Below are 46,857 nucleotides of genomic sequence, written 5' to 3'. Positions count from 1 at the left end.
ACCCGGGAGGGAACCCTCCGGGTGGGCCGCCGCCGTTCGCTCGTACGCGGGGTGGTGCCGCGGGAACCGGGCCGGACGGGGGTGTGGCCGGCCCGGTCCCGCGCCCGGCGTCAGGAGTCGCGTCGAACAGCCTCGACGCGACGGCGCCGGAGCACCATGCCGGCCCAGCCGACGCTGATCGCGGCGGCACCCGCGAGCAGCAGCGGACCGGTGGCCGAGGTACCGCCCACGGCCGCCGAGGCGGTCGGGATCACCTGGCCGGCCGGGGAGTCCGGGTCCCCGCCGTGGCCGTGGTGGGCGACCGTGGACTTGGAGGCGTCGGCCGCGATCTGGGCGTCGCTGGGCGCGGCCGGGGCCTGGGCGGTGAGCGCCGACGCGGCGGTGGCGGAGGCGCCGAAGTCGACGTCGGAGCAGGCGTAGAAGGCCTCCGGGCTGTCGCTGCGCTGCCACACCGTGTACAGGACCTGGCGGCCGGTGCGCTGCGGCAGGGTGCCGGAGTAGCTGTAGGAGCCGTTGACGGCGTTGCGGTCGACCTGCACCTTGGCCACCGGGGTCGGGTCGAGGTCCGACCACTTCAGCGGCTTGGTGGGGTCGTAGCCCGCCTTGGTGATGTAGACGGTCTGGGTGCCGACGTGCGGCGCGGTGGTGCGGAACTGGAAGGTGAAGGCGCCGGACTTCACCGCGGTGGCCGGCCAGTCGGTGCGCGGCCAGTCCAGCGCCGCGTACTTGTCGCGGTTGGCCGAGCAGAGCTTGCCGTCCGGGATCAGCGCCTGGTGGTTGCCGTTGGCGTTGGCGATGTTGACCTCGTTCCAGTCGTACAGCGGCTGGGTGCCGCTCGCGGCGACGAGGTCCTTGCAGATCTGGGACACCGGGTGCTCGGGGCCCTCGGCGTAGCAGGCGGCGACCCGGCTCACGGGGTTGGTCATCGTGCCGTGGGCGCTGGCGGTGCCGGCGGTGGCACCGGCCACCGCGACGACCGCGGCGCCGATCACGCCGACGGACAGGGCACTTCGCTTGATGGACATGGGGTGGGGACTCCTTGACCGTCGTTCCGGGCGTGCGTGGGGGAACGGGCACGCCTGCCCGTTCGGGAGCCGCCGGCCCGGCGCGCGGCTCCCGGCCAGAGCGTAGGATTGGTCTGGACCAGAAGGCAATAGCCGCGCGTACTGTGCTTGTTGACGGACTGTAGGCCCCGGAGCAGGACAAAGGCCCGACGGACGGCCGTGGTTAGCCGTTCCATCGGGCCCCGTTAAGGCTCCGGAAAGGTCAGTGCCGCATGTCGTGGATGATGCCGGCCTGGATCACGAGATCGCTGTTGACGGTCGAGCTGCCGCTGATGGTGTTGATGATGTAGGTCCCGCCGGGCGCCTTCTCGAACTGCCCGGGCAGGAACTCCCGGAGGATGTCGAAGAGTTCCTCGGCCGCCTGCGGGTTCGTCCGGAACAGCGCGCGCAGCCGGTTGCGAAGGGCGGCGGCCTGGTCGGCCAGGACCTCCTCGTCGCCGTCGGCCTCCAGCACCTCGGCGCGGATCACCTCCAGCTCGGCGCTCGCCTCCTCGTCCCGCTCGCCGCGCCCGAACAGCCGGGCGATCCGCGAACTGGCCTGGTTCCAGGCGGCCGTGGCCATCAGTCCGGCCACCGAGGTCGCCCCGGACCTCACCATCTCCTGCACGAGCTCGGCGTCCATGCCGCCCCCTTCACGTTCGCAGTGTCGCCACCACGGTAGGGCAAAGGCGGACGAAGCGTCAGAGGAACGTCTTCCCCTCGCCCCGGTACGTCGGCACCGTCCGCACGACCCGGTCGCCCTCGACCAGGTGCAGCTCGGCGAAGCGCTCGCACAGCTCGCCCGCCTTGGCGTGCCGGAACCAGACCCGGTCGCCGATCAGCAGGTCGTCCGCGGCCGAGCCGAGCAGCGGGGTCTGCACCTCCCCGGCGCCCTCCATCGGGTCGTAGCGCAGTCCGGCCGGCAGGTACGGCACCGGCGAGCGGTCCGGGCCGGCCGCGCCGGAGGCCGGGTAGCCGCCGCCGAGCACGGTCACCACGCCGAGGCCGGGGCGGCGCACCACCGGCTGGCCGAACAGCGCGGCCGGGCGGCCCCGGAAGGAGCGGTAGTTGTCGAACAGCCGCGGCTGGTACAGCCCGGAGCCGGCCGCCACCTCGGTGACGGCGCGTTCGGCCACGGTGGACTCCACGCTGCCGGTGCCGCCGCCGTTGACGAACTCCAGATCGGCCACCTGCCGCAGCCGTCGGACCGCCGCCGCGCGCCGCTCGGCCAGTTCGGTCCGGGACCTGGCCTGCATCAGCCGGATCAGCTGCGAGCGCACCGGCCGTCCGGGCACCCGGTCGCCCACCCCGGCGACGTGTCCCTCGTACGCCATCAGGCCGACCACCCGGAAGCCCCGGCGGCGCTGGACGAGTTCGGCGAAGGCGCCGAGGTCCTCGGGGGTGCGCAGCGGCGAGCGCCGGGCGCCGACCCGGACCCGGCCGCCGAGCAGTTGCAGCGAGGTGTCCAGTTCCAGGCAGACCCGTACCTCGGCGTCGCCGCCGCGGGCCGCGTCGATCAGGTCCAGCTGGGCCGGGTCGTCCAGGACGACGGTGATCTCGCGGGCGGCCTCCGGGTCGGCGGTCAGTTCGGCGTAGCCGGCCCGGTCGGCGGAGGGGTAGGCGAGCAGGATGTCGCGGACGCCGGTGCGGGCCAGCCAGAGCGACTCGTCCAGGGTGAAGCTCATCACCCCGAGGAAGCCGTCCACGGCCAGGGCCCGTTCCAGCAGCGCCCGGCAGCGGATCGACTTGCTGGCCAGCCGGATCGGCTTGCCGCCGGCCCGGCGGACCAGGTCGGCGGCGTTCGCGTCGAACGCGGCGAGGTCCACGACGGCCACCGGCCCGTCCAGGTGGGCGGTGGCGCGGTCGTACCGGAGGCGGTCGGAGACCGGGGCGGGTGCGGTCGCGGGCGCGTCGAGGATCACCATGGCCGCAGGGTGCCACACCGCGCTACCGGTGGGTAGGCCCCGTGCGCGGGGAGCGTGCGGGGAAATGGGGCCGCTCGCGCGCGGTGGCATAGGGTCGGGCGGGTGGACCGCAAAGACTTCTCCAACCCGGCGTTCGTCGGCAAGAGCATCCCGAATCCCGGCTTCTCCGACGACGACGGCACCGCCGACCAGGCGCTCACCGAGGCCCTCGCCCGCTGGTCGCAGGACCGCGCGGCCGAGCCGGAGGTGCTGGCGGCGCTGACCCCCACCCGGCTGATGGTCCCGATCGTCGCGATCCTCGGCGAGGTCGAGGTGGACGCGAACGGGCACCGGCACGAGAAGACCAGCGACATGGCCGTCCCGGTGCTGGAGGCCCCGGACGGGCGCCGCGCGCTGCCGGCGTTCACCTCGCTCGACTCGCTCGCCCGCTGGCGCGCCGACGCCCGCCCGGCGCCGACCGCGGCCCCGCAGGCCGCGATGGTGGCCTTCTCGGAGCGCGCCGACACCCTGCTGATCGACCCGGCCGGGCCGGTGCCGTTCCTGCTGAGCGGTGCCCGGCTGCGGGCGCTGGCGGAGAACCGCGCGTTCCTGCCGCCGGTCCGGGACCCGGAGGTGCGCGAGGCGGTCCGCGGGCTGCTGGCGGCCGAGCCGCAGGTGGTCACCGGGCTGCTGGCGGCCTCGGAGGACTCGGACGGGGTGCTCGCGGTGGTCTTCGACCCGGCGCTGGACCAGGCCGGGCTGCAGGCGGCCGCCCAGCGGGTCGGACGGGCCGTGGCCGCCGACCCGGTGCTGCGGGTGCGGCTGGACCGGGGGCTGGACCTCGCGGTGCTGCCGGCCGGCGCGGAGCTGCCGGGGGAGCCGCTCTACAAGCGGTAGACGTGAGAAAGGAGCGGCACACGTGTGCCGCTCCTTTCCCCGTCCGGACGTCAGGAGTAGACCGGCCCGGTGAACTTCTCGCCCGGCCCCGCGCCCGGCGCGTCCGGGACGACGGACGCCTCGCGGAACGCGAGCTGGAGCGAGCGCAGCCCGTCGCGCAGCGGCGCGGCGTGGAAGTTGCTGATCTCCGGGGCGCCGGCGGTGACCAGCCCGGCGAGCGCGGTGATCAGCTTGCGGGCCTCGTCCAGGTCCTTGTCCTTGTCGCCGCCCTCGGCGAGACCGCACTTGACCGCGGCGGCGCTCATCAGGTGCACGGCGACGGTGGTGATCACCTCGACGGCCGGGACCTCGGCGATGTCGCGGGTGAGGTCGTCGAAGCCGATCGCGTCGTCGTCCGCGCCGGGGTTCTGGGTGGGCTCGCTGCTCAAGGGTGGCTCGTTCCGTTGTGCCGTGTGGGTACACGTGGAGCGTACAAGGGGGTCCGCGCCGGGGCGGAATAGCGTTCGACCGCGTGACGCTGTAAGCTTCGAGACTGACCGGCCGGGATCCCGTATGGGCACTCGGCCAGCAAGTGGAGGCTCCACTGAGGAGGCCCGAGAGGGCAACCGCGAAAGTCTCCCACCTTGTCGGCCTCGCGGCCGACGGGTCCCGGTCCGCGACGGGCGCCCCTGGCGCCGAGTCGCCGCAGCGCCCCTCACCGGGCGCAGCCCCCGGTTGTGTGGAGCCCCGCTTGTACCGAGCGGGGCTTTTTTCGTGTGGCGGTGTACGTAGCCGGACAGCGCAGCACGAATGAAGCCCCGCCCAGTGGTCGAGTCCACTACGTGCGACCGCCGTCCGACGGCCGCATCGCAGAAGGTGCAACCGAGGAGGCCCCATCAGCACCGAGCCCCGCATCAACGACCGGATTCGCGTCCCCGAGGTGCGACTCGTCGGTCCCAGCGGCGAGCAGGTCGGCATCGTGCCGCTTGCCAAGGCGCTGGAGCTCGCGCAGGAGTACGACCTCGACCTGGTCGAGGTCGCGGCGACCGCCCGGCCGCCGGTGTGCAAGCTCATGGACTACGGCAAGTTCAAGTACGAGTCGGCCATGAAGGCCCGTGAGGCGCGCAAGAACCAGGCGCACACGGTCATCAAGGAGATGAAGCTCCGGCCGAAGATCGACCCGCACGACTATGACACCAAGAAGGGTCACGTCGTCCGGTTCCTCAAGCAGGGCGACAAGGTCAAGATCACGATCATGTTCCGCGGTCGTGAGCAGTCCCGCCCCGAGCTGGGCTTCCGTCTGCTCCAGCGGCTCGCCGACGACGTCCAGGACCTGGGCTTCGTCGAGTCCTCGCCCAAGCAGGACGGCCGTAACATGATCATGGTTCTTGGCCCGCACAAGAAGAAGACCGAGGCGATGGCCGAGGCCCGCGCCCTCGCGGACGCCCGCAAGGCCGAGCGTCAGGGCCGCACCGGCGGCCCCGACGCCGCTGCGGACATCGAGGACGAGGACGTCGTGACCGACGTCGAGGACGTCGTGACCGAGGCCGAGGACGCCCCGGCCGAGGCGCCGGCCGTCGAGGCCGACGCTCCGGTCGAGCAGCCGGCCGCCTCCCAGGGCGCCTGAGCCCTCACCGGCCAGGAGGCCCGGGAGACCGGCCCCCAGGGTGACGGGGCGTCCCGCCCGGTCACCGCAGATCCATCCAGTTCACGCCCGCGCGGCGCACGTCGCGCGGGCGCGGACGGGACTGACGAGGAGATACGGCGAAATGCCGAAGCAGAAGACGCACAGTGGCGCCAGCAAGCGCTTCAAGATCAGTGGCTCTGGCAAGGTGCTGCGCGAGCGCGCCGGCCGCCGCCACCTCCTGGAGCACAAGCCCTCGACGCTGACCCGCAAGCTGGCCGGGACCGTCGAGCTGGCCCCCGCTGACGCCAAGAAGATCAAGAAGCTTCTCGGCAAGTGATCGCCCTCCCGCCCGGCGCGAGCCGTGAGCGGGGCAGCTGATCCTTCCCGACCCATTCGAATGACGGACCACGTGAAGTAGTCCGTGGTCCAACCCAAGGAGTAATCAAGTGGCACGCGTCAAGCGGGCAGTCAACGCCCACAAGAAGCGCCGGGTCATCCTGGAGCGCGCCAGCGGCTACCGTGGCCAGCGTTCGCGCCTGTACCGCAAGGCCAAGGAGCAGGTCACCCACTCGCTGGTCTACAACTTCAACGACCGCAAGAAGCGCAAGGGCGACTTCCGTCAGCTGTGGATCCAGCGCATCAACGCTGCGGCCCGTGCCAACGGCATCACCTACAACCGCTTCGTGCAGGGCCTGAAGGCCGCCAGCGTCGAGATCGACCGCAAGATGCTGGCCGACCTGGCCGTCAACGACCCGGGTGCGTTCGCCTCCCTGGTCGAGGTCGCCCAGAAGGCGCTGCCGGCCGACGTGAACGCCCCGAAGGCCGCCGCGGACGCCGCCTGATCTTCCGAGATCGGTTGAGCTCTGACCGGACCCGCAGGCTCGCCTGCGGGTCCGGTCCTGCTTTCGCCCCCCTCCTTCAGCGCCCTCAGAGATCGAGACCATGCCGAGCACCGACACCCCCCTGCTGACCTCCCTGCGCTCGCCGCGCGTCGTCGCCGCCCGCCGGCTGGCCAAGCGAAGCCAGCGCGGCAAGGAGCGCCGCTTCCTGGTCGAGGGCCCGCAGGCCGTCCGGGAGGCCGTCGCCTTCGGCAGGCTGCCGGGCAGCGGCGAGCACGCCGTGGTCGAGGTCTACACGACCCAGGAGGCCGCCGAGCGGCACGCCGGCATCGTCGAGGCCGCCCTGGCGGAGGGGCTGCCGGTGCTGACCGCCACCGACGAGGTGATCGCCGACATCTGCGACACCGTGACCCCGCAGGGCATCGTGGCGCTCTGCCGCTTCATCGACACCCCGTTCGACGAGGTGCTCAGGGCCCGCCCCAAGCTGGTCGCGGTCCTCGCCCACGTGCGCGACCCCGGGAACGCCGGCACGGTGCTGCGCACCGCCGACGCGGCCGGCGCGGACGCCGTGGTGCTCACCGACGCCTCGGTGGACCTCTACAACCCGAAGGCCGTCCGGGCCTCCGTGGGCAGCCTGTTCCACCTGCCGGTGGCGGTCGGCGTGCCGGTCGAGGAGGCCGTCGGGAGGCTGCGCGAGGCCGGTGTCCGGGTGCTCGCCGCGGACGGCGCGGGGGAGCGGGACCTGGACCAGGAGCTGGACGAGGGCACGCTGGGCGCGCCCGGCGCATGGGTGTTCGGCAACGAGGCGTGGGGGCTTCCGGAGGAGACCCGCGCGCTCACCGACGAGGTCGTGCGCGTTCCGATCCACGGCCACGCCGAGAGCCTCAACCTGGCCACGGCCGCGGCCGTCTGCCTGTACGCCTCGGCCCGGGCGCAGCGTTCGCCCGGCGGCTGCCGCTCGAACGCCTGACGCACCCGGGGGCGCACCGGGATCTCCCCGTTGCAAGCCCTACTACACCCGCCTGGGAGACGCTAGGGTCTGCCTCTGTGGGGGGAACGGCACGGTGGGTAATCGGGGAGGCAACCCATGGTCGGCAGCGGGCCAGAGCTCGACCCGGACGACCTGCCGGACGGCCTGGTGGTCGCCGACGCGCTGGGCCGGGTGGTCTGCTTCAACCGGGCCGCGGCCCGGCTCACCGGCGTGCTCCCGCAGGCCGCGCTCGGCAGCGGGCTGGAGGACGCCCTCCCGCTGGAGGACCTGGACGGCCGCCGCTGGTGGCAGCTGACCGACCCGTACGGCGGCCTGGCCATCCGCACCGGCCAGCCGGAGCGCAACCTGCTGCTGCCCGGCGGGCGTGAGGTGCTGGTCTCCGCCCGGTACGTGCGCGGCGCTCCGGGCGGGCCGCTGGAGCGCCTGGTGATCGCGCTGCGCGGCACCGAGGCCCGGCGCCGCACCGAGCGCAGCCACGCCGAGCTGATCGCCACCGTGGCGCACGAGCTGCGCTCCCCGCTGACGAGCGTCAAGGGCTTCACGGCGACGCTGCTGGCCAAGTGGGAGCGGTTCACCGACGGGCAGAAGCGGCTGATGCTGGAGACCGTGGACGCCGACGCGGACCGGGTCACCCGGCTGATCGCCGAGCTGCTGGACATCTCCCGGATCGACGCCGGCCGGCTGGAGCTGCGCAAGCAGGTCGTGGACCTGGCGGCGGCGGTGCGCCGGCACGTCGAGCGCAAGGTCGCCACCGGCATCCCCGAGGACCGCTTCGACATCCGGATCAGCGAGCCGCTGACCGTCCTGTGGGCCGACCCGGACAAGGTCGACCAGGTGCTGGCCAACCTGCTGGAAAATGCGGTGCGGCACGGTGAGGGAACTGTCACGATCGAGGTGGCACCGGCCAAGGAGGTCGTCGAGGCGCCCGTCTGGGAGCGCAACGGCACCCCGCCCCGCATCGTGGAAGGTACGGCGGTCACCGTGAGCGACGAAGGCAGCGGCATCCCCGAGGAGGCGGTGCCGCGCGTCTTCACCCGCTTCTGGCGCGGCTCCAAGCGCGGCGGTACGGGCCTGGGCCTCTACATCGTCAAGGGCATCGTGGAGGCCCACGGCGGCTCGATCCGCGTCGACCGCGCGCCCGGCGGCGGCGCCCGGTTCCGATTTATCCTGCCCGCCGGGGTGCCCGACTTCATGCTCTGAGAAAGTGCGTGAACGCCAAGCACAGCCTGCTTCGGGATCCCGAGCAGGTCGGACGTCGTTCCCCCCGGACGGGCTTCGCGGCAGCGGTGATACACGCTGCGACTACACTCGACCTTTGGCGTTGGCCCAAAGACCTTGAGCACGGACGAGCAGGAGCACGGGAAAGATAGAGATGTCGGCACCCAACAAGTCGTACGACCCGGTCGAGGTCGAGGCCCTCAAGCCCGAGGTGGTGGAGCAGGCGCGGGACGAGGCGGTCGCCGCGTTCGCCGCCGCCGGCTCCCTGGACGAGCTGAAGCAGGCCAAGGTCGCCCACACCGGCGACCGCTCCGCGCTCTCGCTCGCCAATCGCGAGATCGGCGCCCTGCCCCCGCACGCCAAGGCGGCCGCCGGAAAGCTGATCGGTCAGGCCCGCGGGGCCGTCAACAAGGCCCTCGCCCAGCGGCAGGCCGAGCTGGAGGCGGAGCGGGACGCCCGCGTGCTGGTCGAGGAGGCGGTGGACGTCACGCTGCCGTACGACCGCGCCCCGCGCGGCGCCCGGCACCCGCTGACCACCATGGCCGAGCGCATCGAGGACACCTTCGTCGCGATGGGCTACCAGGTCGCGGAGGGCCCCGAGGTCGAGGCCGAGTGGCTCAACTTCGACGCCCTCAACCTGGGCCCGGACCACCCGGCCCGCTCGATGCAGGACACCTTCTGGGTCCAGGCCCCGGACGGCTCCGCCGACTCCGGCGTGGTGCTGCGCACCCAGACCTCCCCGGTCCAGGCCCGCACCATGCTCGACCGCGAGCCCCCGCTCTACGTGGTCTGCCCCGGCCGGGTCTACCGGACGGACGAGCTGGACGCCACCCACACCCCGGTCTTCCGCCAGGTCGAGGGCCTCGCGGTGGACGAGGGCATCACCTTCGCGGACCTCAAGGGCACCATCGAGGTGCTGGTCGAGAAGCTGATCGGCGGCGGCCTGGAGCTGCGCTGGCGCCCGTCGTACTTCCCGTTCACCGAGCCGAGCGCGGAGATCGACCTCCAGTGCTTCGTGTGCCGCGGCGAGAGCGTCGGCAACCCGGACCGCCCCTGCCGTACCTGCTCCTCCGAGGGCTGGATCGAGCTCGGCGGCTGCGGCGTGGTCAACCCGCGGGTGCTGGTCGCCTGCGGTGTCGACCCGAACCGCTACAGCGGGTTCGCCTTCGGCCTGGGCCTGGAGCGGATCCTGATGAATCGTCACAACGTCGCCGACATGCGCGACATGGTCGAGGGTGACGTCCGCTTCACCCTCCCGTTCGGGATGGAGATCTGATGCGCGTCCCGCTTTCCTGGCTGCGCGAGTACGTCGACCTGCCGGCCGGCGAGACCGGCCGTGACGTCGCGGAGCGCCTGGTCCGGGCCGGCCTGGAGGTCGAGACCGTCGAGCAGATCGGCGCGGACTTCAAGGGCCCGCTGGTGGTCGGCGAGGTGCTCTCCATCGAGGAGCTGTCCGGCTTCAAGAAGCCGATCCGGCACTGCTTCGTGAACGTCGGCGACGCCAACGGCACCGGTGACCCGCAGGAGATCGTCTGCGGTGCGACCAACTTCGCCGTCGGCGACAAGGTCGTGGTCGTGCTCCCGGGCGCCGTCCTGCCCGGCCCGTTCCCGATCGCGGCCCGCAAGACCTACGGCCACACCTCGGCCGGCATGATCTGCTCCGCCCGCGAGCTGGGCATGGGCGACGACCACAACGGCATCATCGTGCTCCCGCCGGAGTACGAGCCCGGCACCGACGCCATCGAGCTGCTCCAGCTCGTCGACGAGGTGCTCGACATCGCCGTCACCCCGGACCGCGGCTACTGCCTGTCCATGCGCGGTGTGGCCCGCGAGGCCGCCGCCGCGTACGGGCTGCCGCTGGCCGACCCGGCGCTGCTCGACGTGCCGCCGGCGAATTCCTTCGGCTACCTGGTGAAGGTCAACGACCAGACCGGCTGCGACCGCTTCGTGGCCCGTACGGTCGTCGGCGTCGACCCGAACGCCAAGTCCCCGATCTGGCTGCAGCGCCGGCTCCAGAAGTCGGGCATCCGCCCGATCTCGCTGACCGTCGACATCACCAACTACGTGATGCTGGAGGTCGGCCAGCCGCTGCACGCCTACGACAAGCAGCGCGTGGACGGCCCGATCACGGTCCGCCGGGCGGCGCAGGGCGAGACCCTCACCACCCTCGACGGGGTCGAGCGCAAGCTCTCCGCCGAGGACCTGCTGATCTGCGACAACAGCGGCCCGATCGGCCTGGCCGGCGTGATGGGCGGCGCCTCCACCGAGATCCTCGACCCGGCCGCAGGCCCGGGCACCACCGAGGTGATCATCGAGGCGGCGCACTTCGACGCGGTCGCCATCGCCCGCAGCGCCAAGCGGCACAAGCTGCCCTCCGAGGCGTCCAAGCGCTTCGAGCGCGGCGTCGACCCGGAGGCCACCCGCGCCGCCGCGCAGCGCGCCGTCGACCTGCTGGTCCTGATCGCCGGCGGCACCGCCGAGGCCGGGGTCACCGACATCGCGGCCCCGCACCCGGTGCGGACCATCACCATCGCCGCCGACCTGCCCGACCGGGTGGCCGGCACCGGGTACGGCCGCGAGACCGTCACCCGGCGCCTGCAGGAGATCGGCTGCTCGGTCTCCGGCGCCGACGTCCTGGAGGTCACCCCGCCGACCTGGCGGCCCGACCTCACGGACCCGTACGACCTCGCCGAGGAGGTCATCCGGCTGGAGGGCTACGACAACGTCCCCGCCCGGATGCCGAACGTCCCCCCGGGCAAGGGTCTGACCGAGGCCCAGCGGGTGCACCGTCGGATCGGCGTCGCGCTGGCCGCGGCCGGCTACGTCGAGGTCAACAACTACCCGTTCCTCGGCGAGCCCGCCTTCGAGGCGCTCGGCCTGGAGGCGGACGACCGGCGCCGCCGCACGGTGAAGCTGGTCAACCCGCTGAACGACGAGGAGCCGGCGCTGCGCACCACGCTGCTGCCGGGCCTGCTCGGCGCGCTGCGCCGCAACGTCGGCCGGGGCAACACCGACCTGGCGGTCTTCGAGACCGGCACGGTCTTCCTGCCCAAGGACGAGCTGAGCGTGGCCCCGCGTCCGGCGGTCGACCACCGGCCCAGCGACGAGGAGCTGGCCGCGCTGGACGCCGCGCTGCCGGACCAGCCGCGCCGGATCGCCGTCGCCCTCGCGGGCGAGCGGCTGCCGTCGGGCTGGTGGGGCAAGGGATCCCAGGCCTCCTGGGCGGACGCCGTCGAGGCGGCCCGCACGGTGGCCCGTGCGGCCGGCGTCGAACTGACCGTCCGCCAGGGCCAGTTGGCGCCGTGGCACCCGGGCCGCTGCGCCGAGCTGCTGGTGGCCGGCACCGACCGGGTGGTCGGCCACGCCGGTGAGCTGCACCCGCGGGTGGTCAAGGCGCTCGGGCTGCCGGCCCGTACCGCCGCGATGGAGATCGACATCGACCTGCTGACGGCGGACGGCGCCGAGCGCGTCAACGGCCCGGCGGTCTCCGGCTTCCCGGTGGCCACCCAGGACGTCGCGCTGATCGTCGACACCGCCGTCCCGGCGGCCGAGGTCGAGGCCGCGCTGCGGGCCGGCGCGGGCGAACTGCTGGAGGCCATCCGGCTGTTCGACGTCTTCACCGGCGAGCAGGTCGGCGAGGGCCGGAAGTCGCTGGCGTACGCGCTGCGCTTCCGCGCGGTCGACCGCACGCTGACCGCCGACGAGGCCACCGCCGCCCGTGAGGCGGCCGTCGCCGAGGCCGTCGCCCGCACCGGCGCGGTGCTGCGCGGCGCCTGACGCGGCAGCGCCGAGGAGGGCCCCGCCCCGGACCACGAGTCCGGGGCGGGGCCCTCTCCGTTTCCCCGGTGTTGTCCCGGCCGTTTCCCCGGCTCGACCGGACGGTCGCCCGGGCCTCGCGACCCGGCCGCCGGCCTTCAAGATCTCTTGAAGAGGTTCGGTCAAAACCCTTGCGGGAGCCGGGCCGAGAGCGTTTCCTTTTTCTCGTTAGGAAAGTTTCCTAACCCCACGAGGAATCGGAGCGTCCCATGCGCCCTCAGCCCCGTCGTGCCCTCCGCATCGCCCTCGCCGCCGCCCTGGTGGCCGCGCCGCTGACCGTCGCGGCCACCTCGGCGGCCCAGGCCGCCCCGTCGCCCGCCGCCGCCGTCCAGCTCAAGGGCGTCGGGCTGGACGACCAGCACAAGAAGGACATCGCCATGCAGCTGGTGTCCAGCGCGGAGAACTCGTCGCTGGACTGGAAGGCCCAGTACAAGTACATCGAGGACATCAAGGACGGCCGCGGCTACACCGCCGGCATCATCGGCTTCTGCTCCGGCACCGGTGACATGCTGGACCTGGTCCAGCACTACACCGACCTCAAGCCCGGCAACATCCTGGCCAAGTACCTGCCGGCCCTGAAGAAGGTCAACGGCAGCGAGTCGCACGCCGGGCTGGGCTCCGCGTTCGAGAAGGACTGGGCCACCGCCGCCAAGGACGCCGTCTTCCAGCAGGCCCAGAACGACGAGCGCGACCGGGTGTACTTCAACCCCGCCGTCAACCAGGCCAAGAGCGACGGCCTGCGCGCGCTCGGCCAGTTCGCCTACTACGACGCCATCGTCATGCACGGCCCGGGCAACAGCTCGGACAGCTTCGGCGGCATCCGCGCCGCCGCCCTGAAGAAGGCCAAGACCCCCGCCCAGGGCGGCGACGAGGCCACCTACCTCAAGGCCTTCCTGGACGCCCGCAAGGTGGTCATGAAGAAGGAGGAGGCGCACTCCGACACCAGCCGGGTCGACACCGAGCAGCTGGTCTTCCTCAACGCCAAGAACTTCGACCTCAACCCGCCGCTGAAGTGGAAGGTCTACGGCGACAGCTACGCCATCAACAGCTGACGCCGGCAAGGCGAAAGGGCCCGGCGGCTGGTTCACAGCCGCCGGGCCCCGCCGTTCGCGCGCGCCGGGGTGTCAGGCGCTCGCGGTGTAGTCGTAGAAGCCCCGGCCGGACTTGCGGCCCAGCAGGCCGGCGTCGACCATCCGGGAGAGCAGCGGGGGAGCGGCGTACAGCGGCTCCTTGTACTCGTCGTACATCGACTCGGCGATCGAGACGATGGTGTCCAGGCCGATCAGGTCGCACAGCCGCAGCGGGCCCATCGGGTGGGCGCAGCCGGCCTCCATGCCCTTGTCGATGTCGGAGGCGGTGGCCACGCCGGTCTCGAACATCCGCACCGCGGACAGCAGGTACGGCACCAGCAGCGCGTTGACCACGAAGCCGGCCCGGTCGCGGGCGCGGATCGGCTCCTTGCCGAGCACCTGGGAGGCGAAGGCCTCGACCCGCTCGGTGGTGGTCGCCGAGGTGGTCAGGGTCGGGATGACCTCGACCAGCTTCTGCACCGGCGCCGGGTTGAAGAAGTGCAGGCCGATCACCTGCTCCGGGCGGGTGGTGGCGGCGGCCAGCTTCACGATCGGGATCGAGGAGGTGTTGGAGGCGAGGATCGCGTCGCGGCGCTCGACCACCCGGTCCAGGGTCTCGAAGATCTTGACCTTGACGTCCTCGCGCTCGGCGACGGCCTCGACCACCAGGTCGCGGTCGGCGAAGTCGGACAGCTCGACGGTGAAGGACAGCCGGGCCAGCGCCTCGTCCCGCTGCTCGGGGCTCAGCTTGCCCCGCTTGACCGCCGTCTCCAGGGAGTTGGTCAGCCGGGTGCGGCCGAACTCCAGCGCCTCACCGCTGGCCTCCGACACCAGGACGTCCAGCCCGGCCCGGGCGAAGACCTCGGCGATGCCCGACCCCATCAGACCGCAGCCGATCACTCCGACGCGCGCGATGTCACTCACTCAGTTGCCCTTCGACGGTGCTGGGGGTCGCCCAGCTTCGGGTGGCCCAGCGAGCTGCTGGACGACGGGCCGGTGTGCCGGAATGGGTGCACCGGTCACCGCCCCGACGACGTTACTACTCCGTACCGGCCAGTAGGTCACCCCCTCCCCGGCGTAGTGCCAGGGTCGGGCTTCACCCGAACGAGTGAGGCAGCGGCCCCGGACCCGTGTGCCCGGGGCCCGCTCCGCCCGGCTGCCGACAGAATGCCGCAGACGGGGCCGGGGGCGGACGCGGACAGGGCCGGGGACGTGAAGGGAGCACAGGGTGTCGACGGGATCGCTCGCAGGACAGGTCGCCCTGATCACCGGCGCGGGCCGGGGCATCGGCCGGGAGCTCGCCATCGGCCTGGCCGCCGAGGGGATGTCCGTCGGCCTGGTCGGCCGCACCCACGAGACGCTGACCGACACGCTCAAGGAGTGCGTCAAGCGCGGCTCCCGGGGCGTCGCGGTGACCGCCGACGTCACCCGACCCGGCTCGGTGCGCGAGGCCGTCCGGCTGGTCGAGCGCGACCTCGGGCCGATCGACCTGCTGGTCAACAACGCCGGCCTGGTCGACCGCGCCGAGGTGCCGATCTGGGAGACCGACGCGAACCAGTGGTGGCAGGTGATCGAGACCAACCTGCGCGGCCCCTACAACCTGCTGCGCTGCGTGCTCCCCGGCATGGTCGCCCGCCGGAGCGGCCGGGTGGTCAACCTCAACTCCGGCTTCGCGCTGCGCCCGGACGGCAACTACACCGCGTACGCCACGTCCAAGGGCGCGCTGCTCCAGCTCTCCGACAACATGGCGGACTCGCTCGCCCGCAACGGCGTCGTGGTCCTCGACGTCAGCCCGGGCGCGGTGGCCACCGACATGACCGCCGGGATGCCGATGTTCAAGGAGACGACGACCTGGGGCTCCATCCCGTACATGGTCGCGGTCACCGTGGACGCCGCCCGGGGCCGCTTCGACGGACTGCACGGGCGGTTCATCCACGCCGGCCGGGACGACCTGGAGGAGCTGGTCAACCGGGCGGACGCGATCCGCGCCGCGGACGCCCGTACGCTGCGGCTGCGCCCGTACAAGGACGACGATCCGATGGTCTGACCCGGGGCGTTCCCCGGGGCCCGTCAGACCGGTCCCGGCCGCTCAGGCGCAGAGCTGGCTGGCGGTCACCGGCTTGAGCCCCGCCTTGGCCAGGCCGTCCAGGACACCGGGCATCGCGTCCACCGTGCACTGGTGCCCCATGTGCAGCGCCACCACCGAGCCGCCGCGCACCGAGTTCAGCACCCGGCGCTGCAGCTCGGCCGCCGAGGGGTCGTTGTAGTCGCGCGGGTCGACGTCGAAGGACAGCACGTGCTCGTACCCGACCGCCTTGGCCTGCTCGCGCACCATCGGGGTGGCGTACTGCGCGGCGGAGGGCCGGAACCAGCGGCCGATCGAGCCGGTGAGCCGCTGCAGGCGCTCCGCGCACTGGGCGATCTCGGCGCGCGCCTGGTCCGGTGTCATGGCGGAGATGTTGAGGTGGTTCTGGGTGTGGTTGCCCAGCTCGTGGCCGCCGTCCAGGATCCGCCGGGCCATCTGCGGCTGCTGGTCGAGCCAGCTGCCGACGACCATCACGGTCAGCTTGGCGCCGCGCTGCTCGGCGATCTCCAGCAGGGCGGTGGCCAGCTTCGGGTCGCCGCTGCCGTGGACGGTGAGCGCCACGTTCTTCCCGGTGCGCGGCCCGTACGCGACCTCGACCGGGGTGCCGGGCGCGAGCGGCGGCAGCGCGGGCGGGGCCGGCGGGGCGCTGGGCTGGGCGGCGGCCGCGGCGGCGGTCGGCTCGGCGTCGGGCCGGGGCTCCGCCGGGGCGGTGGGCTCGGGGGAGGCCGGGCCCTCGCCGCCGTTCCAGGCCGGGTCGGTGGTGTGCTGCGGGTCCACCGTGCCGGGGTGCGCGGCGAGCGCCCCCGGGTCGGCCCGGCGGAGCGTGCCGGTGCCGCAGGCAGCCAGCAGCCCCCCGGTGGCGGCGAGGGCGGCGAGTCGGGCGGTGGTGCGCAGCACGCTGCGGCGGTCGGCAGTCATCGGCAGCCAGCATAGAGAGGACGGCTCGGGCGGGCGATCCGGGCCGAGCGTCCGGACCCTTCTTGACGTGCACACACTCCGTCACCGGGTGTTGCGTAAACCTGAACTCCCGCTGTTTCCACGGCGTGTCCTTGGATACGATCACCGCGCACCGCGTGAGGACGGGCGGTGGCCGAACTCTTCCGGCATGGCGCATTGGGGGCGGACAGGATGTACGAGGACAGCGCGGCGACCGGCCGGAGCACGGACACCGAGTGGGACTGGGGCAGGACCGGCGACTGGCAGCCGCCGAGCGAGCTGGACACCGGCGTCCCGCACACCGCCCGGATGTACGACTACTACCTCGGCGGCAAGGACAACTTCGAGGCCGACCGCAAGGCCGCCCAGGCCGCGATAGCCGCCTACCCCGCGCTGCCGTTGCTGGCCCGCACCAACCGGCAGTTCCTCGGCCGCGCCGTGGAGTACGTGGCCGGCCGGGGCGTGCGCCAGTTCGTCGACATCGGCACCGGCATCCCGGCGGTCGGCTCCACCAGCGAGGTCGCCCAGCGGGTCGCCCCGGACGCCCGGGTGGTGTACGTGGACAACGACCCGATCGTCGCCACCCACGCCCGCGCCCTGCTGGCCGGCCACCCCGCCGGGCACACCTCGGTGATCGAGGCCGACCTGCGCGACCCGGCCACGATCCTCGGCCACCCCGGGCTGGCCGGCGCCGTCGACCTCTCCCAGCCGGTCGCGCTGATGCTGGTCGCCGTCCTGCACTTCATCCGCGACGAGGAGGGCGCCCAGCAGATCGTCCGCACCCTGCGCGACGCGCTCGCCCCCGGCAGCGCGCTGATCCTCTCCCACGGCAGCCCCGACTTCGCCTCCCGCGAGAGCGCCGCCGAGGGCACCCGCATCTACCGCAGCGCCAGCGCCCCGCTCGTGCTGCGCCCGCGCTCCGGCGTCGAGCCCTTCTTCGGCGACTTCGACTTCGTCGGCCCCGGGCTCGTCCAGCTCCCGCTCTGGCGCCCCGTCGCGGGCCACGTGCCGACCTCCGAACTCCCCGAGGGCTGGCAGGACGTCTCGGCGTACGCCGGCGTCGCCTTCAAGCGGTAGCCGTCCGCTTGGAACGGCAGCCGTCCGCTTCGAACGGCAGCCGTTCGCGCGCCCGGTCCCGGCGCCTCCCTCCTACGCCGGGACCGGACCGTCGAAGGCTACGGAACCCCACTGACAACCCCTCACCCCCGCGGCTACCCTGCGGCGTGACCACCACCGCCCTGCCGCCGCTGCCCGCCGACGTCGCCGAACTGCTGCGGGCCGTCGACGCCCCGCCCCGCCTGGTCGCCCACCTCGCGCTGGTGCACCGGGTCGCCGAGGAGATCGCCGGGTTCTGCGCTCGCGAAGGCCTGGCCTTCGACCGCACGGCCGTCCTCTACGGCGCCGCCACCCACGACATCGGCAAGACCGTCCACCCCGAGGAGCTCTCCGCCCCCGGCTCCCGGCACGAGCCCGCCGGGCACGCCCTGCTGCTCGCCCACGGCGTCCCCGAGCACCTCGCCCGCTTCGCCCGCACCCACGCGAGCTGGGACGAGCCGGGCACCACCGTCGAGGACCTGCTGGTCGGCCTGGCCGACAAGGCCTGGAAGAACAAGCGGGTCCAGGACCTGGAGGACCTGGTCGTCGACCGCCTCGCCGCCGCCGGCGGGAAGGAGCGCTGGGAGGCCTTCCTCGCCCTGGACGACCTGCTCACCCGGATCGGCGAGGACGCCCCGCGCCGGCTCGCCGTCCAGGCCGCCCACCCGGTACGGACCGGGTGAAAACGGCGCGACAGGCCCGGCCGGCCGGTGTTAGCGTCCGCGGCATGGAACCCCTGAGCGAGAACGAGATCCGCGCGTCCTTCGTCAACTGCTCCAAGGGCGAGGCCCGCCGGCTCCACCTGCCCCGGGGTCTGGCCGAACTGCCCTGGGAGCAGCTGGACTTCCTCGGCTGGCGGGACCAGGGCGCGCCCGACCGGGCGTACCTGGTGGCGCCGTACGAGGGCGAGCCGGTCGGCGTGACGCTGCGCTCCTCGGTGATCCGGCGCAGCCTGACCAAGACCAACGTGTGCTCGCTGTGCATCACCGCGCACGCCGGGTCGGGGGTCGCGCTGCTCGCCGCCCGCCGGGCCGGGGCGGCCGGGCGCGAGGGCAACACGGTCGGCACGTACATCTGCGCCGACCTGGCCTGCTCGCTCTACGTGCGCGGGCTGAAGAAGTCCACGCTGGTCACCCGGCCCGACGAGTCGCTGCCGCTGGAGCTGCAGATCGACCGTACGGTGGGCAACCTCGGCGGCTTCCTCGCCAAGGTGCTCGCCACCGCGGACGTCGCGTAGCGGCTCCGCGCCGCTCAGTGCCCGCGCAGCTGGTCCAGGTCGCGGCGCTCCCGCTTGGTCGGCCGCCCGGCCCCGCGGTCCCGCGTCCCGGCCGCCGCGACGAACTCGCGCGGCGGCCGCGGCGGGCTGTTGTCGACCAGGCACTCCGCCGCGACGACGGCGCCGACCCGCTTGCGGATCAGCTTGCTCACCACCACGACCCGTTCGTGGCCCTCCTCGCGGAGCCGCACCTCGTCCCCGGGCTTCAGCGTCTGGGCGGGCTTGGCCCGCTCGCCGTTCACCCGGACGTGCCCGGCCCGGCAGGCGGCCGCCGCCAGCGCCCGCGTCTTGACCAGCCGGACCGACCAGATCCAGCTGTCCACCCGCACGCTTCCCTCGTGTTCAGCCATCCTGGGAGCCTACCCAAGGACGGCCTGCCCGCCCGCGGGCGGCGCCTCCTGGATCGCCCAGCCGTTCCCGTCCGGGTCGTTGAAGAACAGGAAGTTGTTCCACGCCTCGCCGTGCCCGTCCACCCGGGCCCCGGCCACGAAGTGCTGGACCGGGCTGACCTGCACACCGCGGGCCACCAGTTCGGCGTGCGCCTTCTCGATGTCCGGCACCACCAGCTGGAGTCCCTTGACCGATCCGGGCGGCGAGTCGATCACCCCCTTGCCCACCACGATGGAGCAGGCCGAACCCGGGGGCGTCAACTGGATCACCCGGATCCCGTCCCGCAACAGGGTGTCGTGGTCGACGGTGAACCCGGCCTGCTCCTCGTAGAAGAGCTTCGAGCGGTCCACGTCGGAGACTGGGACCACCACGACTTCGAGTTTCCACTCCATCGCCCTCACCTCTCTCGGCCGGGCCCTTCCAGTATCCGTCCGTAACCGCCCCCGGGACCGTCGGATAGCCTGAGAACACGATGAATCCCCAGACCACGCCCGCCGCGACCCCGCCGGACACCTCCTTCACCACCCCGTGGGGCGCCTTCGCGCTCACCCGCTTCCCCGAGGACCCGCGCGAGCGGCTGCGGGCCTGGGACGCCGCCGACGAGTACCTGCTGCGCCACCTCGCGGGCGAGGCCGACAGCGCGGCCGGCACCGCGACGGAGCTGGCCGGCCGGACGGTCGCCGTCCTCGGCGACCGCTGGGGCGCGCTGACCACCGCGCTCGCCGAGTACCGGCCGGTCCAGATCACCGACTCCCACCTCGGCCGGCAGGCCACCCTGGCCAACCTGGCCCGGGCCGGCGCCGCCGTCGACGAGTCCCGGCTGCTCACCACCCGTGACACCCCGCCGGAGCGGATCGACGTGCTGCTGGTGCGCGTGCCCAAGAGCCTGGCCCTGCTGGAGGACCAGCTGCACCGGCTCGCCCCCGCCGTCCACGAGGGCACCGTGGTGATCGGCACCGGCATGGTCACCGAGATCCACACCTCCACGCTTCGGCTCTTCGAGCGGATCCTCGGCCCGACCCGCACCTCGCTGGCCGCCCGCAAGGCCCGGCTGGTCTTCTGCACCCCGGACCGGGCGCTGGACCCCGGCCCCAACCCGTGGCCGCACCGCTACGCGCTGCCCCAGGACATCGGCCCCGCCTCCGGCCGTACCGTCGTCAACCACGCGGGCACCTTCTGCGCCGACCGGCTCGACATCGGCACCCGCTTCCTCCTCGCCCACCTGCCCGTCCCCGCCCCCGGCGCCCGGGTGGTGGACCTCGGCTGCGGCAACGGCGTGGTCGGCACGGCCGCCGCGCTGGCCGGGCCCGGCGCGGAGCTGGTGTTCGTGGACGAGTCGCACCAGGCGGTGGCCTCCGCCGAGGAGACCTTCCGCGCCAACCTGGGCCCGGACGCCCCGGCCGAGTTCCTGGCCGCCGACGCCCTGGCCCGGGACGTGGTCGCCCCCGGTTCGGTGGACCTGGTGCTCAACAACCCGCCGTTCCACTCCCACCAGGCCACCACCGACGCCACCGCCTGGCGGATGTTCACCGGCGCCAAGCGGGCGCTGCGCCCCGGGGGCGAGCTCTGGGTGGTCGGCAACCGCCACCTCGGCTACCACGTCAAGCTGCGCCGCCTCTTCGGCAACTGCCAACTCGTCGCCGGGAACCCCAAGTTCGTGGTGCTGCGGGCCGTCAAGCGCTGACCCGGGCACCCCGCCCCGGCGGGGGTCCGGCACAACCTCCTTGCATGAATTTTCCGTCACGCGTATATTCATGCCAAGACTAAGGAGGAACGCCATGGCATTGCGAGTCGCCGTCGCCGGCGCGAGCGGTTACGCGGGCGGCGAGGTGCTGCGCCTGCTGCTCGGCCACCCGGAGATGGAGATCGGGGCGCTGACCGGCGGCTCGAACGCGGGCACCAGGCTGGGCCTGCTCCAGCCGCACCTCCGCCCGCTCGCCGACCGCGTCCTCGAAGCCACCACCCCCGAGGTGCTGGCCGACCACGACGTGGTGTTCCTGGCCCTGCCGCACGGTCAGTCCGCCGCCGTCGCCGAGGAGCTCGGCCCGAACGTCCTGGTGATCGACTGCGGCGCCGACTTCCGGCTCAAGGCCGCCGCCGACTGGGAGCAGTTCTACGGCACCGCGCACGCCGGCACCTGGCCCTACGGCCTGCCCGAACTCCCCGGCCACCGCGCCGCGTTGAAGGGCAGCAACCGGATCGCCGTACCCGGCTGCTACCCGACGGCCGTCTCCCTGGCGCTGTTCCCCGCCTACGCCGCGCAGCTCGCCGAACCGGAGGCCGTGGTGGTCGCCGCCTCCGGCACCTCCGGCGCCGGCAAGGCCGCCAAGCCGCACCTGCTGGGCAGCGAGGTGATGGGCAGCGTCAGCCCGTACGGCGTCGGCGGCGTCCACCGGCACACCCCGGAGATGGCGCAGAACCTCTCCCCGGTCGCGGGCGAGCCGGTCACCGTCTCCTTCACCCCCACCCTCGTCCCGATGCCGCGCGGCATCCTCGCCACCTGCTCGGCCAAGGCCAGGCCCGGGGTGACGGCCCGGAGCCTGCGCGCCGCCTACACCGAGGCGTTCGCGGACGAGCCCTTCGTCCACCTGCTGCCCGAGGGGCAGTGGCCGCAGACCAGCAGCGTCTACGGCGCCAACACCGCCCTGGTCCAGGTCGCCCTGGACGCCGCCGCCGGGCGGATCATCGCGATCAGCGCGATCGACAACCTGGTCAAGGGCACCGCCGGCGGCGCGGTGCAGAGCATGAACATCGCCCTGGGCCTGCCCGAGGAGCTCGGCCTGCCCGTGAACGGAGTCGCACCGTGAGCAAGAGCACCAACGTCGGAGTGACCGCCGCCAAGGGCTTCCGGGCCGCCGGTGTGACCGCCGGCATCAAGGCCTCCGGCACCCCCGACCTCGCCCTGGTGGTCAACGACGGCCCCTCGCTCGCCGCGGCCGGCGTCTTCACCGCCAACCGGGTCAAGGCCGCGCCGGTGCTCTGGTCCGAGCAGGTCCTCAAGGGCGGCCAGGTCTCCGCCGTCGTCCTCAACTCCGGTGGCGCCAACGCCTGCACCGGCCCGCTCGGCTTCCAGGACACCCACGCCACCGCGGAGAAGGCCGCCGCGGAGCTGGGCCTCAACGCGGGCGAGGTCGCCGTCGCCTCCACCGGCCTGATCGGCGTCCGGCTGCCGATGGACCTCCTGCTGCCCGGCGTTGCCCTGGCCGCCGGCGCGCTCGGCGAGGACGGCGGCGAGGCCGCCGCGATCGCCATCAAGACCACCGACACCGTGCACAAGACCGCCGAGTACACCAGCCCGGCCGGCTGGACGGTCGGCGGCATGGCCAAGGGCGCGGGCATGCTCGCCCCGAGCCTCGCCACCATGCTGGTCGTCCTCACCACCGACGCCGACCTGGACAGCGCCGCCCTGGACGACGCGCTGCGCGGCGCCACCCGCACCACCTTCGACCGGATCGACTCCGACGGCTGCATGTCGACCAACGACACCGTGCTGCTGCTCGCCTCCGCCGCCTCCGGCACCGTCCCGGACCGGGCCGAGTTCGCCGAGGCCGTCCGCACGGTCAGCGCCGACCTGGCCCGCCAGCTGATCGGCGACGCCGAGGGCGCGAGCAAGGAGATCCGGATCGACGTCACCGGCGCCGCCACCGAGGACGACGCGGTCGAGGTCGCCCGGACGATCAGCCGCAACAACCTGCTCAAGTGCGCCATCCACGGCGAGGACCCCAACTGGGGCCGGGTGCTGGCCGCGATCGGCACCACCTCCGCCGCCTTCGACCCGGACGGGCTGGACGTCGCCATCAACGGCGTCTGGGTCTGCAAGTCCGGCGGCGTCGGCGAGGACCGCGCCCTGGTCGACATGAAGGGCCGCGAGGTCGTCATCACCGCGAACCTCAACGCCGGTACGGCGGGCGCCACGCTGTGGACCAACGACCTGACGGCCGACTACGTCCACGAGAACAGCGCCTACTCGACCTGATCCGCGCCGCTCCACCCGAGCCCGCCTGATCCGCGACATCCCCCCGGCCCGCGGCCGGGGGGACCCCCCCATCGACGAGGGAAACCCGTGCAGATCGCACCCAAGGGCGAACAGGCCCGCAACAACACCGCGTTGCCCAAGGCCATGACGCTGATCGAGGCGCTGCCGTGGCTGGAGCGCTTCCACGGCAAGACCGTCGTGATCAAGTTCGGCGGCAACGCCATGGTGGACGACAGCCTCAAGTCCGCCTTCGCCCAGGACGTCGTCTTCCTGCGCTACGCCGGGCTGCACCCCGTCGTGGTGCACGGCGGCGGCCCCCAGATCAGTGCCCAACTCGACCGGCTGGGCCTGGAGTCGAGCTTCACCAACGGCCTGCGGGTCACCACCCCGGAGACCATGGACGTGGTCCGGATGGTGCTGGCCGGCCAGGTGCAGCGCGAGCTGGTCGGCCTGCTCAACGAGCACGGCCCGTTCGCGGTCGGCATGACCGGCGAGGACGCCCACACCATGACGGCGGTCAAGCGCTACGCCGTGGTGGACGGCGAGCAGGTCGACATCGGCCTGGTCGGCGACATCGTCAACATCGAGGCCGGCGCCGTGAAGGCGATGATCGCCGACGGCCGCATCCCGGTCATCTCCTCGATCGCCCGCGGCACCGACGGCCACGTCTACAACATCAACGCCGACACCGCCGCCTCCGCCCTCGCGGTCGCGCTCGGCGCCGAGATGCTCGTCGTCCTCACCGACGTCGAGGGCCTCTACAAGGACTGGCCGGAATCCGACGACGTGATCAGCCAGCTCAGCGCGAGCGAGCTGGAGGAGCTGCTGCCCGAGCTGGCCAGCGGCATGCTCCCCAAGATGGAGGGCTGCCTGCGGGCCGTCCGCTCCGGCGTGGGCACCGCCCGCGTCCTGGACGGCCGGGTCCAGCACAGCCTGCTGCTGGAGATCTTCACCGACGAGGGCATCGGCACGATGGTCGTGCCGGACGACGAAACGACCGTGACCGGGGGACTGGCATGAGCGGCACGACTGGCACCGACAGCACGACCGGCGCGACGGGTACGACCCACAACGAGCAGCTCGCCGAGCGCTGGCAGCACGCCTTCACCGACAACTACGGCACCCCCCGCATCCCGCTGGTGCGCGGCGAGGGCAGCAAGCTCTGGGACGCCGACGGCAAGGAGTACACCGACCTGCTCGGCGGCATCGCCGTCAACGCCCTCGGCACCGCCCACCCGGCCGTCGTCGAGGCGGTGAGCCGGCAGATCGCCACCCTGGGCCACGTCTCCAACCTCTTCATGGCCGAGCCCACCATCGCGCTCGCCGAGCGGCTGCTGGAGCTGGACGGCCGCCCGGGCGGCCGGGTGTTCTTCTGCAACTCCGGTGCCGAGGCCAACGAGGCCGCCTTCAAGATCAGCCGGCGGACCGGCCGCACCCACCTGGTCGCCCTCCAGGGCGCGTTCCACGGCCGGACCATGGGCGCCCTCGCGCTCACCGGCCAGCCCGCCAAGCAGGACCCGTTCCGCCCGCTGCCCGGCGACGTCACCCACGTCCCGCTCGGCGACGTCGAGGCGCTGCGCGCGGCCGTCACCACCGAGACGGCCGCCGTCTTCCTGGAGCCCGTCCAGGGCGAGAACGGCGCGATCCCGCTGCCCGAGGGCTACCTGAAGGCGGCCCGCGAGATCACCCGGGCCACCGGCACCCTGCTGGTGCTGGACGAGATCCAGACCGGCGTCGGACGCACCGGCCACTGGTTCGCCCACCAGGCGGACGAGGGCGTGGAGCCGGACGTGGTCACCCTGGCCAAGGCGCTCGGCGGCGGCCTGCCGATGGGCGCGGTGCTGGCCTTCGGGCCGGCCGCCGAGCTGCTCACTCCGGGCCAGCACGGCACCACCTTCGGCGGCAACCCGGTGGCCGCCGCGGCCGGGCTCGCGGTGCTGGACACCATCGAGTCCGAGGGCCTGCTGGAGCACGTCCGCAAGCTCGGCGAGCGGCTGCGGCAGGGCGTCGAGGCGCTCGGCGACCCGCTGGTCTCGCACGTGCGCGGGGCGGGCCTGCTGCTCGGCATCGTGCTCACCGAGCCGGTCTCGGCGCAGGTCCAGGCCGCCGCGCAGGAGGCGGGCTTCCTGGTCAACGCGGCCGTCCCGGACGCCGTCCGGCTGGCCCCGCCGCTGGTGCTGACCGAGCAGGAGGCGGACGCCTTCCTGGCCGCGCTGCCGGGCATCCTCCGGACGGTGCGCGAGGGCGCCCCGGCCGATGCGAATTGACCGTCGTCCGGGAGAATAATCACATGACCGCTTCCCACTCCGGCCCGTCCGCCGCAGGCCCGACGCCGCAGGTCCCGCAGACCCGCACCGCGCGCCACCGGCGGATCGTGGACCTGCTCACCCGCCAGCCCGTGCGTTCGCAGAGCCAGCTCGCCAAGCTGCTCGCCGACGACGGACTCGTGGTCACCCAGGCCACCCTCTCCCGGGACCTGGACGAGCTGGGCGCGGTCAAGATCCGCAACCGGGACGGCGCGCTGATCTACGCCGTCCCGGCCGAGGGCGGCGACCGCACGCCGCGCGCGCCGATGGGCGAGTCGGCCAGCGAGGGCCGGATGGCCCGGCTGGCCGGCGAGCTCATGGTCTCCGCGACGGCCTCCGGCAACCTGGTGGTGCTGCGCACCCCGCCGGGCGCCGCCCAGTTCCTGGCCTCGGCGATCGACCAGGCCGAGGTGTTCGAGATCATCGGCACCATCGCCGGCGACGACACCGTCCTGCTGATCAGCCGGGACCCGGCCGGCGGGCAGGCGCTCGCCGACCACCTCATGCAACTCGCCCAGGCGAAGGCGCAGTAGCACCTCGAACGCGCGAAACCCCGGCCGACGGAGACCGTCCGGCCGGGGTTTTGTGTTTCATACGGCGTCGTGCATACTTATGCCACCCACTGCACATGCATGAAGGAGCCACCGCGATGACCGCCGAGCAGTCCTCCGACGTCCGCCTCTGGGGTGCGCGCTTCGCCGACGGCCCGTCCGAGGCGCTGGCCAGGCTCTCGGCCTCGGTCCACTTCGACTGGCGCCTCGCGCCGTACGACATCGCCGGCTCCAAGGCCCACGCCCGGGTCCTGCACAAGGCCGGCCTGCTCTCCGACGAGGAGCTGGCCGGCATGCTGGCCGGCCTGGACGAGCTGCTCGCCGACGTCGAGGCGGGCACCTTCACCGGCACCGTCGCCGACGAGGACGTGCACACCGCCCTGGAACGCGGCCTGCTGGAGCGCCTCGGCCCCGACCTCGGCGGCAAGCTGCGGGCCGGACGCTCGCGCAACGACCAGATCGCCACCCTGTTCCGGATGTACCTGCGGGACCACGCGAAGACCATCGGCGGCCTGCTGCTCGACCTCCAGCAGGCCCTGGTCGGCCTCGCCGAGGCGCACCCGGACACCGCGATGCCCGGCCGCACCCACCTCCAGCACGCCCAGCCGGTGCTCTTCGCCCACCACGTCCTCGCGCACGTGCAGGCCCTCGGCCGGGACGCCGAGCGGCTGCGCCAGTGGGACGCCCGCACCGCCGTCTCGCCGTACGGCTCCGGCGCGCTGGCCGGCTCCTCGCTCGGCCTCGACCCGCAGGCCGTCGCCGCCGACCTCGGCTTCGAGGGCGGCTCGGTCGGCAACTCCATCGACGGCACCGCCTCGCGCGACTTCGTCGCCGAGTTCGCCTTCGTGACCGCGATGATCGGCATCAACCTCTCCCGGATCGCGGAGGAGGTGATCATCTGGAACACCAAGGAGTTCGGCTTCATCACGCTGCACGACGCCTTCTCCACCGGCTCCTCGATCATGCCGCAGAAGAAGAACCCGGACATCGCCGAGCTCGCCCGGGGCAAGTCCGGCCGGCTGATCGGCAACCTGACCGGCCTGCTGGCCACCCTCAAGGCGTTGCCGCTCGCCTACAACCGGGACCTCCAGGAGGACAAGGAGCCGGTCTTCGACTCCTGCGACACGCTGGAGGTGCTGCTGCCCGCGTTCACCGGGATGATGGCCACCCTCACCGTGCACCGGGAGCGGCTGGAGGAGCTGGCCCCGGCCGGCTTCTCGCTCGCCACCGACATCGCCGAGTGGCTGGTCAAGCAGGGCGTGCCGTTCCGGGTCGCGCACGAGGTGGCCGGCGCCTGCGTCAAGGTCTGCGAGGCCGAGGGCATCGAGCTGTCCGACCTGACGGACGAGCAGTTCGCCGCGATCTCCGGGCACCTGACGCCCGAGGTGCGCTCGGTGCTCAGCGTCCACGGCGCCATCGCCTCCCGCGACGGGCGCGGCGGAACGGCCCCCTCGGCGGTCGCGGTCCAGCTCGCCGAGGTGAAGGCGGACCTGGCGCGGCAGCAGGAGTGGGCGCGGGGCTGATCCCGGACGGCGGGGCCGGTCCCGGACGAGGGGCCGAGCCTCCGCGACGGGGCCGATCCCCGGCGCGACGGGGGAGGGGCGCGGCGGTCCGACCGGCGCGCCCCTCCCGCGTCCGTGCCCCGGCCCGGGCGTAACCGGCCCCGCCCCGGGCCGTCATGCACGGTGTGTGCACCGCCCTCCCCTTCGCCCCCTCCGCCGAGGACGTCTACCTCGACGAGTGTCGCCGCCGCGCGGTCCGCGAGACCGTCGCCGCCCTGCCCGGCCGCTGTCCGCAGCTGATGGCCGCGCTCGCCGAGGATCCGCCGCCCACCTACCGTGAGCTCTCCGAGCGGCTCGGCATGCCGCGCGGCTCGATCGGCCCCACCCGCTCCCGCTGCCTGGCCTGCCTGCGGATGCTGCTCCACACCGAGCGCTACCCCTGAGCGCAAGCCCGTGCGACCGAGCGGAACGTGTGCGGCACGGGAGGTGACCCTCCTCACGTCCGCCCCCGCGAAGGTTGAGGGAAGCTGACACCCGGGTAGAGCGCTGGCGAACGCAGCCCTTGACGGTGGCGCGATCACTCGGATACTGAGCGTGAGCGCGCCTACCCTCCGCGCGCCGCGCACGACGACTGGGGAGGCCCCTCCACATGGGCATGAGCGTGATCATCTCGGCCGCGGAGGCCGAGGACGCGGAGCAGATCCTCAAGCTCCAGTACCTCGGCTACCAGCCCGAGGCCGAGCTGTACGGCGACTGGGCGATCGAGCCCCTGACACAGAGCCTGGAGAGCCTGCGCGCCGAACTGTCCGAGCAGCACTTCCTGGTCGCCCGGCTGGGCGACGAGGTGGTCGGCACCGTCCGCGGCCACGTCGGCGCCGACGGCGTCGGCCGGATAGGGCGCCTGGTGGTCCATCCGCGGATGCAGCGCCACGGCCTCGGCGGCCGCCTGCTGGACGCGCTGGAGCGCCGCCTGGCCCAGGACGGCCGGGTGAGCGCCTACCGGCTGTTCACCGGCCACCGCAGCCTGGGCAACCTGCGGCTGTACGCTCGGCAGGGGTACCGTCAGACCCGGGTCGAGCAGGTCAGCACCCGGCTGAGCTTCGTCCACCTGGAGAAGGCGGCCGCCGAGCCGCTCGCCGCGACGGCCTGAGCCCGCCGCCCCCGCGCTCTCCCGGCGCCGCCACCATCCGGACCACCGGTGGCGGCGCCGAGCCGTATCCGCGCTGGTCAACGGTGGTGAGTGTCCGCAATGCGGACAGCTTCGGGAAACAATTGGGCAGGAATCAACCCATCTGTTTTACTGGCTCACATGACTGCGACGACGAACTGGACCCCCACCGGCACCCTGCCGGCAGGTGAGCGTGCCATGTGTCGTCGAATGTGTCACTGCTGAGGGCCACCGCCCCCGGCGCCCCGCTGAGGGCGCCTCCTCCTCGCGCCCCGAAGCGAGACTCCGGCGCCGCTCCCGCCCGTGCGAGCGCGCCCCTCCTCCCGGCCCCCTCCCTTTGCCGTGCCCGCCGACCCGCGGGCCCGGGTGACTCGTTAGGGCCACGCCGTCGCGCGGCCCGGCCGTCCAGCGGCCACGATCAAGGGGCGGCAGGTCCGGACCCTCCCGGCGCAGCGCCGTAACGCCGCCGCCGGCCGCAAGCCGGTCGGGCGGTCGGACCACGCCGCCCGCCCCCGACCCACGGAAAGCCGCTGTGATCACCACCACGGACCTGACGAAGGTCTACCGTTCCCGAGGCCGCGAGGTGACCGCCCTCGCCGGTGTCGACCTGCACGTCCGCCCGGGCGAGGTCTACGGAGTCGTCGGCACCAGCGGTGCCGGCAAGTCCACCCTCATCCGCTGCGTGAACATGCTGGAGCGCCCGACCTCCGGCACGGTCACCGTGGACGGGGTCGAGCTGACCGCGCTGTCCGGCGGCGAGAACCGGGCCGGCCGCGAACTGCGCGAGGCCCGCCGCCGGATCGGCATGGTCTTCCAGCACTTCAACCTGCTCTCCTCGCGGACGGTGCAGCAGAACGTCGAGCTCCCGTTGGAGATCGTCGGCCTGGACCGCACCGAGCGCCGCCGCAAGGCCGCCGAGCTGCTGGAGCTGGTCGGCCTCGGCGACAAGGCCCGCAGCTACCCCAACCAGCTCTCCGGCGGCCAGAAGCAGCGCGTCGGCATCGCCCGCGCACTGGCCGGCGACCCGAAGGTGCTGCTCTCCGACGAGGCCACCTCGGCGCTCGACCCGGAGACCACCCGCTCGATCCTCAAGCTGCTGCGCGACCTCAACCAGCAGCTGGGCCTCACCGTCCTGCTGATCACCCACGAGATGGACGTCATCAAGTCCGTCTGCGACTCCGCCGCCCTGATGCGCGGCGGCCGGGTGGTGGAGTCCGGCGAGCTGACCGACCTGCTGGCCAAGCCCGGCTCGGAGCTGGCCCGCGAGCTGTTCCCGCTCAGCGAGTTCGGCACCGGCCACCCCGGCTCGACCGTGCTGGAGATCACCTTCCAGGGCGACAGCTCGGCCCAGCCGTTCGTCTCCCAGCTCGCCCGCACGTACCAGATCGACATCAACATCCTCGGCGCCGCGGTGGAGACCATCGCCGGCCGGATGGTCGGCCGGATGCGGGTCGAGCTGCCGGGCGGCCACCAGGACAACGTGGTGCCGATCGGCTACCTGCGCGAGCAGGGCCTGCAGGTGGACGTGCTCGGTACGGCGAACGGAGCGGTGGCATGACCTGGGACCAGATGTGGGAGCTGATGTGGCCCGCCACCCAGGAGACCTTCCAGATGGTCGGGGTGTCCGCGCTCGTCACCGTGCTGCTCGGCCTGCCGCTGGGCGTGCTCCTGGTGCTCACCGACAAGGGCGGCCTGCTGGCCAACCGGGCCGTCAACAAGGCCATCGGCTTCGTCGTGAACATCGCCCGTTCGGTGCCGTTCATCATCCTGATGATCGCGCTGATCTCCTTCACCCGCTGGCTGGTCGGCACCTCCATCGGCTGGCAGGCGGCGACCGTGCCGCTGACCATCGGCGCCATCCCGTTCTTCGCCCGCCTGGTCGAGACCTCCGTCCGCGAGGTCGACAAGGGGCTGGTCGAGGCGGTCCAGTCGATGGGCGGCAGCACCTGGACGATCGTCCGCAAGACCCTGCTGCCCGAGGCCCTGCCCGGCATCGTGGCCTCGGTCACCACCACGGTCATCACCCTGGTCAGTTACTCCGCGATGGCCGGCACCGTCGGCGGCGGCGGCCTCGGCACCCTCGCCGTCAACTACGGCTACCAGCGCTTCGAGACCGCCTTCATGTGGGTCATCGTGGCCGAGCTGGTGATCATCGTCACCGCCGTCCAGCTGATCGGGGACTTCGCCGTCCGGCGGCTCTCCCACCGCGGCCGCACCGGCGGCCGGACGCGGCTGCTCGGCCGCACCCCGGCGGCTCCCGACAAGGACCTCGCCGCCTCCTAGACCTCCCTCGTCCGACCCCGGACGCGGCTCCCCGTTCCACGCAGAAAGGCACTTTTCGTGCGCAACGCCCTGAAGTTCACCAGCATCCTCGCCACCGCCGGCATCGCCCTCTCGCTCGCCGCCTGCGGCAGCTCGGGCTCCTCCTCTTCCTCGGACGCGAACGCGCCGCTGAAGGTCGTGGCCAGCCCCACCCCGCACGGCCAGATCCTGAAGTACGTCAAGGACAACCTCGCGGAGAAGGCGGGCCTCAAGCTCGACATCAAGGAGGTCACCGACTACGTGACCCCCAACACGGCGGTGCAGGACGGTTCGGCCGACGCCAACTACTTCCAGCACGTCCCGTACCTGGAGGACTTCAACAAGAAGCACGGCACGAACATCGTGTCGGTCGAGCCCGTGCACCTGGAGCCGCTGGGCCTCTACTCCAAGAAAGTCAAGGCGATCGGCGACCTCGCGGACGGCGCCACCATCGGCCTGCCGAACGACGCCACCAACGAGGGCCGGGCGCTCAAGCTGCTCGCCGACAACAAGCTGATCACCCTCAAGGACGGCGTCACCACCACCGCCACCCCGGCGGACGTGACCGGCAACCCGAAGAACTTCAAGTGGAAGGAGCTGGAGGCCGCCCAGCTGCCCCGCTCCGTCGCCGACCTCGACGCCGCCGTCATCAACGGCAACTACGCGATCGACTCCGGCCTGAAGCCGGCCACCGACGCCCTGGTGCTGGAGAAGGCCGAGGGCAACCCGTACGCCAACATCCTCGCCGTCAAGAAGGGCAAGGAGAACGACCCGCGGGTCAAGAAGCTGGCCGAGCTGCTGCACTCCGACGAGGTCAAGAAGTACATCGACGACACCTTCCAGGGCTCGGTCATCCCGGCCTTCTGATCGTCGTACGGTCATACCTCGTAACGCCCGACCGGGCCCCCACCGCACCGCGACGGGGGCCCGGTCGGGCAGTATGCAGCAGGGACACTCCGACCGACCGCGTTCTGACGTACCGTCGTGCGGGCAGCGCACCGCGTGGCACCCGGGGCACGCCGGAGGCGTACGGTGTTGTGTTCACGACCCGGCGAGGAGAGACGGCATGGCAGCGAGCTTCCCCGAGACCGCCATCAGCACCGAACGGCTGCTGCTGCGACCCCTTGCGGAGGACGACGCCCCCGGCCTGGCCACGATGATGGCCGACGACCTCGTGCTCGCCTGGACGGACCTGCCGCACCCCTTCACCGAGGAGTACGCGGCCGAACTCGCCCGCACCCTCGCCCCCGCCCACCGGGCCGCCGGCCGCGGCATCGTCTTCGCCGTCACCGAGCACCTCACCCAGCGCCTGGTCGGCCTGGTCGAGCTGCGCAACACCGACTGGCGGCTGCGCAGCACCGAGATCTCCTACGTCACCGCCGTCTGGGCGCGCGGCGAGGGCTACGCCCCGGAGGCCGTCCTCGGCGTCGCCCAGTGGCTGTTCGAGGACCGCGGCTTCCTGCGCCTGGAACTGCGCACCGCCGCCGGGAACACCGCCGCCCAGCAGGTCGCCCAGAAGATCGGCGGCATCAGCGAGGGCGTGCTGCGCAGCGCCTGGATAGTCCGCGGGGAGTCCGGCGAGGTGCTTCAGGACAGCCGCAGCGACCTCATCCTGTGGAGCCTGCTCCCGGAGGACCTGGAGTCCCCCGAGCTGCACCGCGAGGGCTGGCACGGCGACCACCGCTACGTGCTGCGCGACTGAGATACGCCGCCTGTTCACCCGGCGCGGACATGTGTGCGAGATGTCGGGCTCCGGCCGACCGCACCCGGTAGCCTCTGGACCGGTGCCGCACGACGGCGGATCGAGTGGCGCACCGAGTCGAGGGAGAACGGCCGCAGATGGCTGACCGGATCACGGTCATCGGGTGGGACGGCACACCGCTGACCGAGGCCGCCGGCGCGGCCCTGGCCGCGGCGACCCTGGTCGCCGGCGCCCCCTACCAACTGAACGCCCTCCCGGTGCCGGAGGCCGCCGAACGGATCGCCCTCGGCAACGTCCGGCAGGCCGCCCGCAGGATCGCCGAGCACCGCGGCGCCGCCGTCGTGGTCGCCGAGGGCGACCCGGGGTTCTTCGGGGTGGTGCGCACCCTGCGCCGCCCCGAGTACGGCCTCGAACTGGAGGTGCTGCCCGCCGTCTCCTCGGTGGCCGCCGCCTTCGCCCGGGCCGGCATGCCCTGGGAGGACGCCCAGGTGGTCAGCGCGCACGGCGGACGGCTGCGCCGCGCGGCCAACATCTGCCGGGCCCACCCCAAGGTCGCGGTGCTCACCGCGCCGGGCGCCGGGCCCGCCGAACTCGCCCTGATGCTGCGCGGGGTGCACCGGACCTTCGTGGTCTGCGAGGCCCTCGGCACCCCCGACGAGGACGTCACCGTCCTCACCTCCGACCGGATCGCCGACCACGTGTGGCGCGACCCCAACGTGGTGCTGGTGATCGGCGGCGGCGCCCGGACGGGGGCGGTGGACGAGGCGGCCGGCTGGCTCGCCGGGCGCCCGGTCGGCTACCCCGGCGTGGAACGCGGCTGGGCGCTCCCCGGTGACGCCTACGCGGGCGCCGGGCGCACGGAAGGCGAGCCGGGCGCACCGGAGGCGCTCCCCGCCCACGTGCGCGCCCTGGTGCTGGCCCGGCTCGGCGCCCGCCCCGGGGACCTGGTCTGGTCGGTCGGCGCCGGCAGCGGCGCCCTCGCGGTGGAGGCGGCCCGGTTCGGCGCCGCCGTCGTCGCGGTCGAGGGCTCCCGCTCGGCCTGCGCCCGGCTGACCGTCAACGCCCGCCGCTACGGCGTCGAGGTGGAGGCGGTGTACGGGAGCGGCCCCGAGGTGCTGGGCGGCCTGCCGGAACCGGACGCGGCGGTGGTGGAGTCCGGCGGCCTCGACGTGGTGCGCGCGGTGCTGGCCCGCCGGCCCGAACGGTTCGTCGCGCTGCCCCGGACCCTCACCGAGGCCGAGGAGGTCCACCGGGCGATCGCCGGGGCCGGCTACCGGGCGGACGGCGCGCTGCTCCAGGCGAGCCCGTTGCGGCCGGTCGGGGAGGGCGACGGACTGGCGCTGGGAGCGGGCGGAACCGGCGCGCTGGTCCTCTGGGGTGAGCAGATCGTGTGAAGGCCGTGGGCCCGTCCGGGGCCCGCGCCGGGATCGTCCGGTGGCGCCGACGGTGATCCAGGTCGCATCCGGACACCGATTCGAGAGGTGACCGCGCGGTGCCGGTAGTGTGACGTCCTGGGCGACTGCAAGGGTAGGCGACCCACCCGATTCAGTCGGTTTGTCACCTTTTTGACGCGGTGCAATCCGGTTCCGCTCGAAGTGTGGGCAATTCGACGGGCCTCGTGCCGGACCTGGAGAATGCCGTAGGGTCCGGTGCGGTCGTGCCGGTTGCTCCGGGTTGTCGTTGTTTCAGACGATGCGCCGCCCCCTACGGGCGGTGCGCCGGACCGGGGTGCCGCAGCGCGCCGGATGGACTTGGGCCGCAGCGCCACGGCGCGGCGGCCGCGTGTGGTTAGGGGCGGGCCGGTGCTGGTTCGGCCCGTGCGGATGGGCGCTGCGATCGGTGATCGTGTCGCCGAGGGCGCGGCAGCGGCCTGGAAGGAGCTTTGACAATGACCGATGGCGGCCACGTTCCGGGCGAGGGAATGCCGGAGCACCTGCACGGCGGGCCGGACCCGCTCGGCGGACCGGAGGGCGTCGCGGGCGTTGCACCCCTCCAGGGCGTCGCGACGGACGGCGGGGCGATCCCCAACCCGGCGGCCCCGATCGGCGGTGTCCCCGGCGCGGTGCCCCCGGGCGCGGGCGGCATCCCGCCGCAGGGCCAGTACGGCTACGGCGTTCCCGGCGTGCCGCAGCCCGGCCAGCCCGGCGAGGGCTGGGGCGTCGACCAGGGCGCCCCGCGCCCGGCCTTCCACTTCCTCGACCAGCCCGACACGCCGGACGGCCTGGACGACGAGGACGACGTGCTGCTGATGCCCGGTCCGCAGGGCTCCTGGGGCGAGCCGCTCGCGGCCGTCCCGGCCGAGCAGGTGCCGCTCGCGCCGCAGCACGACGGCACGCCGGTCGAGCCGTCCTGGCCGCCGGTGGACCCGCCGGTGCTCGGCGCCGAGCACGGCGTCCAGCAGCACCCCGTCCAGCAGGCGCAGCAGCCGATGACGCAGGCTCAGCAGCCGCGCCGGCCGCTGCACGCCGGTCCGCCGATCCCGGACCCGTCGCTGATGACCGGCCAGGTGCCGGTCCGCTCGCTGGCCGACCGCGGCCCCTCGCAGGGCGGCACGCCGGCGCACGGCATCCCGGTGGTCGGCCGCCCGCCGATGGCCGAGGCCGCGGCTCCGGCTCCGGCCGTCGCGCCGCAGGCCGTCCCGGTCGCTCCGGCGGCCCCGGTCGTGGAGGGGCAGCAGCTGCCGCAGGCGCAGGACTTCCCGCAGGCCCAGCAGGTCCAGCAGGCTCCGCAGGCCCACGGGGCCCAGCAGGTGCCGCTGGGCGTGCCGCCGGTCGAGACCGTGCTGGCCGTCGAGACGGTCGGGGCGATCGAGGTGATCGAGGTCGTCGAGACGCCGGAGGCCGCCCAGGTCGTCCCGGCGCAGCCCGTGCAGGACGTGACGGTTCCCCAGGCCCCTCAGGCCCCTCAGGCCGGCGAGGCCGTGGAGACCGCCGTCGCGGCCGCGCCGCAGGCCCCCGTGGCCGAGCCGGCTCCGGCCGAGGCCGCCCAGCCGGTGGCCGAGGCGGCCGACGCACCCGTCGCCGAGCCCGTGGCCGCCGAGACCGCCGTCGCCCCCGCCGCTCCTGAGGCCGTCGCCGTCGAGGGCGCTGCCGCCGACGGCGCCGCCGTGCCCGCCGAACAGGCCGAGGCCGCGGCCCCGGCCGGTCAGCCGCGCCGGATCTCCGCCTTCCTCGCCGCACCCACCCCGCACGGCCTGCCCAAGGTCGGGGCGGCCGGGCAGGCTCCGGTCGTCGAGGAGACGGCCGCGCAGCAGCCCGCGCCCATAGCGGCCGCCGACGCGCCGCAGGCCGTCGAGGCCGTCGAGGCTGCTCACGTCGCCGAGGCCGTGGCGGGCGCCGAGTCCGCCCCGGTTGCCGAAGCCGCTGAGGTCGCCGAGGCCGCGCAGCAGGCTGAGGTCCCGGCCGAGGCCGTGTTGGAGGCCGTCGCCGAGCCGGTGGCGGAGACCGCCGCGGGCACCGGTGAGATGCCCTCCGGCCAGGCCGTCACCGAGCCCGCGGCCGAGGGCGAGCAGCCCCAGCAGCAGGCCGAGGTCCCGGCCGAGGCCGTCGCGGAGCAGCCCGTGGAGGCGCCGGCGGAGGCCGACGCCGCCGCAGCTGTCGAGCCGGCCGCCGAGGCTCCGGTCGAGGCCGCCCCCGAGGCGGAGGCGGCGCAGCCCGCCGAAGCCGTCGAGGAGCCCGCCGCCGAGGCGGAGCCGGTCCAGGAGCAGGCCGCCGAGGCCGTCGCCGAGCAGCCCGTCGCCGCCGCTCCGGAGGCCGAGGCCCCCGCGGAGCCGGCCGCCGAGCAGGCGCAGGCCCCGGCCGAGCCCGAGGCCGCCGCTGAGCAGCCCGTCGCCGTGGAGGAGCCCGCCGCCGAGGCCGAGCCCATCCAGGAGCAGGCCGCCGAGGCCCCCGCCGAAGCCGCCGAGCAGCCCCAGGCCGAGCAGCCCGCGGCCGGGACCGTCGAGTCCGGCGAGGTCGCCGAGGTCGCCGAAGCCGGCGAGGCCACGGAGCCCGCCGAAGCCGCCGAGGCCACCGAGGAGCAGCCCGTGGCCGAGGAGCAGCCCGCCGCCGAGGAGCCGCAGGAGCAGCCGGAGCCGCAGCCCGAGGAGCCCGCCGAGCCGCGCGGCCCGGCCGCCCCCGGCTACGACGAGGCCGGCCGCGAGGCCGTCCACCAGGTGATCCGCGAGCGCCGCGACGTGCGCAACGGCTTCCGCCCGGACCCGATCCCGCACGAGGTGCTGATCCGCGTCCTGGAGGCCGCCCACACCGCGCCCAGCGTCGGCTACTCGCAGCCCTGGGACTTCGTGGTGATCCGCTCGGCGAAGACCCGCAGGCGGATGCACGCCCTGGCCGAGCGCCAGCGCGAGGCGTTCGCGGACTCGCTGCCCAAGGGCCGGGCCAAGCAGTTCAAGGAAATCAAGATCGAGGCCATCCTCGACACCCCGGTCAACATCGTGGTGACCGCCGACCGCACCCGCGGCGGCCGGCACACCCTGGGCCGGCACACCCAGCCGCAGATGGCCCCGTACTCGGCCGCCCTGGCCGTCGAGAACCTCTGGCTGGCCGCCCGCGCCGAGGGCCTGGGCGTCGGCTGGGTGAGCTTCTTCGACGACGAGGAGCTGGTCCGCGAGCTCGGCCTGCCCGAGCACCTGGAGGTCGTCGCCTACCTGTGCGTCGGCTTCGTCGACGAGTTCCCGGACGAGCCCGAGCTGGAGCAGCAGGGCTGGGCCAAGAAGCGCCCGCTGTCCTGGGTCGTCCACGAGGAGCAGTACGGCAACCGCGCGCTGCCCGGCGAGGAGCCGCAGAGCCTGCTCGCCGACACCCTGCGCGGCATCCGCCCGCTGGACGCCAAGGCGCTCGGCGAGGCCTGGGACCGGCAGAAGCGGATGACCAAGCCGGCCGGCTCGCTCGGCATGCTGGAGATCATCTCCGCCCAGCTGTGCGGCCTGTCCCGCAAGTGCCCGCCGCCGCTCCCGGAGCCCGCCTGCGTGGCGATCTTCGCCGGCGACCACGGCGTGCACGCCCAGGGCGTCAGCCCCTGGCCGCAGGAGGTGACCGCCCAGATGGTCGGAAACTTCCTGGCCGGCGGAGCGGTGATCAACTCCTTCGCCAAGCAGATCGGCACCGAGGTCTGCGTCGTCGACGTCGGCGTCGCCGCCGAACTGCCGGACGCCGTCCAGCAGGGCCGCGCCACCGGCCTGCTGCCGCGCAAGGTCCGCCCCGGCACCGCCGACATGACCCAGGGCCCGGCGATGACCCGCGAGGAGGCCCTCAAGGCCATCGAGGTCGGCATCGAGACCGCCCGCGACCTGGTCGCGGCGGGCAACAAGGCACTGGTCACCGGCGACATGGGGATCGCCAACACCACCGCCTCGGCCGCCCTGATCTCGGTGTTCACCGGCCTCGACCCGGCCGAGGTCACCGGCCGCGGCACCGGCATCGACGACGAGACCCACGCCCGCAAGGTCGAGGTCATCCGCGCCGCGCTGGCCCTGCACCAGCCCGACCCGAGCGACCCGATCGGCGTCCTCGCCGCCGTCGGCGGCCTGGAGCACGCCGCCCTGGCCGGCTTCCTGCTGGGCGCCGCCTCGCTGCGCACCCCGGTGATCCTGGACGGCGTCATCGCCGGTTCCGCCGCGCTGGCCGCCAAGGCCATCGCCCCCGAGGTGCTGGCCGCCTGCATCGCCGGCCACCGCTCCGCCGAGCCCGGCCACCAGGCCGCGCTGGCGAAGCTCGGCCTGCGCCCGCTGATCGACCTGGACCTGCGGCTGGGCGAGGGCACCGGTGCCCTGCTGGCCCTGCCGCTGGTGCAGAGCGCGGCCCGGGCGATGCACGATGTAGCGACCTTCGACTCCGCCGGGGTCACCGAGAAGGCCTGACGCACCCCGTCACCGCTCCGCGGTCCGGCCCGAGGGCGCGCCGGACCGCGGAGCGGTGACGTGCCGTACCGTCCCCACACCCTCATCCCCGATCAGGAGCACCGCCGATGACCGCGCCCACCCCGCACCCGAGCACCGAGGGCCGTACCCCCTACCCGGTGGGCCTGCTGCTGGCCGGCCGCCGCGTCGTCGTGGTCGGCGGCGGCCAGGTCGCCCAGCGGCGGCTGCCCGCCCTGATCGCCTCCGGCGCCGACCTGCACCTGGTGGCGCCCGCCACCACCCCGGCCGTCCAGGCCATGGCCGACGCCGGCGAGTTCACCTGGCACGCCCGCCCGTACCGGGACGGCGACCTCGCCGACACCTGGTACGCCCTGGTGGCCACCGACGACCCGGCCGTCAACGCGGCGGTCAGCGCGGAGGCCGAGCGCGAGCGGGTGTTCTGCTCCCGCAGCGACGACGCCGCCGCGGCCACCGCCTGGACCCCGGCCAGCGGCCGCGACGCGGGCGCCACCGTGGCCGTCCTCACCGGCGACCCGCGCCACTCCGCCGCCCTGCGCGACGCCATCGTGGACGGCCTGCGGGACGGCTCGCTGGCCGCCCGTCAGTACCGCTCGCACGGGGCCGGCGTGGCCCTGGTCGGCGGCGGCCCCGGCGACCCGGACCTGATCACCGTGCGCGGCCGCCGGCTGCTCGCCGACGCCGACGTGGTCGTCACCGACCGCCTCGCCCCGCGCGAGCTGCTCGCCGAACTGCCCGAGCACGTCGAGGTGATCGACGCCTCCAAGATCCCGTACGGCCGGTTCATGGCCCAGGAGGCGATCAACCGCACCCTGGTCGAGCACGCCAAGGCCGGCAAGTTCGTGGTCCGGCTCAAGGGCGGCGACCCGTACGTCTTCGGCCGCGGCGGCGAGGAGCTGCTGGCCTGCGCGGAGGCCGGGCTGCCGGTCACCGTGGTGCCCGGGATCTCCAGCTCGATCAGCGTCCCCGCCGCGGCCGGCGTGCCCGTCACCCACCGCGGCATGACCCACGAGTTCACCGTCATCTCCGGCCACGTCGGCCCGGACGACGAGCGCTCGCTCACCAACTGGGAGGCCGCCGCGCGGATGAGCGGCACCCTGGTGCTGCTGATGGCCGTGGACAAGATCGGCGCGATCGCCGCCCGGCTGGTCGAGTACGGCCGGCCGGCGGACACCCCCGTCGCCATCGTCCAGGAGGGCACCACCGCCGCCCAGCGCCGGGTGGACGCCACCCTCGGAACCGTCGCCGCGGTGGTCGAGGCCGAGGGGGTCAAGCCCCCGGCGGTCATCGTCATCGGCGACGTCGTCAACGTGCTGGCGGCCGCCTTCCAGCGGTAGGCCCGCGGGGGAGTGGGAAGTCGGCCTGGCCGACTTCCTACTCCAGCGGCTGCTCCGTCCAGATGACCTTCCCGGTCGCCGTGTAACGCGTCCCCCAGCGGTCCGCGAACTGCGCGACCAGGAACAGCCCGCGCCCGCCCTCGTCCTCGGTCGCCGCGTACCGCAGGTGCGGCGAGGTGCTGCTGCCGTCCGACACCTCACAGATCAGCGAACGGTCCCGCAGCAGCCGCACCCGGATCGGCCCGGAGCCGTACCGGATCGCGTTGGTCACCAGCTCGCTCAGGATCAGCTCGGTGACGAACGCCGCCTCCGCCAGCCCCCAGGCCGTCAGCCGCTCCGCCACCGCGGCCCGGACCTCGCGCACCGCCGCCGGGTCGGAGGGCACCTCCCACTGCGCCACCTGCTCCGGCGCCAGCACCCTGGTCCGCGCCACCAGCAGCGCGATGTCGTCCTGCGGGTGCTCCGGCAGCATCGCCCCGAGCACGTCCGCGCAGGTCTGCTCGGGCGTGCGCGGCGGCCCGGCCAGCGCCGCCCGCAGCAGCTCCAGCCCCTCGTCGATGTCCCGCTGCCGGTCCTCCACCAGCCCGTCCGTGTACAGCACCAGCCGGCTGCCCTCGGCCAGCTCCAGCTCGGCGTTCTCGAACGGCAGCACCCCCAGCCCCAGCGGCGGCCCGGTCGGCAGCTCCGGGAACACCACCCGGCCCTGCGGGTCCACCACCGCCGGCGGCGGGTGCCCGGCGGTGGCCAGGGTGCAGCGCCGCGACACCGGGTCGTAGATCGCGTACAGGCAGGTCGCCCCAGCCACCCCGGCGCGCTCGCCGCCCGCCGCCTCGTCCTGGTCGATCCGGCTCACCAGCTCGTCCAGGTGCCCCAGCAGCTCGTCCGGCGGCAGGTCCAGGGTCGAGAAGTTGTGGATCGCCGTCCGCAGCCGGCCCATCGTCGCCGCCGCGTGCAGCCCCTGCCCCACCACGTCCCCGACCACCAGCGCCACCCGCGCGCCCGGCAGCGGGATCACGTCGAACCAGTCCCCGCCCACCCCGGCCTGGGCCGGCAGGTAACGGTGCGCCACGTCCAGCGCCGTCTGCTCCGGCAGCTTGCGCGGCAGCAGGCTGTGCTGGAGCGTCACCGCCATCGCGTGCTCCCGGGTGTAGCGGCGGGCGTTGTCGATGCACACCGCCGCGTGCGCCACCAGCTCCTCGGCCAGCGCCAGGTCCTCCGCCTCGAACGGCTCCGCCCGCTGCGCCCGCCAGAACCGGGCCACCCCCAGCAGCACCCCGCGCGCCCGCAGCGGCACCCGCACCAGCGAGTGCACCCCGTACGCCAGGACCCGCGCCGACCGCTCCGGGTCCTGCTCCCGCCACCGGCCGGCCTCCGCCAGCCGCGGCTCGATGGCCGGCTCCCCGCTGTGCAGCGCCCCGGCCAGCGGGGTCTCGGGCACCACGTCCAGCACCGTGCCGACCGGGTAGAACGGCGCGTCGTCCCGTACCCCCGTCACCGCCGTACGGCGCATCCGCCCCAGCGAAGGGCCCGGCGGCGGCTCCTCACCGGTCAGCACCTGGTCCGCCAGGTCCACCGTGACGAAGTCCGCGAACCGCGGCACCGTGACCTGCGCCAGCTCCTCCGCCGTCCGCGTCACGTCCAGCGTGCTGCCCACCGTCACCCCGGCGTCGTACAGCAGCCGCAGCCGCCGCTGCGCGCGCTCCGCCCGGCCGGACAGCGCCGCCAGCTCAGTGGAGTCGCGCAGCGTGGCGACCCGGCCGGGCGGGCCGCCCGGCTGGTCGATCAGCCGGACGTTCACCGCCAGCAGCCGCTCCCCGGACAGCACCACCTCGTCGGTCACCGGGCGCTCGGCGGTCAGCAGGTCCAGCGGCCGCTGCTCCAGGCCCAGCCCGGCCACCGGGCGGCCCTCGGCGTCCGGCGGCAGGTCCAGCAGCCGGCGCGCCTCGTCGTTGCAGAGCAGCAGCCGGCCGTCCCCGCCCAGGATCATCACGCCCTCGCGCACCGCGTGCAGCACCGCCGCGTGGTGCTCGTACATCCTGGTCATCTCGACCGGGCCCAGCCCGTGCGTCTGGCGCCGCAGCCTGCGGCTGACCAGCGCCGTCCCGAGCGTGGCCAGCCCCACCGCGGCCGCCGCCGCGCCCAGCACCACCGGCAGCTGGCGCTCGCTGGCGCTGCTGACGCTCTTCAGCGTCACGCCCGCCGAGACCAGCCCGACCACCGAACCGTCCGGCGCGTACACGGGGACCACCGCCTGCACCAGCGAGCCGAGCGTGCCCGAGACGCGCTGGGTCACCACCTGCCCGTGCAGCGCGGGCTCGTAGGTGCCGACGAACTTCCGGCCGATCAGCGCCGGGTTCGGGTGGGTGTAGCGGATGCCCTGGTTGTTCAGCACGACGATGAAGTCCACGCCCGCGGCGACCCGCGCGGACTGCGCCCTCGGCTGCAGGACGGCCGTCGGGTCGGGGGAGCGCAGCGCGTCGACGATGCCCGGCGAACTGGCGAAGGTCTGCGCCACCGCCACCGAACGGTTGCGTGCCTCGTGCTCGGCGTCGTTGCGCGACTGCACCACCAGCGCCACCGCGGCCGCCACCACCAGCAGCAGCACGACCAGGATCTGGAGCGCGAACACCTGCCCCGCCACCGACCGGTGCCACACGGGCCACCGCGGCTTCGCGTGCGGCAGCTGCGGCCGACCGTGTGGGCGCCCACCGGGGGAGCCGGCGGAGCCAGTGGCGCCAGAGGCCGACGGAGCCCAGGATCGGCCCGGATTTCGGGCCATACGGTCATATTTGCACTACGGCCAGCCGGGGACCACCCGCCCCCTCCGCCGTTTGGCCTTCCCCGCCCGGGCTTGGCAAGATCACAGGGTGTCCGAACCCCGCACCATCACCGACCCGGCCGACCCCCGCCTCGCCGACTACACCGGCCTCACCGACGTCGAGCTGCGCCGCCGCCGCGAACCCGCCGAGGGCCTCTTCATCGCCGAGGGGGAGAAGGTCATCCGCCGCGCCCTCGCCGCCGGCTACCGGATGCGGTCGATGCTGCTCACCTCCAAGTGGCTGGAGGTGATGGGCGACGTCATCGCCGAGGCCGCCGCCCCCGTCCACGTGGTCGAGCCCGCCCTCGCCGAAGCCGTCACCGGCTACCACGTGCACCGCGGCGCCCTCGCCTCGATGGAGCGCAAGCCCCTTCCGGACGCCGCCGAGGTGCTCGCCGGCGCCCGCCGGGTCGCCGTCCTGGAAGGCCTGGTCGACCACACCAACCTCGGCGCCATCTTCCGCAGCGCCGCCGCCCTCGGCATGGACGCCGTCCTGCTGTCCCCCGACTGCGCCGACCCGCTCTACCGGCGCGCCGTCAAGGTCTCCATGGGCGCGGTCTTCGCCGTCCCGTACGCCCGCCTCGACCCCTGGCCCGCCGCCCTCGACACCGTCCGCGAGGCCGGCTTCACCCTGCTCGCCCTCACCCCCGCCGACACCGCCGTCGACCTCCACACCCTCGCCCCGCACAGCCTCCCCAAGGCCGCCCTCATGCTCGGCGCCGAGGGCGACGGCCTCACCCCCCGCGCCATCGCCGCCGCCCACCACCCCGTCCGCATCCCGATGGCCCACGGCATCGACTCCCTCAACGTCGGCGCCGCCGCCGCCGTCGCCTTCTACGCCGTCACCACCCCCTGACCCCCTCACCGGCGCGCGAGAAGTCGCCCCACCCGACTTCCCGCGCGCTGCCCGACTCCTGACACCGCAGCCACGGCCCCACCCCCGGGAAGCTGGCCATCCCCGCACCGAAAGTCGGCCCGCCCGACTTCCCACGCGCGCCACCCCTCACTGAAGCCCCCGATCGGCCTGCCGACCCGCTGGGCTCCCTGAAACCGCCCTGCACCGAAAGTCGGCCTGCCCGACTTCTCACGCGTACTGGCTTCGCTGAGGCCGCTATCCCGCCTGCCGGCCCGCAGCGCCCTTCCGGGACCGCCCTGCACCGGAAGTCGGCCAGCCCGACTTCTCGCGCCATGCCCCGCCCGCGCGTGCCTCCGCAGCGGCCGCCGCACAACCGGGAGCCGGCCCGGAGGCTTCAGCCGGTGGGGGAGGTGGGTGGGGCCGGGGCGGCGGCGGGGGGCGGGGTGGTGGCGGCGCCGGTCCAGGATTCGTCGAGGGTGCCGTCGGGGCGGACGGCGTAGCGGGTGGAGGTGACGGTGCCGGTGGCGGCCGCGCGTTCCTCGCGGACGACCGTGCTGCCGTCCAGTCGCCAGCTGGCCGTCGCCTGCGGGTCCGCCACCGAGGTGCGGGAGGTGGTGGCGGCCGGGGCGTCCCCGGTGAAGGTGTAGAGCTGGACGAGGTCGACCGGGGCCGAGCCCTCCACCCGTCGCAGGACGACCACCGCGGCCGGCAGGCCCTTGTACCGGGCCGGCAGCACCGCGCTCAGCGCGACCTGGGGCCCGGCGCCGACCGAGTGCCCGTTCTGCAGGGCGATGGCCGGCCCGCCGGCCCCGTCGGGGTAGCTGCGGTTGGGCCAGTCCACGGCCGGCACCGGCGCCTGGGGGGCCGTCAGCCCGCCGTCCGTACCGCCGCGTGCCGCTGCCGGGAGGGGGGTGGTCGAGGCCTGCGGCGCGACGTCCGCCGATGTCCCGGGCACGGCCTGCTCGCCGCCGGAGCCGGCGTTGGTCACCACCGCGGCCGGTGGCCGCACGCTCCGGTTGTCCCGGTTCTCGCACCCCTGGGCCGCCGCGATGGCCAGCGCCACCCCGATGGTCACGGTGACGAAGACGACCAGCCGCTGCCGGAGCAGCCGTTGCCGCGCGGCGCCGGGCCGCCCGCCGGGGGCGGGGGTGTGCTGGCGGTCCCGGGGACGCACCCGGTCGCGGGGGTCACGGGCGTCGCGGGGCCCGGGCCGGGCCGGGGGCGGGGTCTGCGGTCGGTCCGGGCGTGCCCGCAGCGGCCGGGTGACCGGTGTCGGCTCGGGCCGGGGGAGTGGGGCGCCCGGTCCCTGGGGGCGCCGTCCGGCGGCCCCGGCGGCCTGCGCGCCGGGGCGGCCCGCCGCCGCTCGGGCCCGGGCCGCGGCGGGTGGTTCGGGCGAGCGCCCGGGGGCGGGCACGCCCGGCCGGCCGTTCTCCTGCGGGGCCTGGGCCGGGGCGGGGACCGGCGCGGGGCCGCCCCGTCCGGCTCGCGCCGCGCGGGTGGTGCCGGAGGCTCCGGCCGCGGTCCCGCGCGCGGCCAGTTCGCTGAGCCGCTCGTGCAGCGCTGCGGCCCCGGGCCGTTCGGCGGGTTCCTTGGCCAGGCAGGCCCGGATCAGCGGCGCCAGTTGCGGCGGTACGGCGGCGAGGTCGGGCTCCTCGTGGACGACCCGGTACAGCATCACTTCGGAGGAGGCCCCGGAGCCGAACGGGGTGTCCCCGGTGAGCGCGTAGGCGAGGGTGGCCCCGAAGGCGAAGACGTCGGTGGCGGGGGTGACGGCGGCCCCGCGCACCTGCTCGGGCGCGAGGAAGCCGGGGGAGCCGACGGCGGTGCCGACGTGGGTGAGCGTGCTGGCGCCGCGCGACCACGCGATGCCGAAGTCGATGATGCGCGGGCCCCGGGGCGAGAGCAGGATGTTGGAGGGCTTGAGGTCCCGGTGGACCACTCCGGCCTCGTGCACCTTGACCAGTCCGTCGGCCAGCGCGGCCCCGATCCGGGCCGCCTCGGGCCAGTTCAGCGGTCCTTCGTCGCCGACCCGCTTGTACAGCGAGGGCCCGGGGACGTACGCGGTGGCGAGCCAGGGCCGTTCGGTCTCGATGTCCGAGCCGACCACGCGCGCGGTGCAGCCGCCCCGGATCCGGGAGGCGGCGGCGATCTCGCGGGCGAAGCGGGTGCGGAACTCCTGGTCCTCGGCGAGTTCGGCGCGGATCAGCTTGAGGGCGACGCGCTGCCCGCGGCGGTCGGAGCCGAGGTAGACCACGCCCATGCCGCCGGCGCCCAGTCGCCGGTGCAGGCGGTACGGCCCGACGATGCGGGGGTCCTCACGCCTCAGCCGCATCATCGCCATGTTTCGTTCCCCGTCAGCCGGTGGGTGAGGCCCCGTCGGTTGGGCCATCGTCAGTTTCTGTCTGGCACAGCTTACGGACTGCCCGCTGCGGTGTGCTGATACGCAACACCCGTAGCCACCGTGCGATTGTCGGATCTTGCGCTGACCTGCAGGTCACAGGGCCGTCGGAGGGCCTCTCGGGGTTGCCCCTCAGGGTTCCCCCGGGGGTCGGATGAGCCCGCTGTCCCCCTGCGGTAGTAGGCCTCAAGTCCGATCGTCATCCTCCGGGACGTCCGAGGAACAGTACGACGGCATGACGCCCGGAGGGGCCCCCGACCAATAGCGTTGTGCTCAGCGGTGGACGGGGAGCTCGTCCCCCGAGGTAAGCCGTCCACCGCGCCAACTCGACCGGATCAGGAGCCAGGACATGCCACCGCAGCTCACGGGAACCCCCCGCCGCCGTCGGCAGGCCTCCCTCCGGACGGGGTCCGCCGAGCAGCCCACGCGGCACCCCGCCGTGGCGTTGGCCATGGCCCTGCCGTGCGCCGTGCTGTTGGTGCTGCTCTTCGGAGGGTGGGAGCAGATGGCGAACCAGGCCCAGGCCGTCGCCGATCTGATCGCCCGCTGAGCAGGGGAAGAAGAAGGACACCGGCCGCGAGGCCGGTCGAAGACGGGCACCGAACCCCTGGGGACGGGGAGCGGTGCCGCCGGGGAGGCCGCGGCCGCGATGACACGCGGACGGGCGTGGGCGGTGCGCAGAGCGCCCCGGCAGGCGGAGACGCCGCGTACGGACGTCGGTGAGGGCGTCCGTACGCGGCTCTTCTCTTTTCCCGGCGCTTCCCCGCCGGAGGCCCGGCGCCCGGAACCACCCGAACGGGACGACAAAAGGCCGGGGCCGCGATCCTTACGGATCGCGGCCCCGGCCGTTACTGTGCGCGATACTGGGATTGAACCAGTGACCCCTACCGTGTCAAGGTA

Annotated in this window: 40 protein-coding genes and 1 pseudogene; 31 read left to right on the top strand and 10 right to left on the bottom strand. The window is 74.0% G+C overall.

Translation table 11 applies throughout. The annotated features are described in order from the left end of the window. Positions 1-110: 110 nt before the first annotated feature. The 3 genes from ACFVXH_RS40645 to ACFVXH_RS40635 form a co-directional block, all read right to left on the bottom strand. Positions 111-1,025, bottom strand: a complete 915-nt coding sequence (locus ACFVXH_RS40645) for a lytic polysaccharide monooxygenase (RefSeq protein WP_049649876.1) — start codon at positions 1,023-1,025, stop codon at positions 111-113. Between the two features lie 241 nt (positions 1,026-1,266). Then, positions 1,267-1,686 carry a hypothetical protein gene (locus ACFVXH_RS40640; RefSeq protein WP_049649875.1) on the bottom strand — a complete coding sequence of 140 codons (420 nt, stop codon included), beginning with the start codon at positions 1,684-1,686 and terminating at the stop codon, positions 1,267-1,269. Between the two features lie 58 nt (positions 1,687-1,744). After that, entirely contained in the window at positions 1,745-2,968 is a 1,224-nt protein-coding gene (locus tag ACFVXH_RS40635; protein ID WP_387831182.1) for an amino acid deaminase/aldolase, read from the bottom strand. A 102-nt stretch (positions 2,969-3,070) separates the two neighbouring features. On the opposite strand from ACFVXH_RS40635, the gene ACFVXH_RS40630 reads away from it, so the two are divergent. Continuing rightward, on the top strand, positions 3,071-3,844 hold the full coding sequence (locus tag ACFVXH_RS40630; protein WP_387831181.1) for an SseB family protein: 774 nt from the start codon (positions 3,071-3,073) through the stop codon (positions 3,842-3,844). 50 nt (positions 3,845-3,894) lie between these two features. Here the strand turns inward: ACFVXH_RS40630 and ACFVXH_RS40625 are convergent, their stop codons facing one another. Further along, positions 3,895-4,272 (bottom strand): DUF1844 domain-containing protein, encoded by a 378-nt coding sequence (locus ACFVXH_RS40625; RefSeq protein ID WP_049649872.1) that lies wholly within the window; start codon positions 4,270-4,272, stop codon positions 3,895-3,897. Between the two features lie 446 nt (positions 4,273-4,718). Between ACFVXH_RS40625 and infC the strand changes: the two genes are divergently transcribed. The 8 genes from infC (at position 4,719) to ACFVXH_RS40585 (ending at position 13,366) form a co-directional block, all read left to right on the top strand. After that, positions 4,719-5,450, top strand: a complete 732-nt coding sequence (gene infC / locus ACFVXH_RS40620; RefSeq protein ID WP_074002347.1) for a translation initiation factor IF-3 — start codon at positions 4,719-4,721, stop codon at positions 5,448-5,450. A 142-nt stretch (positions 5,451-5,592) separates the two neighbouring features. After that, on the top strand, positions 5,593-5,787 hold the full coding sequence (rpmI, locus tag ACFVXH_RS40615) for a 50S ribosomal protein L35 (RefSeq protein WP_030055648.1): 195 nt from the start codon (positions 5,593-5,595) through the stop codon (positions 5,785-5,787). 109 nt (positions 5,788-5,896) lie between these two features. Continuing rightward, positions 5,897-6,292, top strand: coding sequence for a 50S ribosomal protein L20 (gene rplT, locus ACFVXH_RS40610; RefSeq protein WP_030055649.1), 396 nt, complete (start codon positions 5,897-5,899; stop codon positions 6,290-6,292). A gap of 100 nt (positions 6,293-6,392) precedes the next feature. Then, positions 6,393-7,259 carry an RNA methyltransferase gene (locus tag ACFVXH_RS40605; protein WP_049649870.1) on the top strand — a complete coding sequence of 289 codons (867 nt, stop codon included), beginning with the start codon at positions 6,393-6,395 and terminating at the stop codon, positions 7,257-7,259. Between the two features lie 117 nt (positions 7,260-7,376). After that, positions 7,377-8,480: an ATP-binding protein gene (locus ACFVXH_RS40600; protein ID WP_049649869.1), complete on the top strand. Its 1,104-nt coding sequence runs from the start codon at positions 7,377-7,379 to the stop codon at positions 8,478-8,480. Between the two features lie 172 nt (positions 8,481-8,652). Next, a complete protein-coding gene (gene pheS, locus ACFVXH_RS40595) occupies positions 8,653-9,774 on the top strand; it encodes a phenylalanine--tRNA ligase subunit alpha (protein WP_049649868.1) in 1,122 nt (373 codons plus the stop codon). Continuing rightward, positions 9,774-12,275: a phenylalanine--tRNA ligase subunit beta gene (pheT, locus tag ACFVXH_RS40590; protein ID WP_380741460.1), complete on the top strand. Its 2,502-nt coding sequence runs from the start codon at positions 9,774-9,776 to the stop codon at positions 12,273-12,275. Before pheS ends, pheT begins: the two co-directional genes overlap by 1 nt. A gap of 248 nt (positions 12,276-12,523) precedes the next feature. Next, the gene (locus tag ACFVXH_RS40585; RefSeq protein WP_387831180.1) at positions 12,524-13,366 is read left to right on the top strand and encodes a chitosanase; all 843 of its coding nucleotides are present in this window, start codon (positions 12,524-12,526) and stop codon (positions 13,364-13,366) included. Between the two features lie 72 nt (positions 13,367-13,438). On the opposite strand, the gene ACFVXH_RS40580 is transcribed toward ACFVXH_RS40585, so the two are convergent. Then, entirely contained in the window at positions 13,439-14,308 is an 870-nt protein-coding gene (locus ACFVXH_RS40580; RefSeq protein ID WP_049649865.1) for a 3-hydroxybutyryl-CoA dehydrogenase, read from the bottom strand. Positions 14,309-14,612: 304 nt separating this feature from the next. Between ACFVXH_RS40580 and ACFVXH_RS40575 the strand changes: the two genes are divergently transcribed. Next, positions 14,613-15,431, top strand: a complete 819-nt coding sequence (locus ACFVXH_RS40575; protein ID WP_074002350.1) for an SDR family NAD(P)-dependent oxidoreductase — start codon at positions 14,613-14,615, stop codon at positions 15,429-15,431. Positions 15,432-15,473: 42 nt separating this feature from the next. Here the strand turns inward: ACFVXH_RS40575 and ACFVXH_RS40570 are convergent, their stop codons facing one another. Further along, the gene (locus tag ACFVXH_RS40570; RefSeq protein ID WP_380779388.1) at positions 15,474-16,388 is read right to left on the bottom strand and encodes a polysaccharide deacetylase family protein; all 915 of its coding nucleotides are present in this window, start codon (positions 16,386-16,388) and stop codon (positions 15,474-15,476) included. Positions 16,389-16,598: 210 nt separating this feature from the next. On the opposite strand from ACFVXH_RS40570, the gene ACFVXH_RS40565 reads away from it, so the two are divergent. The 3 genes from ACFVXH_RS40565 (at position 16,599) to ACFVXH_RS40555 (ending at position 18,738) form a co-directional block, all read left to right on the top strand. Continuing rightward, a complete protein-coding gene (locus ACFVXH_RS40565; RefSeq protein WP_079272094.1) occupies positions 16,599-17,483 on the top strand; it encodes an SAM-dependent methyltransferase in 885 nt (294 codons plus the stop codon). A gap of 146 nt (positions 17,484-17,629) precedes the next feature. Beyond that, a complete protein-coding gene (locus ACFVXH_RS40560; protein WP_387831179.1) occupies positions 17,630-18,184 on the top strand; it encodes a phosphohydrolase in 555 nt (184 codons plus the stop codon). Between the two features lie 44 nt (positions 18,185-18,228). After that, complete coding sequence (locus ACFVXH_RS40555) at positions 18,229-18,738, top strand: FBP domain-containing protein (RefSeq protein WP_049652075.1); 510 nt, start codon at positions 18,229-18,231, stop codon at positions 18,736-18,738. 14 nt (positions 18,739-18,752) lie between these two features. Here ACFVXH_RS40555 and ACFVXH_RS40550 read toward each other — a convergent pair whose 3' ends face one another. After that, on the bottom strand, positions 18,753-19,127 hold the full coding sequence (locus tag ACFVXH_RS40550) for an RNA-binding S4 domain-containing protein (RefSeq protein WP_074002351.1): 375 nt from the start codon (positions 19,125-19,127) through the stop codon (positions 18,753-18,755). A gap of 9 nt (positions 19,128-19,136) precedes the next feature. Further along, positions 19,137-19,559: a VOC family protein gene (locus ACFVXH_RS40545; RefSeq protein ID WP_074002352.1), complete on the bottom strand. Its 423-nt coding sequence runs from the start codon at positions 19,557-19,559 to the stop codon at positions 19,137-19,139. 80 nt (positions 19,560-19,639) lie between these two features. Here ACFVXH_RS40545 and ACFVXH_RS40540 point away from each other — a divergent pair, with 80 nt between their 5' ends. The 16 genes from ACFVXH_RS40540 (at position 19,640) to cobA (ending at position 39,885) form a co-directional block, all read left to right on the top strand. Further along, positions 19,640-20,851 (top strand): methyltransferase, encoded by a 1,212-nt coding sequence (locus ACFVXH_RS40540; protein ID WP_387831178.1) that lies wholly within the window; start codon positions 19,640-19,642, stop codon positions 20,849-20,851. A 94-nt stretch (positions 20,852-20,945) separates the two neighbouring features. Beyond that, the gene (argC, locus tag ACFVXH_RS40535; RefSeq protein WP_049652071.1) at positions 20,946-21,974 is read left to right on the top strand and encodes an N-acetyl-gamma-glutamyl-phosphate reductase; all 1,029 of its coding nucleotides are present in this window, start codon (positions 20,946-20,948) and stop codon (positions 21,972-21,974) included. Continuing rightward, positions 21,971-23,143 (top strand): bifunctional glutamate N-acetyltransferase/amino-acid acetyltransferase ArgJ, encoded by a 1,173-nt coding sequence (argJ, locus tag ACFVXH_RS40530; RefSeq protein WP_387831177.1) that lies wholly within the window; start codon positions 21,971-21,973, stop codon positions 23,141-23,143. Before argC ends, argJ begins: the two co-directional genes overlap by 4 nt. A 144-nt stretch (positions 23,144-23,287) precedes the next feature. Beyond that, entirely contained in the window at positions 23,288-24,163 is an 876-nt protein-coding gene (gene argB / locus ACFVXH_RS40525; RefSeq protein ID WP_049652078.1) for an acetylglutamate kinase, read from the top strand. Further along, positions 24,160-25,410, top strand: a complete 1,251-nt coding sequence (locus ACFVXH_RS40520) for an acetylornithine transaminase (protein ID WP_387831176.1) — start codon at positions 24,160-24,162, stop codon at positions 25,408-25,410. The genes argB and ACFVXH_RS40520 overlap by 4 nt, the downstream gene beginning before the upstream one ends. 23 nt (positions 25,411-25,433) lie before the next feature. Continuing rightward, positions 25,434-25,982 carry an arginine repressor gene (locus ACFVXH_RS40515; RefSeq protein WP_049652068.1) on the top strand — a complete coding sequence of 183 codons (549 nt, stop codon included), beginning with the start codon at positions 25,434-25,436 and terminating at the stop codon, positions 25,980-25,982. A 116-nt stretch (positions 25,983-26,098) separates the two neighbouring features. Then, complete coding sequence (argH, locus tag ACFVXH_RS40510; protein ID WP_387831175.1) at positions 26,099-27,523, top strand: argininosuccinate lyase; 1,425 nt, start codon at positions 26,099-26,101, stop codon at positions 27,521-27,523. Between the two features lie 164 nt (positions 27,524-27,687). Next, positions 27,688-27,945: a sigma-70 family RNA polymerase sigma factor gene (locus ACFVXH_RS40505; protein WP_053112078.1), complete on the top strand. Its 258-nt coding sequence runs from the start codon at positions 27,688-27,690 to the stop codon at positions 27,943-27,945. A gap of 206 nt (positions 27,946-28,151) precedes the next feature. After that, on the top strand, positions 28,152-28,652 hold the full coding sequence (locus ACFVXH_RS40500; RefSeq protein ID WP_049652066.1) for a GNAT family N-acetyltransferase: 501 nt from the start codon (positions 28,152-28,154) through the stop codon (positions 28,650-28,652). Positions 28,653-29,202: 550 nt separating this feature from the next. Then, entirely contained in the window at positions 29,203-30,228 is a 1,026-nt protein-coding gene (locus tag ACFVXH_RS40495) for a methionine ABC transporter ATP-binding protein (protein WP_049652065.1), read from the top strand. Further along, the gene (locus ACFVXH_RS40490) at positions 30,225-30,953 is read left to right on the top strand and encodes a methionine ABC transporter permease (RefSeq protein ID WP_049652064.1); all 729 of its coding nucleotides are present in this window, start codon (positions 30,225-30,227) and stop codon (positions 30,951-30,953) included. Before ACFVXH_RS40495 ends, ACFVXH_RS40490 begins: the two co-directional genes overlap by 4 nt. A gap of 57 nt (positions 30,954-31,010) precedes the next feature. After that, positions 31,011-31,838 carry a MetQ/NlpA family ABC transporter substrate-binding protein gene (locus ACFVXH_RS40485; protein WP_049652063.1) on the top strand — a complete coding sequence of 276 codons (828 nt, stop codon included), beginning with the start codon at positions 31,011-31,013 and terminating at the stop codon, positions 31,836-31,838. 199 nt (positions 31,839-32,037) lie between these two features. After that, entirely contained in the window at positions 32,038-32,673 is a 636-nt protein-coding gene (locus tag ACFVXH_RS40480) for a GNAT family N-acetyltransferase (protein ID WP_049652062.1), read from the top strand. Between the two features lie 137 nt (positions 32,674-32,810). Then, entirely contained in the window at positions 32,811-34,067 is a 1,257-nt protein-coding gene (cbiE, locus tag ACFVXH_RS40475; protein ID WP_107418731.1) for a precorrin-6y C5,15-methyltransferase (decarboxylating) subunit CbiE, read from the top strand. A gap of 494 nt (positions 34,068-34,561) precedes the next feature. Continuing rightward, on the top strand, positions 34,562-38,530 hold the full coding sequence (gene cobT, locus ACFVXH_RS40470; protein ID WP_387831174.1) for a nicotinate-nucleotide--dimethylbenzimidazole phosphoribosyltransferase: 3,969 nt from the start codon (positions 34,562-34,564) through the stop codon (positions 38,528-38,530). 107 nt (positions 38,531-38,637) lie between these two features. Then, a complete protein-coding gene (cobA, locus tag ACFVXH_RS40465) occupies positions 38,638-39,885 on the top strand; it encodes a uroporphyrinogen-III C-methyltransferase (RefSeq protein ID WP_387831173.1) in 1,248 nt (415 codons plus the stop codon). Between the two features lie 37 nt (positions 39,886-39,922). Here cobA and ACFVXH_RS40460 read toward each other — a convergent pair whose 3' ends face one another. Continuing rightward, positions 39,923-42,664, bottom strand: coding sequence for a SpoIIE family protein phosphatase (locus tag ACFVXH_RS40460; RefSeq protein WP_375877203.1), 2,742 nt, complete (start codon positions 42,662-42,664; stop codon positions 39,923-39,925). A gap of 88 nt (positions 42,665-42,752) precedes the next feature. Here ACFVXH_RS40460 and ACFVXH_RS40455 point away from each other — a divergent pair, with 88 nt between their 5' ends. After that, complete coding sequence (locus ACFVXH_RS40455) at positions 42,753-43,559, top strand: TrmH family RNA methyltransferase (protein ID WP_387831172.1); 807 nt, start codon at positions 42,753-42,755, stop codon at positions 43,557-43,559. Between the two features lie 1,027 nt (positions 43,560-44,586). Here the strand turns inward: ACFVXH_RS40455 and ACFVXH_RS40450 are convergent. Beyond that, positions 44,587-45,900, bottom strand: a pseudogene (locus ACFVXH_RS40450) (serine/threonine-protein kinase); the annotation flags it as partial. 406 nt (positions 45,901-46,306) lie between these two features. On the opposite strand from ACFVXH_RS40450, the gene ACFVXH_RS40445 reads away from it, so the two are divergent. Continuing rightward, on the top strand, positions 46,307-46,507 hold the full coding sequence (locus ACFVXH_RS40445) for a hypothetical protein (protein WP_049656200.1): 201 nt from the start codon (positions 46,307-46,309) through the stop codon (positions 46,505-46,507). The last annotated feature ends 350 nt before the right edge of the window (positions 46,508-46,857 follow it).

Origin of the sequence: Kitasatospora sp. NPDC058184 (genome assembly GCF_042883725.1) — a bacterium.
In the GTDB taxonomy this organism is placed as follows: Bacteria; Actinomycetota; Actinomycetes; order Streptomycetales; family Streptomycetaceae; genus Kitasatospora.
This window is presented reverse-complemented; position numbering and strand designations above follow the sequence as displayed.

Coding starts and splice junctions, on each gene's coding strand:
- ACFVXH_RS40605 (WP_049649870.1), top strand. CDS start 6,393: ATGCCGAGCACCGACACCCCCCTGCTGACCTCCCTGCGCTCGCCGCGC.
- ACFVXH_RS40640 (WP_049649875.1), bottom strand. CDS start 1,686: ATGGACGCCGAGCTCGTGCAGGAGATGGTGAGGTCCGGGGCGACCTCG.
- pheT (WP_380741460.1), top strand. CDS start 9,774: ATGCGCGTCCCGCTTTCCTGGCTGCGCGAGTACGTCGACCTGCCGGCC.
- ACFVXH_RS40645 (WP_049649876.1), bottom strand. CDS start 1,025: ATGTCCATCAAGCGAAGTGCCCTGTCCGTCGGCGTGATCGGCGCCGCG.
- argH (WP_387831175.1), top strand. CDS start 26,099: ATGACCGCCGAGCAGTCCTCCGACGTCCGCCTCTGGGGTGCGCGCTTC.
- argB (WP_049652078.1), top strand. CDS start 23,288: ATGACGCTGATCGAGGCGCTGCCGTGGCTGGAGCGCTTCCACGGCAAG.
- ACFVXH_RS40490 (WP_049652064.1), top strand. CDS start 30,225: ATGACCTGGGACCAGATGTGGGAGCTGATGTGGCCCGCCACCCAGGAG.
- ACFVXH_RS40570 (WP_380779388.1), bottom strand. CDS start 16,388: ATGACTGCCGACCGCCGCAGCGTGCTGCGCACCACCGCCCGACTCGCC.
- argC (WP_049652071.1), top strand. CDS start 20,946: ATGGCATTGCGAGTCGCCGTCGCCGGCGCGAGCGGTTACGCGGGCGGC.
- pheS (WP_049649868.1), top strand. CDS start 8,653: ATGTCGGCACCCAACAAGTCGTACGACCCGGTCGAGGTCGAGGCCCTC.
- ACFVXH_RS40515 (WP_049652068.1), top strand. CDS start 25,434: ATGACCGCTTCCCACTCCGGCCCGTCCGCCGCAGGCCCGACGCCGCAG.
- ACFVXH_RS40635 (WP_387831182.1), bottom strand. CDS start 2,968: ATGGTGATCCTCGACGCGCCCGCGACCGCACCCGCCCCGGTCTCCGAC.
- cbiE (WP_107418731.1), top strand. CDS start 32,811: ATGGCTGACCGGATCACGGTCATCGGGTGGGACGGCACACCGCTGACC.
- rpmI (WP_030055648.1), top strand. CDS start 5,593: ATGCCGAAGCAGAAGACGCACAGTGGCGCCAGCAAGCGCTTCAAGATC.
- ACFVXH_RS40460 (WP_375877203.1), bottom strand. CDS start 42,664: ATGGCCCGAAATCCGGGCCGATCCTGGGCTCCGTCGGCCTCTGGCGCC.
- ACFVXH_RS40585 (WP_387831180.1), top strand. CDS start 12,524: ATGCGCCCTCAGCCCCGTCGTGCCCTCCGCATCGCCCTCGCCGCCGCC.
- ACFVXH_RS40565 (WP_079272094.1), top strand. CDS start 16,599: ATGTACGAGGACAGCGCGGCGACCGGCCGGAGCACGGACACCGAGTGG.
- ACFVXH_RS40480 (WP_049652062.1), top strand. CDS start 32,038: ATGGCAGCGAGCTTCCCCGAGACCGCCATCAGCACCGAACGGCTGCTG.
- ACFVXH_RS40445 (WP_049656200.1), top strand. CDS start 46,307: ATGCCACCGCAGCTCACGGGAACCCCCCGCCGCCGTCGGCAGGCCTCC.
- ACFVXH_RS40540 (WP_387831178.1), top strand. CDS start 19,640: ATGAATCCCCAGACCACGCCCGCCGCGACCCCGCCGGACACCTCCTTC.
- ACFVXH_RS40545 (WP_074002352.1), bottom strand. CDS start 19,559: ATGGAGTGGAAACTCGAAGTCGTGGTGGTCCCAGTCTCCGACGTGGAC.
- ACFVXH_RS40555 (WP_049652075.1), top strand. CDS start 18,229: ATGGAACCCCTGAGCGAGAACGAGATCCGCGCGTCCTTCGTCAACTGC.
- cobA (WP_387831173.1), top strand. CDS start 38,638: ATGACCGCGCCCACCCCGCACCCGAGCACCGAGGGCCGTACCCCCTAC.
- ACFVXH_RS40550 (WP_074002351.1), bottom strand. CDS start 19,127: ATGGCTGAACACGAGGGAAGCGTGCGGGTGGACAGCTGGATCTGGTCG.
- ACFVXH_RS40600 (WP_049649869.1), top strand. CDS start 7,377: ATGGTCGGCAGCGGGCCAGAGCTCGACCCGGACGACCTGCCGGACGGC.
- cobT (WP_387831174.1), top strand. CDS start 34,562: ATGACCGATGGCGGCCACGTTCCGGGCGAGGGAATGCCGGAGCACCTG.
- ACFVXH_RS40520 (WP_387831176.1), top strand. CDS start 24,160: ATGAGCGGCACGACTGGCACCGACAGCACGACCGGCGCGACGGGTACG.
- ACFVXH_RS40500 (WP_049652066.1), top strand. CDS start 28,152: ATGGGCATGAGCGTGATCATCTCGGCCGCGGAGGCCGAGGACGCGGAG.